We start from the raw sequence: 57671 nt of genomic DNA on the forward strand, positions 1-57671 counted from the left end.
AGTAAAGACCTGGTATAGTGATTAGTTAATTAGTGATTAGAGGTTAGTTGGTCTGAAGATAACGCGCTGTTATTAACAAGGCCAAACCGCTAATAACTAATCTCTAATCACTAATTAACTAATCACTAAATAATTAATAAATTTGCCCGATGCAATTTACCGCCGAACAAATAGCTGCACTACTAAACGGAACTGTTGAAGGTGATCCGTCTGTAGCGGTTAGTCAGCTTGCTAAAATAGAAGAGGCCGGTCCGGGCTCGCTATCTTTTTTGGCTAATCCAAAATATGAGCAGTACTTGTATGGTACCAATGCCTCGATAGTTATTATAAATAAAGACCAGCTGCTGGCCAGCGCCGTTAAGGCAACGCTGATCCGTGTAGAAAATGCTTACAGCGCGTTTTCCGTATTGCTTGAGGCTTACAACACCATTAAGTTAGACAAAAGCGGTATCGAGCAGCCCTGCTTTATCCATCCATCGGCACAAATTGGCGAGAACGTTTATATAGGCGCTTTTGCCTACATAGGCCCCGGTGTAAAGCTTGGTGATAAAAGCAAGGTATACCCCAACACTTATATTGGCGATAACGCGGTGATCGGTAAAAACGTTACCCTGTTTGCCGGTGTTAAAGTATATTTTGACTGCGTACTGCAGGATAATGTAATTGTACACTCGGGCGCGGTAATTGGCAGCGACGGCTTTGGCTTTGCCCCTACTACCGATGGTAACTACCAGAAAATAGCGCAGATAGGCAATGTTATTTTAGAGGAAAATGTCGAGGTAGGCTCAAACACCACGATAGACAGAGCTACTATGGGGTCCACCATTATCCGCAAGGGCGCTAAGATCGACAACCTGGTACAGATAGCCCACAATGTTGAGGTGGGCGCCAATACAGTTATTGCCGGGCAGGCAGGCGTATCAGGCAGCACCAAAATAGGCGAAAACGTAATGATAGCCGGGCAGGTTGGTTTAGCCGGGCACTTAAGTATTGCTAACGGCACCCAGCTATCAGCAAAAACTGGTGTAAACAGCTCTATTAAAGAAGAAGGTAAAGCATGGGGTGGTACACCTTATATGCCTTATAAAGATTACTTACGGGCACACTCAAAACTAAGGCAATTGCCCGACCTGGATAAAAAGGTATATGAGCTTGAAAAAATAATTAATGAATTGAAAAATAAGTAATTAGTGATTTGTGATTAGTTAATCAGGCGATCAGCCAAAAATGACTAATGACCCAATGACCAATGACAAAGAAATAAATGAATATTAAACAAAGAACTATTAAGGCGCCCGTATCTGTTTCGGGGGCGGGTTTACACACCGGCGAGCGGGTAACCATGACATTTAACCCGGCACCTGAAAATCATGGCTACAAATTCAGAAGGGTTGATATTGACGGCAAGCCCATCATTGATGCCGATGTGGATAACGTTACCGACACATCGCGCGGTACAACCATATCGCAAAACGGTGCCAGTGTAAGCACAATAGAACACGTTTTAGCGGCTTTGGTAGGTTTAGAGATTGACAACGTGCTGATAGATATGGATGGGCCGGAAACGCCTATCATGGACGGTAGTTCTATCCAGTTTGTGGAGGCTATCCGCTCCGCGGGATTTACCGAACAGGAGGCCGACCGCGAATATTACCATATCCCATACAATATTCATTACTCGGAAACTGACCGCAAAGTAGAGATGGTGGCCATGCCGCTTGATGATGATTACCGATTTACCTGTATGGTTGATTATAACTCGCAGGTGTTGGGCAGCCAGCATGCCAGTATCTCGTCTATCACGGAGTTTGTTGATAACATTGCGTCATGCCGTACCTTTTGCTTTTTACATGAATTGGAAATGCTGTTAAAGCATGACCTGATAAAAGGCGGCGACCTGAACAATGCCATTGTGGTGGTTGATAAAGATGTTGACGAGGAAGAATTAGCCCACCTGGCTAAACTGTTTAACCGTAAAGATATAAAAGTAGCCCCGCAAGGGATCTTAAACAATATAGAACTGCGCCACCAAAATGAGCCGGCAAGGCATAAACTGCTGGACATGATAGGTGACCTGGCGCTGGTTGGCGTACCGCTGCGCGGACACATTATGGCGGCAAGGCCGGGCCACGCGGCAAACGTAGCCTTCGCTAAAAAAATAAAAACGCTGATAAAAAAAGAGCGCAGCCGTAAGCACTTTAAGATCTATGATCCTAATATGAAACCGGTTTATGATACCGTACAGATCATGGAGATATTGCCGCACCGCTACCCGATGTTAATGATAGACAAGATCCTTGAGTTAACAAAAAGCCATGTGGTTGGGTTAAAAAATGTTACCATGAACGAGGGTATCTTTATGGGCCATTTCCCGGGCGCACCGCTGTTTCCGGGTGTGCTGCAGATCGAAGCTATGGCGCAAACAGGTGGCATACTGGTTTTAAATACCGTGCCCGATCCGCAGAATTATATCACCCTGTTCCTTAAAATAGAAAATGCCCGCTTTAAAGACAAAGTAGCGCCGGGCGATACCGTAATATTCCATTGCAATTTGATTGCGCCGATACGCCGCGGCATAGCCCAGATGAAGGGTATTGGCATGGTAGGCGACCGCGTAGTAGTAGAGGCCGAGCTAATGGCACAAATTGTTAAAAAAACAAAAACTGAAGAAGCATGATCCAGCCTTTAGCATATATACATCCGCAGGCCAAAATAGCCGACAACGTAGTAATTGAACCATTTGTTACCATACATAAAGACGTTGAAATTGGCGAAGGCACCTGGGTAGGCTCAAACTCGGTAATTATGGATGGTGCCCGTATCGGTAAAAACTGCCGCATTTTCCCGGGCGCAGTAGTATCCGCACCGCCACAGGACTTGAAATATAAAGGCGAACCAAGCACCGTTACCGTTGGCGATAATACCGTTATCCGCGAATGCGTAACGCTTAACCGTGGTACCGCTTTAGATAAAAACACCACCACCATAGGCAGCAATTGCCTGCTGATGGCTTATGTACACGTAGCGCATGACTGCGTTATAGGCGATAATGTTATTGTAGCTAACTCTGTACAGCTGGCAGGCCACATTAATGTGTATGATTTTGCCTTTATAGGCGGTGGCTCACTGGTGCACCAATTTGTTGAGATTGGCGCGCATAGCATGATATCGGGCGGATCACTGGTACGTAAGGACGTGCCTCCGTTTACAAAAGCGGGCCGCGAACCGGTATCGTATATCGGTATCAATTCGGTTGGCTTACGTCGCCGTGGTTTTTCAAATGAAACGATCAATGAGATCCAGGAGATCTACCGGATCATCTTCCTGAAAAAATATAACATGACCAAGGCGCTCGATATTATCGAAGCCGAATTTAACCCAACAATTGTACGCGACGAGATCATCAACTTTGTACAAAACTCGCAGCGTGGTATCATGAAGGGATTTGGGAATTCATAATAAAAGCGGGTGGACCGCGCGATTCCCTCCCACGGGAGGGTGTAGGGAGGGGTTTATGCATTTCATTAAACCCCTCCCTGCCATATCACAAGCCAACCGCACCCCTCCCGAGGGAGGGAATTCAAAAAGCCAACACCATTGAACAAAATGCAAATCACCCTTGAAAACATCGGACGTCGCTTCAACCGCGACTGGATCTTCAGGGGGATTGATTATACCTTTAAATTTGGCGAAACCTATGCCATATTAGGATCTAACGGTTCGGGCAAGTCGACTTTGCTGGCAGTTTTAAATGGCAGCCTGTCGTCATCATCCGGCACGCTTACTTATTCAATTGACGATAAGCCTGTGCATGTCGAGCAGGTATTTCAATACCTAAGCCTTGCTGCCCCTTACCTGGAAGTGATCGAAGATTTTACGCTGAGTGAAATGATCGACTTCCATTTTAAATTTAAAACCTACAAACCGGGGATAGACAAAGCAGCGCTTATAGAACTGTTGAATTTACCCGGCAACCAGAATAAACTGATCCGTTATTTTTCGTCGGGCATGAAACAGCGCCTTAAACTGGCACTTGCTTTTTGTGCCGATACCCCCATCCTGATGCTTGACGAACCAACCTCAAATCTGGACAGCCAGGGTGTCGACTGGTATTTAAGTCTTGTAGAGCAATTTGCTAAAGACCGCTTAACCATTATCTGCTCAAACCAGGAGCATGAATATAGCTTTTCCCAGCATAGGCTAAGCATTGCTGATTATAAGTCATGATGCTACTTGTTTACGCCATTATAATAAGTGTAATATGGATTGGGGTAATAATCTACCTTAGCGTCGGTCTAAGCAGTATAAAACAACTTAAAAATCAGCCTTTAGCTAACAACCAGCCACCGCTAGCCATTGTTGTAGCGGTACGCAATGAGGAAGAAGACCTGGAAAAGGCCCTGCAAAGCCTTTGCAATATCAACTATACCAACCATCGGCTTATTGTTGTAAATGACAGGTCGACCGACCGTACTGCCGAGATCTTAGCAAGATTTGATCATCCTAAACTCACCATTATTACTATTGATACCTTGCCCGATGGATGGTTAGGTAAAAACAATGCGCTGTATCAGGGATATAAAAACAGCACCGAAGAATGGATTCTTTTTACAGATGCCGATGTTGAGTTTCACCCGGATGCCATTAGCCGGGCATTCGGCTTTGTAGAAGAACGCAACCTTGACCACCTGAGTATCATGTTTGATGCACGGTCACGCTCAATGCTGTTAAATAGTGTGCTGCCTACGGTCATGATGATGTTGATGATGGTTATACGCCCGTGGAATGCAAAAAGGCCCCGCCGAAGCGGCACAATAGGTGTTGGCGCTTTTAACCTCATTAAACGTGCAGCTTATGAGCAGGCAGGCACGCATGTAAAGATCAGGCTACGGCCGGACGATGACCTTAAACTGGGCCATAATATAAAACGCGCCGGCCTGCGCCAGGATGCTTTAAAAGGTAAAGATTATATCTGTTTAGAGTGGTATAAAAGCTTGGGGCAATTTGTAAACGGGCTGATGAAAAACAGCTTTTCAGTGGGCAATTATAACGTATTCAGGTCTATAGCTGATATTTTAGCCACGCTATTCCTCGTGGCATTGCCACTGCCTTTGATGTTTATTTTTGGAGATACCAATATCCGGCTAATGGCTGTATTGATATTGGTTATTCAAATTGGCTTTATGGGTATAATAACAACCAATAAGTGGTGGTGTGCGCTGATGATAAGCTTCTCGGGTTTTTTAATGGCTTATATTGTCGCCAGGTCAACATTTATTACACTAAAACAAGGCGGCATTTACTGGCGCGATAGCTTTTACTCGCTGGCGATGTTGAAAGGCGAAAAGGAATAAATCACCGCGGATACATTGTATTGTCGGCTAAAGCAGCAATTTTATATACCCCTTCTTCTTTTACCATCCCGACATCAAAAATTGCTTTCAACTCTTTGACCTTACCAACACTTATCGGTGCAAGGTAAGAAACAATATAATGACCCGTTTCAGTGTGGTCCTTTATAACATTTATAGTCTTTGCGCGCAAGCTGTCAGTATACAGATCACTCACGATGAAATCATGTTCTACATCCTCGCCTTTTAAATTACTGATACGCAAATCATTGTAAAGCTTTTTAGTACAATACTTTTTCCGCACCAAATCTAACTTTGCCTGTAAAAGCATAAAATTCATTTTCTTAAAGTTGGTATAAAAGGTTTTATTATAAATGGTATAAAACTCTTTCAGCCTTTGTATAGCTTGATTATCTGCGGGGGTGTTTTGCGCGCTCGAGCTAAGCGTAACAGTTAATAGTAAAATGAGGACAAGCAGTATTTTTTTCATGTGATAAAGGTTGATGAATTAAAAGTAGGCTTTGTAAGCTAACAATAAAAGGAATAATAAAAATCTAATAGGTTTTGGCGGCGCTATTTTGTCAGTTTTTGGATACCCCAAAAATGACTTATAGGTCAGAAAAAGTGTACCAAACTGTACCATGAGATCGATTTGACAAAATCAAATATCTGATTGACAATAATTTACAAAACAAGGTGTACCAAAGTGTATCATTGGGACACACTCAATGTGGTACAGGCGAAATGGGCATCCGCCCCACAGATTCGGCGTCCCCGAGACACAAATATTGCACAAATGAGACAATAGCAATTAAGTAAAACAATACTTAAACTATTACCTTTAATCATTCAGTAAACTCACCAAAAACTACTATTTATGATACCAGTAAAAGGATACGCGGCGCAGTCGCCAACCACAGATCTTGCCCCATGGGATTTTGAAAGACGCGAAGTTGGCCCGCACGACGTACAATTTGACATTCTATTTTGCGGCGTTTGCCACTCAGACCTTCACCAGATCAAAAACGACTGGTTTGAAGGGATATTCCCCATGGTGCCGGGCCATGAAATTGTTGGCCGCGTAGTAAAAGTTGGCGACCACGTAAAGAAATTCAAAGTCGGTGACCTGGCAGGTACCGGTTGCCTGGTAGACTCATGCCGAGTTTGCGATAACTGCAAGCAGGACCTGGAACAATATTGCTTAAACGGCGGCTCGTTCACCTACAACGGCGTTGAGCAGGACAAAAAGACACCTACTTACGGCGGTTACTCAAACAGCATTGTAGTACACGAAGACTTTGTGCTACACGTGTCAGATAAATTAAATCTTGCTGCTGCTGCACCGTTGTTATGCGCGGGTATCACCACATGGTCGCCGTTGCGCCACTGGAAAGTAGGCAAAGGCCATAAACTGGCTGTGTTAGGTTTAGGCGGCCTGGGCCACATGGGCGTTAAGTTTGGCGTTGCCCTTGGCGCGGAAGTTACCGTATTAAGTACCTCGCCCAAAAAAGAAGCTGATGCTAAAAAGTTAGGCGCGCACCATTTTGTGGTAACGTCTGATCCGGCACAAATTGAAGCAGCCAAAGGTTCATTCGACTTCATCCTTGATACCGTCTCGGCCCCGCACGACTTCAATATGTACCTTAGCCTGCTAAAAACAGACGGCACCCACATTTGCGTAGGTGTTCCTGCTGACCCGGCAAGCATAGCTGCATTCAGCATCATAGCTGGCCGCAAAAGCCTTGCAGGTTCAAGCATTGGCGGCATAGCCGAAACTCAGGAAATGTTGGATTTTTGTGCAGAACATAACATTGTATCTGATATCGAACTGATAGACATCAAAGACATCCACGCTTCATACGACCGTATGGAAAAAGGCGACGTACGTTATCGCTTTGTGATTGATATGGCTACATTGTAAGGCTGACAGATAAAAGGTAAAAGGCGAAAGGTAAAAGGTTTCGGCATACGGATTTGTATCCGGTCAAAACCTTTTACCTTTCGCCTTTTACCTTTAAACCTTAGCTCTTGCAACTTTGCCTTTAAGTGCCTAAGTTTGCGCCTTCAATAATATTACTATGTCTAAAGCATCTGAAGTAAAAAATGGTAACATACTGCGCTTTAATGGCGAACTGTTACAGGTAGAGGAATTTTTACACCGTACACCGGGAAATTTGCGTGCCTTTTACCAGGCCCGTATGCGTAACGTAAAAACCGGCAAGCTGGTTGAATACCGTTTCCGCACAGACGAGGATGTAACCATTGCCCGTGTTGAAACCAATGATTATCAGTACTTGTATGAAGATGGCGAGTCATTAGTGATCATGGATAACACCACTTACGATCAGCATAATGTGCCTAAAGCATTATTTGGCCCGGCCGTAAAGTTTTTAAAAGAAGGCATGAATGTTATTGTAGCATTTGAAAGCGAAGAACCTATTATGGGCCAGATCCCCGGATCAGCCGAATTAGAGATCACTTATACCGAGCCTGCCGTTAAAGGCGACACCTCAAGCGGCGCGCTTAAAAAGGCCACCGTTGAAACCGGTGCAGAGATCAACGTTCCGTTATTTATCAATATTGGCGACAAGGTAAAGGTTGATACCGCCAACGGCGCTTATGTAGAGCGTGTTAAAGGATAATCCCCCCTATTCCTTAAGTGGGAGTTTTTAACGTATTACTATAAAACAAGAAAGCCTCTGATCAGAGGCTTTCTTGTTTTATATAGCTAATTATCACGAGACAGACATCGGCAATTACCGCTATTGTTCCCCCTTCAGGGGTTTAGGGGGCTACAGAGCCAACTCAATCGCCGGGTCCCAAAACACGGTTTTAAAATCCTGTACCTGGTCATCTTTGACTTTTACGCCCTCGGCTTCAAGCAAGCGCTGCATGGTATCGCCGCCAAAATGAAACTTGGCTGTCAATAATCCCTGCCTGTTAACTACCCGGTGTGCAGGTACCGGCGGCTGCGCCGAACCACAAGCCTGCATGGCATAACCTACCATTCTTGATGAGCCCTTAGTGCCCAGATAACTGGCTATAGCGCCGTAAGATGTCACCCGTCCTGCAGGGATTTGCCGGGCCACATCATATACGTTATCATAAAAATTATAATCAGGCATAGTCCGTTTATTGAAATGAGAACTTTAGATAGTTGATGTTTTTATTATCCTTCAGATACTTCTTTTCGTAATAAGTTTTGATAGATAAGACTTCATCGGCATATTCCGACTTATACAAGTCGGCCGTGTTGATGTGTTCTTTCAAATTTAGCTCTTTTATTTTTTCGGCAGTGTACGCGTAAAAACCATCATTGTCTGTTTTAAGGTTAACGCAGCCACCCGGCTTTAAAACTTCGGTATACATATTTAAAAACCGTGGCGATGTTAACCGTTTTTTCTCGCGGCTTAACTGCGGCTGCGGATCCGGAAAGGTAATCCAGATCTCATCGATCTCGCCCGGTGCGAAGAACTCAGTAAGGGTTTCTATCTGCATCCTGATGAAGGCTACATTAGATACACCATCTTCTAAAGCGGTTTTTGCACCACGCCATATACGGTTACCTTTATAATCTATCCCGATGAAATTCTTATCGGGGAACATTACCGCAAGGTTAACCGTATATTCGCCCTTACCGCAAGCCAGCTCTAAAACTACCTGTTTATCATTCTTAAAAAATGTTTTGCTCCATTGGCCTTTATACGGCTTCCCTGCATCAAGTTGTAAAACGTTGCTGAAAGTTTCTATTTCGGCAAAGCGTCTTAATTTGTCTTTTCCCATACCCCTCTAAATCTCCCCAAAGGGGAGACTTGAAATTAAAATTTAGATATAATGTTATTAAAGCCTCCCCTTCGGGGAGGTTGGTGGCGACTTTATTTTATCCCGTAATGATCTGCCATCAAACCTTCAAATACACCACCCGGTAATACCTTTTTTAAAGTAACCGCAATGGTTTGGCCTATTGCCCCTACCAGGTATTGATGCGCCGGGCTGCTTTTTTCAACTATTTTAACCAGTTGCTTACCAATAGCCATCGGATCGGCACCGGCGTTTTCATCTTTTTCAATACTGGTTACCGCAATCTCATAGTTGGCCTTTAGTGTGGCATTGTCAACAGTAAAAGGTATTTTTTCTCGGCTGCCGGTAAACTCTGTTTTAAAATCGCCGGGATTAATGGTTGTTATTTTTATACCCGTCTTGCGCAGTTCCATACGCAAGCTTTCAGAATAACCCTCAACCGCGTATTTAGATGCTACGTACATACTCTGATAAGGCAAGCCAAACAATCCGGCTAATGAGCTTATGTTTACCACTATACCGCTGTTATTTTTTAGCATCTCTGGTATTACTGTGCTGCACATACGCACTACTCCAAAAAAGTTAACTTCAAACTGTTGCTTAGCTTTATCAACAGGCATAGCATAAGCCGGGCCGGCAATACCATTACCGGCGTTATTTACCAATACGTCAATTTTGCCTTCGGCTTTTATAATTTTTGCTACAGCTGCTTTGGCAGATGCATCGTCGGTTACATCAAGTTCAATTAAATTAAAAGGTGCATTTACCTTTTTTGCAAGGTTACGCGTGGTACCGTAAACAGTATGTCCGGCTTCGTGCAAAGCAGTGGCGCTGGCCAGCCCTATGCCCGATGAAGCGCCTGTTACCAAAATTACTTTTTTCATTTGTTATTAAAATAATTAAATGCTGAAGGTTAATGTGAACCCAAATATAAATAAAGCCATGACAATGACAGGATTTTATTAGAGAATGTTAATCGATCCACACCGGCATATTTATTTTTACCGGTAGTAAAATAAGCCCTTTTCCGGCATGGTTGCCATTACCGGTAGTAATTTTTGCCATTTTTCAGGTATCCGATGTTTTGCCGGTAGTAATTTGGGGCGTTTTCCGGGCATTGTGGTTTATATCGGTAGTAGAAATTTAATTCAAACACCTATCTATCAATTACTTAAAAATAATTCAAAGAAATCTAAGTTGATTTTTACTGATTTTAACGCATCCAAAATTACAGTACTTGTCCGGTAGTGCTAAACGGCTGTCGCTACAATATACGAAAAAATTCAGGATGATGCGCTGACAGTGATTATCTGCGTATCAATAGTTAACAATTTCACTTTGACCGGCGAATGTGTTATTTTTGCATCTCAAAAAAAACAAAACGCTATGTCATCAGTAGAGACCGCTTACATTAAGTACAAAGTGAAAGACATTTCTTTAGCCGAATGGGGCCGTAAAGAAATACAACTTGCCGAAGCAGAAATGCCGGGCCTAATGGCTTTACGCCACGAGTTCGGATCTTCAAAACCATTAAAAGGCGCGCGCATTGCAGGCTGCCTGCACATGACCATCCAAACCGCTGTGTTAATTGAAACACTGGTTGAATTGGGTGCCGAAGTTACCTGGTCATCATGTAACATTTTTTCAACCCAGGATCACGCCGCCGCCGCTATTGCTGCTGCAGGTATCTCTGTTTATGCCTGGAAAGGTTTAAATGAGGCTGATTTTGATTGGTGCATTGAACAAACCTTGTTCTTTGGCGAAGACCGCAAACCGCTAAACATGATCCTTGATGATGGCGGCGATTTGACCAATATGGTATTTGACCGTTATCCTGAATTAGTTGCAGGCATTAAAGGTTTATCAGAAGAAACTACAACCGGCGTACACCGCTTATATGAGCGTGTTAAAGCTGGCACATTGCCAATCCCGGCTATCAACATTAACGACTCTGTAACCAAGTCAAAATTTGATAACAAATACGGCTGCCGCGAATCATTGGTTGACGCTATCCGCCGCGCTACCGACGTAATGATGGCCGGTAAAGTGGGTGTTGTTTGTGGTTACGGCGATGTTGGTAAAGGATCTGCAGATTCATTACGCAACGCGGGCGTACGTGTTATTGTAACTGAAATTGACCCTATCTGCGCTTTACAGGCAGCTATGGAAGGTTTTGAAGTTAAAAAATTAAGCACCGCTATTGCCGAGGCTGACATTGTGGTTACCGCTACCGGTAACATGAACATTGTTCGCGAAAGCCACTTCCGCGCTTTAAAAGACAAAGCCATAGTTTGTAACATTGGCCACTTTGATAACGAGATCGACATGGCCTGGTTAAACAGCGCTTATGGCAATACCAAGATCGAAATTAAACCACAAGTTGATAAATATACTATCGACGGCAGCGACGTTATCGTATTAGCCGAAGGCCGTTTGGTAAACTTAGGTTGCGCTACAGGCCACCCAAGCTTTGTAATGAGCAACAGCTTTACCAACCAAACTTTAGCACAATTAGAGCTTTGGACAAACGCCGGTGCTTACGAGAACCTGGTTTATACTTTACCAAAACACTTAGACGAAAAAGTTGCCCGTTTACACCTTGCTAAAATTGGTGTTGAGCTGGAAGAACTTGACCAGGACCAGGCTGATTACATCGGCGTACCGGTTGCAGGTCCGTTTAAACCGGAGTATTACCGTTACTAAGCATAAAGCTTAAAGGCAAAAGCTAAAAGCTATTAAAAAAGGGCTTGATTTTAGGATCAGGCCCTTTTTTGTTATGTTAAGTTTATAACTATCCGCGGTTTGTTGGGTTATAACCAAAATGCTTTTTGAAAGCGAAAGAGAAATGCGATAGGTCCTCAAAACCCGTATCAAGATAAACTTCCGATGGCTTTCTTTTTTGTTCAAGGATTTGATAGTGGGCCAGTTCGAGGCGCTTTTGTGTTAACCACCTACCCGGTGTAATTTTAAAAGCGTTTTTAAAATCTTTTTTAAAGGTGGTTAAGCTTCTGCCTGTCAGGTATCCAAATTTTTCAAGCGGAAGATTGAACATATAGTTCCGTTCCATAAAATGCACCAGGTCTAACTTTCCGGGGGCTTCAAAGTGTGCCAGCAGTCCATCCGTAGCAGGATCAATGGTTCGCAGCACGCGGATAGCTTCTTCAACTTTAAACGCGGCAATATCCGCCGGCAGCGCATCGGCCAAATCAAAATAAGGCTGTAACGAGTTAAACAAACTTTGAAGTAAAGGATGGTCCTGGTAAACTACCGGCTCACGCCTAAGCGGTATCGAGGGTTTGATATCGTTATAATATCGTTTTAACCTATCTTGATTAAAAAGTATAGAAACTGCTACACAAGGCACACCGTTCAAAGGTAACTTACTCATTCGGCCAAGTTGGTCGCGCGGAAACAGGATAGTATCACCTGCGAAAAAACGGAAACTGCGATCTGCAGCAGCAATTCTCACCTCGCCCGAGATAACGCGCACCAGGGCAGGTTGCTGCAACGTTAACTCGCGGCTGTAATGAGCCTCTTTTTTACAGGATACAAATACCTCGGCAATTTCCATAATGCAATTTACAATAAATTCAAGCTGATCAGGCTTTCGGCAGTGGCCAATATAGCTTCTTCTGTAGTATGCGGCGACCAGCCCAACAACGCTATCGCCTTGGCGCTGGTTGTGTTCATGATAACATCAAGCAGCGGGATCATACTTTTAATCTTTGGATCTTTTAGCGCAGCCATCCTTAACAATGTGTTAGATAGTTGTTTCACCTTAACCTTTGCAGCAGCCTCGCCCAGGTTTTGTTTTAAAATCCTGGCTACTTCAACTAACCATATACTTTCCCCTGCGGTGGCAATAAAACGTTGCCCATTGGCAGCCGGGTTGGTCATGGCACGTAAGTGCAGGTCGGCCACATCGCGTACATCTACAAAGCATGAATTGATCTTTGGGCATCCCGGCATCTGTCCTGTCAGTAAATTTTTAATAATATCTATAGAGTGCGAATAGTCTGATCCTAAAACCGGCCCCATTACCCCTGTAGGGTTTACAGCAGCCAGTTCCAGCCCGTTGCCTTCTTGTTCTATAAATTCCCAGGCCGCTCTTTCTGCCAGTGTTTTAGACTTCTGATAGGCAGGCGCAGTTGTGGTATCTGTCCACGTTGTTTCGTCATAAGGTGCGGTTTGGTTAGGATGCCCGTAAACAATTGCGCCAATGGCCGATGTTAATACCACACGTTTAACGCCGGCATCCCTGGCGGCGCGCAGTACACGCAACACCCCGTCGACGGCAGGAATGATCATTTCATCTTCGTGTTTAAAATTCAACTTAGGTGTTGGCGAAGCTACGTGAATCACATAAGCACAACCACTTACCGCTTCAGCCCAATTTTCATCGCTTGATAGGTCTGCTTTGATAAATGTTAAACGGTCGCCAGCATCAACACCACCTGTTTTTAACATTTCCCTTACTTTCGCTTCGCGGTCTAAAGAGCGTAATGTTGCTCTTACCTGGTAACCCTCATTTAAAAGTTGCAGTATGCAACGCATGGCGATAAAGCCGGAGCCACCGGTAACAGCCACTAATTTTTCGCTATTTGAATTTGTGTTCATATTTATATTTTTTTGATGAACCAAAATTCGCGCTAAAAGAGGCTTGCCGTTTTGTTTAGAAGGCGCAATGTGCTTTGTTTAAAAGTCGCGATAAGTAGATTTTATACGTTAGCCCGGAAAGGATGATCAAGCATTGGGGATTTATTTAATTTACGTCCAACACATATCGCTACAATAGTAAGCATACCAATAAGCACTATTTGGGTAACAATAATTATTAATGGCATTTTCTGAGCAACAACAGCCATATTAGCTATTGGCGGCGCAGAGGTGGGGATATTCTTCTGGATAAGGTCGCCTGCTTCGTTTGGCAGGTTTTGGGCTAACCCTGCTAAACTTTTGCTCATTTGCTGCATGCCGGTAATGAGCATGCTTATGGCATTAAACATATAGTTTAACGCAAACAAAACTAAAATGGCAAGGAAACTACTAACCATGCTGATATAGTTTTGCAATTGTCTTTTAAAACCCTGTATTGCTTCTTTTATAAAGTAAACCAACGCCAGTAACACCAAAAATGTTGGTATAAATGCGCCTTGTCCCTCTATCTGAATTCCGGTTTCGTTAAAGCTTAAATTTAAAGTAGGCAGAAAAACATGTATGGGTTTTATGAAAAAAATTACAGCGATAAAATTGATCAAATAAGCGCCAATGATCCAGGCAGCTTCGGTGAAGACAGTTTTAAATTTCATTATCCGGGTTTCGGTTGATGTAGCTAAAATAATAAAACTATCAGTTAAGCATGAAAGGATAGTCATACTATTTTTAAAGACTTGAGAAATAAGAGTCAAGAATAAAGATTGAAAGGGCTTGATCTTAGGATCAGGGGCTTTTTTTTCGTCCAACCCAAAGGTCACCAATTCGTTTGATATAGAAATCACCAAATTCGTCAGATTGCTTTTTCACGTAACCATCTGCAATAATCTCCTCTTTTGTAAAATCAGCACAATCAAAATCATCTTCAAAATAGACCAAATCTTCATCCGCCAAATACCATTCAAACTCATTGTTATTAATACTAAGGCCAAATTTTTTATCGGGAAATGATTTATTTATAAGTGATTTTACAAATCGAGTTTTTAATTCAATTTGTTTATCTAATCGGTAACATATTATTTCAGACCACATATAAGATGGGTCATATAGCCATACTTGTAGATCATACGGTTGACCAAGCTCTTTGAAAACCATATCCCAATTGTAGGCTGCAGATACTAATTTATTCAAAATGAGTTTGTAAAACCACAGGGGTGGTTGCCTTTTGTCGAGTTTATAGAACGGATAAAGTGTACACCTTTCATAAGTGTAATCGCCTGGCTGATTAAAATTCCCTAAGTAAGGATTCATAATACTCTCGCCCCAGTAATTTATTTGTTTTATACGCCGTTTCCATCCTCGTATTTTATTACGATTTCTATTGTAAGGCATTTTTACTTTCATATAACATCGTGTATTCTTATATCAAATTAATAAAGCTCTCAAAGCTTTGCAACTCAATCTCAGCACCCCACATCTTCCCAATCTCCCCATAAACATCTTCCGCAGTCTTCCCCTGATCACGCAGATATTTAACAGATGTTGCCCCGGCAGATTTGGAAAGCTTTTTATCGCCGGCTTCCATTAATAACGGATGGTGGTGAAAAGTGATATTTTGAAAGCTACTCTCGCCTAAAACATCAGCCAGGTAATGCTGCGCGATGGTTGAGGGGTAAAGATCTGCGCCGCGTACGATAAGGTCGACACCAAAATGGGTGTCGTCTATTAAAGATGTTAATTGGTAAGCCGGGTAGCCATCTTTCTTTTTCACCACAAAATCTTTCATTTCGGCAGGTAGCTGGGTTTTTAATAAACCATCTTTAAGGGTTTTAATGATCACTTCCCGCTCATCGATATAAAGCCGCCATGCAGTATCAGGCGTGTCTAAAGGTATGGACCGGTTACGGCAGTTACCCGGGTAAGTATTGCCCTGTAATTGTGAGCGCGAGCAACGGCAGGCAAAAACGTCGCGCTGGTCTTCTAATTGTTGCAGCGCTTCGTGATACAGGTCCATGCGGCGCAATTGCGACCAGTTGGTTTTATAATCTTCCAAATCACGCGGGCCTTCATCCCAAGGGATGTCCAGGAAATTGAGCATATCGAAAATATCCTGTACGTAATCATCATTTACCCGCGCTTGGTCAAGGTCATCTATCCGCAGTAAAATTTTTGCACCGGTTTTGCGGGCAAGCGCGGCGGTTAATGCAAATGACAATACATTACCCAAATGTAAATAGCCGCTTGGGGTTGGGGCTATCCTTGTTTTAGCAAAATGTGTTGTGGTATTGAGCATCTGCATCAAAATAAGCTAAATCAGCTTAAATAAAAAAGGGTCCCGAAAAATCAGGACCCTTATTAACATATCTGGATTGTTGTTTTTTAATTGATACCGGCCGCTTTAGCCACCTGGCTATAATCATTTACATTAAGGCCGGGGTTGTGCAGTTTTAAATTAGTTAATGCAGTACCGGGGATTACAACTATCCTAATATCAAGCCCTGTTGACGCGAAGTTTGATTTCAGATCAACATAACCTACCCCATACGATTGTAAGGTAAGCGTATTACCGGCTTCGCTATAAGGTAGCGGATTCCATGAGGTAGTAGCGCCGGTGTTTCTAAAGTATGCTAAAACAATACCCTTGTCAACAATATCCTGGGTAATTGCAGGCACTAAGAAACGCGTGTTTCCCACCAATACAACGCTTTGGTTTTTAAATACATAACTGCTGATATCGGCATTACCGCTTGCGCCTGTCGCTCCGGTTGCACCAGCAGCACCTGTAGCCCCGGTCGCTCCCGTTGCACCTGTAGCTCCGTTAGCACCGTTACTGCCATTGGCCCCTGCTGCTCCGGTAGCTCCTGTCGCGCCTTTTGCGCCGGTGGCACCAGTCGCTCCGTTAGCCCCATTGCTGCCGTTTGCACCCGCAGCGCCCGTCGCTCCGGTAGCACCTGTTGCGCCTTTTGCACCTGCTGCTCCGTTGGCACCATTACTGCCATTGGCCCCTGCCGCGCCGGTTGCTCCCGTAGCGCCAGTTGCGCCTTTTGCACCTGCTGCACCATTGGCACCATTACTGCCGTTTGCACCCGCCGCGCCGGTAGCGCCTGTGGCTCCTGTTGCACCGGTAACACCTGCCGCGCCATTAGCGCCGTTGGCTCCTACTGCACCAGTTGCTCCCGTGGCACCTGTTGCGCCGGTAGCTCCCGTTGCGCCTACCGGACCACCTGCAGGCCCTGTCGCGCCCGTAGCACCTGTTGCACCCGCCACACCCTGTGGACCGCCTGCACCGGTAGCACCGGTACTGCCGGCAGCCCCGGTATTGCCGGTTGCACCGGTTTCGCCTTTAGGCCCCGGTGTGGTTGATTTTTTACACGCATTAAGACTAATGACGCTTAGGCATAAAATAGGTAGTAAATATTTAATCTTCATAAATATGGGTTTATATGGTTTATAGTATCGAACAATTTAAAGCAATAGAATTATACGCAATGTATTTATTTTAGTTTCAATTATTTGTTATCAGGTAATATAATTTCGTTTAGGTACATATATTTAACATACATGAGTTAAATCTAAAGTTAAGTAATAATTAACAACTGTGTACAAATAGAATTAACACAGTTAAAACTTATGGCATTTTATTTCGTTAAGATATTAAATATTTAACTTATGAACAACATACGCAGCCTGCACACGAAAGTGCACAACTGGATAGATGCTATTGGTTTCAGGCTAAATACATCGCAAACAGATAAGAAAAATAAAGTGACCACCAATCACTATTTTTTTGAGACGTTTAACCTTTTGGAGCGCAATAAGGATGGCGATACCCGTAATTCTAAGTTCTTATGTTTTGATATGTATGGCGAAAAGATAAATGTGCGGTCGCTGCTTGATCTGCAAACCGCGTTTTTCGAAAACATCAGCCAGCTTAAATAGCATTGGTTAAACCCGGCGCTTTAAGGTCATGTGTATAGTTAAATAGCTATTGTTTCTGTAGATCAGTAAAACAAATGGCCTGCCGTCCCTTGATTTAAAAAGATCATCAATTTGTTGCAATGACAGATCAACTACCGAGTATAAATTGATCATCATTATTTCATCGCCCTTTAATAAGCCGGCCGTACTCGCGGCAGATCCGGGTGCTACATTGTCAATGATAATGTGCTGCGCCGCATCACGGGCAGTATAGTAAGTTAGTCCGCTCATGTCATGTTCATCATGACGTTTATACCAAAGCGAGGGCTTTAAATAAAGTGCATTGTTTGGATAGTCGATAATCAGGTTAAACCTCCTGAGCAAACCAATACCAATATTGCCATCCCTGGGGATACTTTGTTTAACAGTATCCTTATCCGGGAAAGCCGAAACAATATCCTTTAGCTTATATTTACCAAGCTCAACTTCCTTGATCCTGCTTAGTGTGCCGCTTATAGGGCCGTTTATACCCATCCCTAAATCAGCATAGATATAGCTTTTTTGAAGCTCATTTTTATTTTTTATATTCTCCATTGATAAGCAATGTCCGGCACCCAGATCTACAATCAGCTTACTTGGCTTTTTATCGCAATTGGCAAAAGTTATATTGGTGGTTATATAGGGTTTCCGGTCTTCAATATTCATGGCCAGTTTTGTGCCGCGCTTATAATATCGCATATGTTGCGGCAATGATACCCTGAGCGTACTGTCAGAAAAATCAACCTTAACAGCAAGATGATTAAAAAATTCATATCCCAATAAGCCATGGATCGGGATACCGGCATAGTCAGACAAACCAAAATTATCCTTTGTAAACAATGCCGCGTTTACGTTGTAACTTGTTAAGCCGGGGATATCAATGTTTAACGGATTTGTTATATAAGCTTCAAAATCATTACCCGAGCCAAAGCCATGAATCTTAACCATACGTTTGTTGCTTACCTCTACCGAATCGACTAATGACGGTTCGGTAATGAGCATATAGCCCACCCCCGTATCAAGCACAAAGTTATACGGGCCTTTACCGTTGATCTTTAGTTTTATTACCACAAGATTACGTACCAGCCTGAAGCGAATAACCTGCGTGCTGTTAGGATTTTTTGGGGTAAAAAACTGTGCATTTGCCGACAGGCAAAAACAACACAGCACGCTTAACAGAGCGGCATTACAATAACGTTTTATATGTACTACCGGTAACAACAAGGCTTTTAATAATTGGATATTAAAATTAACAAATTATTACAATTAATGCTGCAATAATTTGTTAATCAACTCCAATTACGCTTTCGCTGCCTTTTCGGGTTTTTCAAGTTCGCCTTTCAGTTCGGGGTTTTGTGGTGGTAAGGTTTTTACATCATGTTCAACTTCTGTTTGCATAATGTGTACCGCATAATCAGCTGGTTCAATTTTGCAGCCTATGGCTTCGGCATATACCTGCGTAAACTCTGCACCTATGTATAATATGGCCGCGGTATAATAGATCCATAACAGTAACAGGATGATAGAACCCGCCGCGCCATAAGCCGAGCTTTGCGCCGAATATTGCAGATAGATACCAATAGCATACTGGCCCAGCATAAACAGCAAAGCCGTAAAAATAGCGCCTGAGCGGACATCCTTCCACCTGATCTTAACGTCAGGCAGTACTTTAAATATGATCCCAAAAAGTACAGAAATTACAATTAAGGTGATACCCAGGTTAATGCCTTTGATGAGCAAATTAGTTACATAAGGTAAAAAATGAAGCAGCTTTTTGCTTAAAGCGTCCATTAAAAAGTTAATTACCAACGATACTAATAATAGAAAACCCAGGCTGACAATCAGCGAAAAAGACAAAAATCTGTTTTGAAGCAGTTTAAGCCAGCCTTTTTTAGGCTTAGCCTTTACCCGCCATATTATATTTAGCGAGTCCTGTATCTCTATAAATATACTGCTTGCGCCTACTAATAAGGTCGCTACACCAATTACAACTGCTATCCCGGTTTTACCTGACAGGGCCAGGCCTTTCAGCATTTCCTGTATTTGTGTTGCCGCCTGCGCGCCTACATATTGCGCAATTTGGGGGTATAATCTGTTGGCGGCTGCATCATTACCCAAAAAAAGGCCGGCTAAGGATATCACTAAGATCAATAGCGGTGCCAATGAAAATACAGTATAATAAGCTAAAGAGGCGCTTAATTTTAAGCCGTTATCATTAATAAAACCGCTAAACGTGGCTACAAGAATTTTCCAGATCTTTTTGAGGTAGGCTTTACTAAAAATACTCATTGCTAAACAATTATATATTCACACACGCCTTAATAACAACGTGCTGTTATTGTAAAAAACTAAACTGTTTTGTTCTTAGCAATTTTGATGCCTTTTGTCGGGATGGTTGTATATTAAATTTATTTCCTAATGAATAAATTGCCTTAATGATGCGATACGATCAACAGGTCAAGGTCTTTGCATGGCAGTGAAAAACGTTCGCCGATATGTTTATTGGTAAGATGTCCCTGGTAAATATAAACCGCCTCGCGAATGCCTGATTTTTGCCAGATCACATTTTTTATACCACCCTGCTCGCCAATTTCCAACAATATCGGTGCAAAGATATTGGTGAGCGCGTAAGTAGCGGTACGTGCCACGCGAGATGCGATGTTAGGTACGCAATAATGGATCACGTCATATTTTCTGAACACCGGGTGGGTATGGTTGGTGATCTCTGATGTTTCAAAGCAGCCGCCCTGGTCAATACTCACATCTATGATAACCGAGTTAGGTTTCATTTTGCTTACGGTCGACTCAGAAACTATACAGGGGCTGCGGCCATCTTCTGCGCGCATAGCACCAATGGCAACATCGCAGGTGGTTATGGCTTTCTCTAAAACAATAGGTTGCACCACCGATGTAAATACCCTTGCGCCGATGTTATTTTGTAGACGGCGCAGTTTGTAGATCGACGGGTCAAAAACCTTCACTTCGGCACCCAGGGATATGGCGGTGCGCGCGGCATATTCGCCTACGGTACCGGCACCCAGTATTACTATCTCTGTAGGCGGTACGCCTGTTATGCCGCCCAGCATCAAGCCTTTGCCATCAAATACGTTGCTCAGGTACTCGGCAGCTATAAGTATCGAGGTAGCGCCAACTATCTCGCTCATTGCGCGTACCACGCTTAACGAGTTACCCTCGTCGCGCAGGTGCTCAAAACATAAGGCTGTTATTTGTTTTTTAAGCAGGGCATGCAGGCACTCGGGTTTTAAGGTAGATACCTGTAAGGCCGATATCAGTATCTGCCCCGGTTTCATAAAGGCAATTTCTTCTAAAGTAGGCGGCGCTATTTTTATAATGATATCTGCCTCGTACACCTTTTTGGTATCGAAAACAATTTGAGCGCCTTGTTCGGCATAATCCTTATCTAAAAACTTGGCTGCCTTGCCGGCATTGCTCTCCAGCATTACCTCGTGGCCGTTATTTACCAATAAAGCAACGGATAAAGGAGTAAGAGGGATCCGGTTTTCCTGGAAGGATACTTCCTTTGGTATGCCGATATAAAGTTTATTCTTTTTGTTTTTAACCTCAAGCATCGACTCCTGGGGTTGCATCATTGCCTGCTTTGCAACGTCTGAAAACCCACTGTATTTCCCTGAACTCATACTGTTTTGTTATGGACTATGAAGATATGAAAAATAGATCAGTTTTTTTCAACAGATATTTGCCGCGCGCCATCGGCAAGAACTTTTATGCTTACGCTGATGTAGTGTAGGGGCAGCATATCCGGGATCTTTTCAGGCCATTCGATAAAACAATAATGGCCCGAATAAAAATACTCTTCGGCCCCCATGTCCAAAGCTTCGGTTTGGGTTTTGAGGCGATAAAAATCAAAATGATAGATCTTATCAGCAGCACCGGCATATTCATTTACAATGGCGAATGTCGGGCTGGTTACGCCATCCTTAACGCCCAAAGCGGCACATATTGATTTTATAAAAGTAGTTTTACCGGCGCCCATATCGCCATTAAATAAAAAAATACGGCTGTTGCCGGCATAGTTTATTAGTTGCGTTGCCAGTCCGGGTAGGTCAGAAGCAGATGTGGCGGTTAATGTCACGTGGTTATTTTATTGCGGACGTAAAATTACATTAATTTGTTTGCTATTAAAACGCCAGTTCAAGCAGTACCGGGCAATGGTCCGAATGTTTTGCTTCGGGCAGGATGGCCGCGCGTTTGATGTTATCCTCCAATTCCTTACTCGCCAGGGTATAATCGATACGCCAGCCCAGGTTCTTGGCGCGGGCATTGGCGCGGAAACTCCACCATGTATAATTATGCGGTTCTTTATTTAAATGACGGAAGGTATCTATATACCCCGACTCCATAAAGTTTTCCATCCACTCCCGTTCCTCGGGTAAGAAACCCGATGAATTGGCGTTTGATTTTGGATTATGGATATCGATAGCGCGATGGCAAATATTATAATCGCCGCAGATAACCAATTTAGGATGCTCAACCTTTAACAGAGTGAGGTATTTGCCAAACTCATCCAAAAACCTGAATTTAAAGGCTTGCCTGTCATCGCCACTTGAGCCCGATGGGAAATAGACACTCATCACTGATACTTCATCAAAATCAACCCGGATGTTGCGGCCCTCGCGGTCAAAATCAGGGATACCGCAGCCGTACTCGATATGATTAGGTGTACGTTTGGTTAAAATAGCCGTACCGCTGTAACCCTTTTTCTCTGCCGGGAACCAGTAATGCTGGTAACCTAATGCCTCAACCAGGTGCAGGTCGGTCAGCACATCGGGTGTGGCTTTAATTTCCTGCAGGCAAACTACATCTGCATCGGTAGCCTGCAGCCAGGCCAGCCAGTTTTTGTTCATCGCAGAGCGGATACCGTTAACGTTGTATGTGATTATTTTCATGCCCCCTAACCCCCTAAAGGGGGAATTTTTTGTTGTAAATATATAGTGAATAATAAATAAGCTATCAATTGCTCCCCCTTCAGGGGGTTGGGGGGCTAAGAATTTTATCCAGATCCTTACACTCACCTTTTGAAAGTACGGTAACCGTCATGGGTACATTTTGCAGCGGGCGGTCGCGTTCATCTTTTTTTACGCCGGCAATGCGGTCAACCATTTCTATGCCTGTTACCACTTCGCCGTACACGGTGTAGTTTTGATCTAGGAACGGCGTGCCGCCAACTGTTTTGTAAACCTCGCGCTGTGCCGCAGGTATGGCACGTCCCTTTAAACGGCCCTGCACCAATTTATCCAGATCTTCATCTGTAAGGCGTTTACCTTCTACAATATAAAACTGGCAACCGCTTGATGCTTTGGCCGGGTTATCATCGCGCGCGGCGGCAAGCACACCGCGTTTGTGGTACAGGCTGTCATTAAACTCGGCCGGGACGGTATAACCAACATCGCCGTTGCCCAACTCCGCGCCTGGTTTGTTCTTGCTAGTATCCCTCGAGTCCGGGTCGCCACCCTGGATCATAAAATTTTGTATCACCCTATGAAACAGCGTACCATTATAAAACCCTTTTTTAGCCAGTTTTATAAAGTTATCGCGGTGTTTTGGCGTTTCATTATACAGACGGATAATGCAATCTCCATAGCTTGTACTGATCCGTACATATTGGTTTTTAGGCGGTTTTGCAAAGGCGGTAAGCGTAGTCAGTAAAATAACCAGCGTAAAAAGTCTTTTCATAGGGTTAATTAATTTCTTCCTCAAAATAGTTAATTATCAACGATTTTATCAGCAATTCCTGCTCAAGCAACGTATAATTGGGGATGGTCTTTATCAATTTCCAATGCGGCCAACCGTCCTGGTCAAGCCCTTCCAGCTCATAAAAACCCATCATGCTAAACAGCTTGCAGTTGGCAATATGCATCAATTCTTCTTTTTGCCGTTTGCTGAATTTGCGCGGCCCCTGCCCTAACTCCTGCACGCCAATTAAAAACAACATTACCTTTACATCGGGCTTATCGCTATCAAAATCACGTGCTATGCGGTCTTGCAATTCATTCCATTTCTTATTGATCTCTGCCGGTGTCATGCAGCAAATATACGCCGTGGGTTGTGCTATTTATAGTCGAAATACAATTACTATTGCAACTATATTGCTTTTGAGTGCAGATTTTACTTTTTTATGCTTAATTTTGCGCAAGATTAGTAAAACGCGCTACCGGTTTTGAAAAGGAACAAAGCAAATATTTTTTTCTCGTGGCTGTTATTGATCTGCTTTATAGCGGGACAGGGAATGATTTATGCTCACCAGCATAAAATCCTTGCCGGCGACAACTATAAAACACAAAGTACCGCAAAGAACCAGGCACGCACCATTGTGCAGGAAAAATGCTCTATGTGCGATGCCATGCACCACACAAACGCGGTAATTAACCACTACACTTATTTTAGTCCCAATATTGTTACAAAGCATTTTTACCGTGTTTATAATTATGCTTTTATCAGTATTGCGCTGATACTATCAGCCGGGCGCGCTCCGCCGGTTTCTGCATCCTGCTAAATTACACCGGCCGTTTACGGCTCAGAAACAAATCAACTTTAAGAGCAACAGGTATGCAGCAATTCTAAAAATTACAGGAATTGCCATACATAAAAAACATAAACCCCAAATGAAGTATCATATAAAATTAATAGGCCTGTTATTTATTCTGCTGGCAAATACTGTTATCACAAAAGCAGACAATGCCATAGGTACGCTATCAGGTAAAGTAACCGACAAAAAAGATGGCTCGCCAATTATAGGCGCCACCATAAGCATCCCCGATCTGAAAACCGGTACCGTAACCGACGCGAACGGTAACTTTGTATTAAATCATTTATCAAAAGGAATTTACCTGGTACAGGTTAGTTACGTGGGATACTCGACCGTATCACAAAGAGTAGATTTTTCAAAAACAACCGAGCTTAACATCCAACTACAGGCTTCATCTATCGAGGCCGGCGAGGTAGTAATAACCGGGGTAAGCCGTGCTACCGAACTAAAAAAGAGCCCGATACCCATGGCCGCGGTCGGCAAAGCGTTCATCGACCAGCGATCTGCAGCGGGTAACGTTATCGATATGATAGCCAACCTGCCCGGTGTAAGCGCGGTAACTACCGGCCCAAACATTTCAAAACCATTTATCCATGGACTGGGCTATAACCGGGTTATTACTCTGATGGACGGTATCCGCCAGGAAGGCCAGCAATGGGGTGATGAGCATGGCGTTGAGGTTGATCAAAACTCGATAGACCGCGTGGAAGTGATTAAGGGCCCGGCAAGTTTAACTTACGGATCGGACGCTATAGGCGGTGTTGTGAACTTAATATCGCCGCCACCTGTGCCTGAAGGCACCATAGCCGGATCTGTTATGGCAACCTACGGCACTAATGAAGGCTTGTTCAACAACTCGTTACGCTTACAGGGTAATAATAATGGCCTGGTATGGGGAACCGTACTATCAGCCAAAGAAGCTAAAGATTACCAAAACCAGCATGACGGCCGCGTTTACGCCACAAACTATAAAGAAAAAGACGCGCGTTTAATGGTAGGCCTTAATAAATCATGGGGATACTCTTATTTCAACGCGTCATTGTTTGACGACCAGCAGGCCATCCCTGACGGTAGCCGCGATTCGATATCGCGCAAATTCACCAAACAAATAACAGAGGATGACGCTGTTCGGGCTATAGTGCCAGCGTCTGAATTAAATTCATATAACATCCCGGTTCTGCATCAGCACGTACAGCTTTACCGCATTTATAACAACAGCAATTTTATATTGGGTAACGGCGCAAACCTGTTTGTTAATTTAGGCTACCAGTTTAGCCACAGGCGCGAGTTTACCCACCCGGAAGACGCGGATATTGCAGGCCTTAACCTGCACTTAACCACCTATACGTATGATGTTAAGTATAACCAGGCTTTTGGCGATGGTTATGAAACTACCTTCGGCGTAAATGGCCAATACCAAAACAATACCATTGGCGATGCTACCGATTTCCCGATACCGGCTTACCACCAGTTTGATATCGGCCCTTTTGCTATGTTAAAAAAGAGTTTCGGCAAGCTTGACCTGTCTGCCGGTGCAAGGTATGACAGCCGTTCGTTTAACGGACAGGCAGCTTATATCGATACCCTTAGCGGCAAATATCCGCAGTTATATACCGGCGGCAATACATCTGCCGCAGGCGTAATAAAACAGTTTGATGCTTTAAACAAAACATTCAGTGGTTTCTCGGGCAGTTTTGGTGCTACCTACAACTTCACCGACGAGTTTTTATTGAAAGCCAATATATCACGTGGCTTCAGGGCGCCAAGTATCGCAGAGTTATCGGCCAACGGCCCCGACCCGGGTTCGCAGATCTACCATGTTGGTAACAGCTCATTCAAACCAGAGTTTAGCGTGCAGGAAGATATCGGCGCATTCCTGTCATTGCCTAATGTATCTGCAAGTGTAGAGTTGTTTAACAACAATATTGAAAACTACATCTACCAGCAACAGGTATTAAATACCGATGGCAGCCCGGCGGTTAACCCGGCATTTCCGTTGTATAACATATTTACTTACACCCAAAGCAAGGCCCGCATTAACGGCGGCGAGTTTAGCCTGGATATCCACCCTACCTCATGGCTGCATTTTGAAAACTCGTTAGCTTTAACCTACGGCACTAACCTGGGTAACGGCGGCAAAGTTGCCGACAGCTTAAAATACCTGCCGTTTATACCACCATTGCATACCCACTCAGAATTGCGCGGTACGTTTGCTAAAGGCTTATCATCCATTAAAAACATTTATGCCTTTGTAGGTTTTGACCACTACAGCGCGCAGAACCGCTTTTTTGCTGCCTACGGTACAGAAACTTATACCGCAGGCTATAACCTGTTAAGCGCGGGCTTAGGCGGCAACCTGGTTAATGCTGCCGGCAAAAAGATAGTTGAACTATTTATTGAGGGTACTAACCTGGCTAATGTAAACTATCAATCAAACATGAGCCGTTTAAAATACTTTGATAACCAGTACACCGCACCCGGTGTACAACGCGGTATTTACAACATGGGCCGTAACATAAGCTTTAAGGTAGTGGTACCTTTTGATCTGTCGGCACATGCCGCGGCAACTACAGCCACAAACTAATACAAAGAGTGTCATGCTGAACTTGTTTCAGCATCTTAAAGAGCCATGCCCGAAAATAATTCGGCATGGCTCTTTTACTATAGCGCATAATCCACAGATTATGATTATGTTAGGTTCATAATTTACTTAACATGAACCTGCTTGCCGAAACCCCTAAAAAGCGTATAGATTCAATCGATATATTGCGCGGCCTTGTAATGGCTATTATGGCGCTTGATCATACCCGCGATTTCTTTATGTCGCTGCCTTATGAGCCAACTGATCTTACCCGCGCGTCGACAATATTATTTTTAACCCGGTTTATTACGCACTATTGCGCCGCTACGTTTGTGTTTCTGGCAGGTACGGGCGCGTTTCTGTCGCTCAAGCGGGGTAAAACCAAGGGCGAGGCTTTTAGATTTTTGCTATCGCGGGGCTTATGGCTGATTATACTGGAAATAACTGTTATTAGCGTCGGCTGGGGCGCCGGCGAATTTTTACAGGTGATATGGGCAATAGGTATCAGCATGATGGTTTTGGCGTTTTTGATATACCTGCCGGTACCGTTAATAGCCGCTTTTGGATTGTTGCTGATCTTCGGCCACAACTTATTCGACCATGTCAATACCGCCGGCTTCACTCCCGCCGAAAAAACAGAATGGACATTATTGCATGTACAGGGCTTTGTGCATTTAGGCCCGATCAACTTCTTTGTACTATACCCGCTTATCCCGTGGATAGGTGTTATGGCTGCGGGCTACAGTTTCGGTACTTTATTTACCATAGATGCCGCCAAACGTAAAAAGATCCTTACAGTACTTGGCCTGTCGGCAATTGCGTTGTTTATCGTGATCAGGTATTTTGCCTTTTATGGCGATGCTACTACCTGGACCTACCAGGGTAATATCCATCGTACCATACTGTCATTTATCAATGTAACCAAATACCCGCCATCGCTTGATTATTTATTGATCACCCTTGGGCCGGGCATGTTGTTCCTGGCATGGGTTGAGGGCAAAAGCAATAAACTTACCGACATATTTGTGGTTTACGGCCGCGTGCCGCTTTTTTACTATATCCTGCATTTATACCTCATCCACCTGTTAAATATAATCATCGGTTTAATAGTACCCTTGCCGCAGGGGTTTTTCGGCCCGCAAAACCCGGGGCTGTCCTTAGGATGGGTTTATGTAATATGGCTTAGCGTGGTGTTTATTCTTTATTTCCCATGCAGATGGTTCATGAAATATAAGCGTGAGCACAAGCAGTGGTGGTTAAGTTATTTGTAAGCTTAGGTTATTATTTCAGTCAGGTATAATAAATATCAATATCTGTCGTAATTAGATTATCATTAACCTTATTACACTATGAAATACTTAACCACACCGGCTATTAACGCCAAATTAATTAAACTGATCTTGCAAAAAAACTTAAAACACTGCCTGGCAATTTTTTTTGCAGCAATAGCTTTAACGTCCTGCAAGAAAGATCATAACGAATCCCCATCAACAGCTATATTGACTGTAAACAATGTAAGCTATCAATGGGGTGAACTTGCCATCAATAAAAAATATGTATCTGATTCGATTAAATACAACAGCGCATGGAAGATAGATTCTATAATATCATATGATGAGAACGGACAAATAACAAACCGGATTGGCTTTACCTACTCCGGCAGCGAAATATCTTTAAACTCTCCTGTAAAGGACAAATATACTTTGGATAGTGAAGGGCGTGTAATAATGCACACTATAGAAGAAATACAACATGGAACTGATTTTATACAAACCCAACGCTACAGCTACGACCCGAACGGTTATTTAAGTAAAGTTACCATGTCGCTCAACGTAGTCGGCAACCCGGAGACTACGTTTTCTGTTATTAATTACGAGGTAAAAAATGGCAATTATACAAAGTACGCTCTATCAAATACAGCAGATGGGGCAATAACCCGGCAATATGATTTTAGCTATAATACGGCCGTTAAGATCAACAGCCCTGTTTCATTATTTGCTCCTATATTTTCAAACAATACAATTTCAAATATTGATAAGTACTTAAATTATGGTAAAAACTCTGTGAATTTGTTAAGCAGTGTTAACTATACCATGATCAACCTGGATAAAACAACATCAACAGGCACACTTACTGCAGAAACAAGTGTAAACTCTGATAAATATCTTACGCAATTAACTCTTAACGGCGCTACCATAACTTCATTCCCTTCTGACAATATATCGCCATTGCCAAGGAGTATTAAGTTTTCTTTTAAGAAGTAAGTGACTTTAATTAATTGAATTTAATAGTACGATGCTTAACAGTGTCAACACGTCATTTTGATTTGTAGGATGTTATCTTATATTGGAAAGTAAGCATAAAATAACGTTTCAGGATCTGCTGTTCTGATGTGCTGACAGAGTTTTGCCCGGCATATCGGTATATGGTGATATTCTGGTCGAATAGGTCATAAACCGATAGCTTAAACTGCCCGCGATCTTTGTTAAATGTCAACCAGGTTGCGGCCAGGTCTACAATATTACTTGACCGTTGAAAGCCCGGCCCTATCTGCGGACGATAGTTGTAATTGTATTTGGCATCAAAAATAAAATGTGCCGGCCAACGCAGGCTGATGTCACTGCCAACCGTGTGCGTTAATGTATTTACCGCAGCATATTTAACCTCTTTGTATTGGGTTGATGAGATATCGAACCGGTAATTGGTGTTAAAGCTAAGTATCGATCCATAGTTAAAGTTTACATTTTGGGTGGTACTGAAGTTATAGTTGTATTGTAGCCCTTCGTCCGCATTCAAAAAGAATGCTGATTTATAAATACCGCCATTAAAATTATTACTCAGGCCTATCTGCCACTTTTGCCTTGCCTTAAACTGCTTGCCAAAGCTGCCCCCAAAATAACTGCTTATTCCATTGTCGCGGTTTACGTAATTGGTTGTTTGCACGCCCACTGCATCAATAGTAGTTTTTGATATCATTGCGTTTTGGGTCAACGTCATGCCGCCGTAAACATTATAATTAAGCTGCTTGTCATTGTTGTATTTATAATAATTGATCCTGAAATCATGCTTTCTGCTCGGGATCAGATCGGGATTGCCGGTCACCCTGTAAAACGCGCTATAGATCCTGGTTATAGGCACCAGGTTGTCAATAGAAGGCACCTCATAATATTCGGAGTAGCTTGTAGAAAAGCCTTTAATGTTAACCTCTAACGATGGGAATAAAAAGTAATACTTTTTATTGATGTTGCTTACCGTATCAATATTAAAGTAGTTGGTTATGTTTTGAATTTCAAAGTCAAGGCCAAACTTTACGTTGATGTCGTCCTTGAATTTATAGGTAAATACCGGCTTAATGTTTTGCAAAAACCAATGCCGCACAAGTCTCTTGCTCAGCGTATCGTTAAACAAACTGTACTGGCCGGTGGCGTTATCTTTGCCAAAAACAGATGCGTTGCTGCCTACTACCAGATACCTGCTGTTGGTATTTAGCTCCACTATGATTTTTTTGGTAAAAGGATGATAATAGTTAATGCTCATACCGAAGGTATTGTTCAAGGTCCGCTCGCCATCATACCTGTCCAATAACTGTGTCGGTACCGATGACACATATGACCTGACATCCTGCAGCGAATAACTGTAAGGGTTATCATTACTTAAAGTTATTGATTGGTTTATGGTGATAGACTTGCCCTTGTGCCCCAGCTTATGATAAAACATAAAGTTATGGCTAAAGTTCTCCCCGCTTGAACTACCTGACTGGCTAACGTTAGACGAGCTTATTGGCCCCTGTAAGTTAGCCGAACTACCGGTATACAGATAGTTGCTTGGGCTGTTTTGAAAATTTACCGATGGCGTGTAAACGATCCGCATGTTGGTATCGGGTTTCCATTCTATGGTAGCGCTTATGGCCTGTTTCCTGTTGGTGTTTTTATTATTACCCTGGTATTTAGAGTCGATTACGGTTTGATCTGTGGTTTGTTCCGTTTCGCCTTTATTGGTATTAACCGTGTTGGTGCCTGTATAGAAATAGGTAAAATTCATCCGCAGCTTTTCGCCGTAGTCATTGTTAACATTTACCCCGCCTGATGTAATACTTTGTATCCCCCCGCCCCAGTTTTGTCCGCCAAAAGTACCGTCATAGTATTGGCCGGTTTGCGAGCGGTTAAACCCGCCCATGGTATACAATTCATCCTGCGAAAAACCTGTCGAATTAAGATTGTTTGACAGGCCTATCAAACTAACCTGCAGCGTATCCCTGAAATTGCTCAATATCCCGCCTATCTGGTGCCTGTCGCGCGTACCTAAGCCGCCGTAAATTTTCCCCAAAGTGCTTTTCTTGATCTTGCTCTTCATTTTAAGGTTGATCACCTTGCCTACATCTTTGTCGGCCAGTTTATGGTCGGGGTCATCCTCACGGTCATCATAAACCTGGATCTTATCCAGCATGTCCGCGTCAAGGTTTTTGGTGGCTACTTTGGGGTCGTTGCCAAAAAAGCGCTTACCATCAATTAACAGCCTGTTCACCTTTTTGCCATTTACCAGGATGGTTCCGTCATAATTAACCTGTACGCCGGGCAATAAGCGCAGCAGGTCTTCAACAACGGCGTTTGGCCGGGTTTTAAAGGCCTCGGCATTAAACTCTATCGTATCTTTTTTTACGGCGATAGGGGTACGTTCGCCTTTTATCACAACCTCCTGCAAGCTTTTGGCGCTTAAAGCTATTTGCCCCAGATCGGTCATCACATTGGGCTTTAGTTTAAGCATTTTGCGGTAAGTGGCATACCGCATAATGGATATGACCACCCGGTTACTTATGTCAACAGGTAGTGCCGTAAGTTTAAATGTACCGTCTTTTTGGCTTAGCGTATAAGCCACCAGCGAGGTATCTTTTGCATTCACAATGGCGATGGTTGCATGCTCTATAGGTGCCTTGGTTACAGAATCCACAACCATACCCTTAATTGAGCCGCGTTGCGCCAATGCCGATAAAGAAAAAGACAGCAGGAATAGTACCAGTAAAGAAAATTTGTTCATAAGGTATGCCCGTATAAACGGACTCAGGTAAATGTGTTAAGGTATTGATGTAATGGTAGGCTAAAATATATAATTGGTTTGATAAGTCCGCGTTAAAAACTGTTAAAACAGGGTTTTAAAGTGTTAAAGTTTAAATCGTACGAAATTAAAAAGATCCGGAAATTTGAATGTTGCGGCGAGCACAGCACGATTGCTGCCGGCTGCTATATATCTTTCTAAATTTGCGGAGTAAATGGGCCCCATCAGAACACTTACTATTGCGGGGAGTGGAAGGGTTTGCAATCCCTTCGAATAGATTTGATAACCAATATCTTGCAGGTGAGATAACGGTTTACATACCCAATTAAGCACACTTTTTTACTATAAACCTCATGTTTCGGGCAGCAGCCTAAAACATGAGGTTTTGTTTGGATGAGTGAAAAGATCGATCAGCTTAAAACCCTATTTTTTCTCTGATTGCTTTAGGCACTGCGTTTTTGTTCAATAAAAAGTTAGTGGTTTTGTAGCGTACATAGGCTTTGGTTACATATAAGTAGCCCTTGTAGTCATTGCTTGGCCCCCATGAGTTTTTTACCAGGTAATATTCTTTACCATTCTGGTCTTTTGCAAGGCCTACAATGTGCATACCATGATCATCAGTTGTAGTGTAGTTATCGAATGCTTTTTCGCGAATTTCAGGCGTAATATCCAATTCAGGTTTCGGGCCGTCAAACATAGTATTACGCTCTTCTTCGGTCATCGCGTCACCCTGTTTTTGAGGAACATAAGCTACTCCGTTTTTCCAACTAAAGTATTTTTCAGATACATCAGCCGACCACTCTACCGTATAACCATTTTTCAGGGCATTATCAATTACATCGGTAACATCATTAAGCGGCAGGTTATACACCGAGCCGAATGCCCAGTTATCAGGCACCAACAATACAAATTTCTGATAGTAAGGATGATCAGTTTCAGAACCGAACTCCACATAATCATCAGGGTTGATACCCACTACCTGTTGTGCAAAGGTTTGCGGGTTATAGGCTTTACCATTATATGTAAATAGCGCAGGCACCTTTCCCAGGTAGGCATCAATGGCGCCTGTGTAAGCCTGCAACCAGTTAGGCGTAAGTTCGCCATTAGGGTTGGTTACTACCGCTTTCAGGATGGATTCCATAATGGCACTCAGTTCGCCAAATTTGTTAGTTGTGGTTCCATAATTCAAACCTGAATAATCAGCCTTAGGTACAGCACCATATTTGCGGTACATATTGATCACGTCATGAGGTTCGCCGCCGTCGCCCAGGCTCACCGCACCGTGCATACGTACGTAATTGATGCCTTTTTCTACATAAGCACAGCGGGCGGTATATATCTCAGACAGTTCGACCGGTTGTTTACCCATGCGGATCATCTCCGACTCCAAAAACGAATTGGTTGAATAACTCCAGCAGGTGCCTGACGAGCCCTGGTTTTTTACAGAGGTATTAGCAAGATCAATTACATTAGTAAAATGAAAGCTTTGTTTGCTACTATCACTTTTATTGTTTTTAAGGGAATTAACAAGATTGTCCTGTGCGTGAAGGCTCATTACCGGCATAGCAGCCGCCAGTATCATTACGATAGATTTTATTTTCATTTTTCAATAGTTAACTAAGTTTGTAAATTTAAGGTAACTACACTTATCTGCAACTGTTATTTGCGTGTACACGCGTAAATAATCAGTTACCCAAAAAAACAAGGCACTGAAATTTTCTCGCCGTTATTATATGCACAAACTATGTTTGGCAACACCTTAAAACAAAATGCCCGGCTACGCCAGGCAATAAAATCGATTTGCGGAGAGGGAGGGATTCGAACCCTCGATACACTTTTGGCGTATACACACTTTCCAGGCGTGCTCTTTCGACCACTCAGACACCTCTCCGTATAAGTGGATTGCAAAGGTAAAATAATATTGCATGCCGCCCATAAAAAAAGCGAAGCACCCGTTAAATGCTTCGCTCATATAAAAAATAACCAAAAACTATATTACCACTTAATTACGTCGCGGTTGTAATGTCAGTGTATCAATATGAGTGTTTAAACGCAAATTGGTTTAATTGCCGTCAAAATTTTTATGGTGATAAATGCAGATAAAGTTTTTTAGCTTATGTTTGCTGCAATTACCAAACAAAAAGTTTGGCTTATAAAAAGTCCGTGCAATTTTAATGTTGAGCATCAACGAGATCAAAAAACCCATTGCTGCTGATATTGACGTTTTTGAGGAGCGCTTTAAAGCCTCTATGCAAAGCTCAGTACCGTTGCTTGATCGTATTACCCATTATATTGTTAAACGCAAAGGCAAACAAATACGGCCGATGTTCGTCTTTTTTTCGGCAAGTATTTGTGGCGGTATCAATGAGGCTACCCACCGTGGCGCCGCTTTGGTTGAGCTGTTGCACACCGCTACCCTGGTGCATGACGACGTGGTTGATAATTCATACCAGCGCCGTGGTTTTTTCTCTATCAACGCTTTATGGAAAAATAAGATAGCCGTTTTGGTTGGCGATTATCTGCTGTCCAAAGGCCTGTTACTGTCTATCGATAATGGCGATTTTAAATTGCTTAAGATCGTATCAGAAGCGGTAAAACAAATGAGCGAGGGCGAATTACTGCAAATAGAAAAAGTGCGCCGTATGGATATCGGCGAGACTGTTTATTACGAAGTTATCCGCCAAAAAACAGCATCATTAATTGCTGCCTGCTGTGCCTGCGGGGCGGCATCGGGCGGGGCCGATGATGAAACGATAGAAAAGATGCGCCTCTTTGGCGAGAAGATAGGTATCGCTTTCCAGATCAAAGATGATATGTTCGACTTTGGCACGGATGATGTTGGTAAACCTTTGGGCATAGACATCAAAGAAAAGAAAGTTACTTTACCGCTTATCTATTCATTAAACAATTGCAGCGCGGCGGATAAAAAACGGATGATCAACCTGGTTAAGAACCATAATGACGAACCGGAGAAAATTGCCGACATCATTAATTTTGTAAATACAACCGGGGGCCTGCAATATGCCGAAACCCAGATGAAAAAATACCGGGACGAAGCTTTTGAGATATTAAATACTTTCCCGGATAGCGACTCGCGCCGGGGATTGGAACAACTGGTTAGGTTTACCACAGAACGCGACAAATAGTGACAAACGAACTCTTATTTATTGCCGGATTTTTAGTCTTCATTTTTATCATGATGGCTGCCGACCTGGGCTTGTTTGGCAAATCTGATAAACCGGTTAGCCTGAAGCAAGCCGGGTTTATGAGCGCCGTATGGGTTGCCTTCGCGCTTGGCTTTTATGTACTTATCTTAAATTTTGGCGATCTGCTGCACCATGTGGACAGCTTTGCGGTGTTAAAGGAAATAAACGAAAGGCATTTTCATCACCTGCAATTAAACCCCAATGATTTTGCAGGCAGCCTGGCGCTGTACCGTAAAAACCTGGGCCTTGAGTTTATTACCGGCTATGTGGTTGAGTATGCTTTATCTGTCGACAATATTTTTGTGATGGTGCTTATTTTTACCGCGTTTTCTGTTAACCCTAAATACTACCATAAAGTATTGCTTTGGGGGATAATTGGCGCGGTGGTAATGCGGTTCCTGTTCATTTTTGTTGGCGCGGCGTTGATCGAGCAGTTCCACTGGATCTTGTATCTGTTCGGCGCTTTCCTGGTGTATACGGGCGTTACCATGTTCATCAACCGTAACCAGGAAGAACAGATAGACCCCGAAAATCATAAAGTAGTAAAACTGGCTTCAAAGTATTTTTCGGTCCACCCAAAATTTGAGGGCAATAAGTTCTTTGTTAAAATCGACAAGAAAAAACTGATCACTCCCCTCTTTTTAGTGCTGCTGATCATTGAAGTGACCGACCTTGTTTTCGCGGTTGATTCTATCCCCGCAATATTTTCAGTAACAAAAGATCCTTACATCGTATTCTTCTCCAACATATTTGCCATCATGGGCCTGCGTTCCATGTTCTTTTTATTGGTGAATATTATTGATAAGTTCCATTACCTTAAAGTGGGGCTCGCGGTATTGCTTGCCTTTATTGGGCTAAAAATGCTGGCCGCTAATTATGTGGACCAGATAGGCTTAACCACGGGCCGCTCATTATTGGTAATATTAGCTATCTTAGTGATCAGTGTTGTAGCATCGCTTATCTTTCCGAAAAAGAAAGAGGCATAGATCATCATCATATGGAAAACAATAACAAACCAGCGGTACCATCATTGTTTGAATGGGCCGGGGGCATGGCCGTTTTCGAAAAACTGTTTGACCGGTTTTATGACAAGGTGCTGGCCGATGATATTTTAGAACCGGTATTTAAACATATGTCGCCACAGCACCGGCTGCACGTAGCACATTTTGTTGCCGAAGTTTTGGGCGGGCCTAAGTTATACAGCGAATCAGAAGGTAGTCATTTCCAAATGATACAAAAGCACTTGGCTAAACACTTAACCCAACAGCACCGCAAACGCTGGATGGAGTTGCTACTTGAAACTGCAGATCAGCTACAACTGCCAGATGACCCTGAATTTCGGTCGGCGTTTTTGGCTTACCTTGAATGGGGTACGAGGATAGCCGTACTCAACTCAAATTTAGACAACGTAGATGAAGACCCCGATATGCCCATGCCAAAATGGGATTGGGGTGTACCGGGCGGCCCTTATCTGGGATAATTGCTATAATACGTCACTGTTTCTGAATACCGAATTGACATACAGGTGTCAAGAGCTATTTTCGTCGTACATCCCGCATCCAAATCTCGCATCTAAACATTAACTTCGTGAATGCACGGTTTAGACTTCAGCCTTTTTAAAATTACGCTACCTAACATCCTGGATATCCTGCTGGTAGCTTTTATCATATACCAGCTTTATAACCTGATACGCGGTACCATTGCCGTAAATATCCTGATAGGGATGGGCATAATCTATGGCCTTTATTTTATAGTTGAGGCGCTGAAAATGCGAATGCTTACCGAGATCCTGGGTTATTTCAGGGATGTCGGGGTAATTATAGTCGTGGTGGTATTTCAGCAGGAGATCAGGCGTTTTTTATTATTGGTAGGCAAAAACGCATCGCTGCAGCGCAATAAAGCCTGGTGGCAGTACTTTTTTGGTAAAGCCCAGGCAGAAAAGAATAACTATGCCCGCATTAAACCTATTATTGATGCCTGCAAGATCTTAAAACAGACCCGCACCGGTGCTTTAATTGTATTTGCCAAATATTACGACGAGCAGTTTTACCAAAACAGCTGCGAGGTACTTGAAGCTAAAATATCAAAACGTTTATTAGAAAGTATCTTTCAGAAAACAAGCCCGCTGCATGATGGCGCTGTGGTTATTGCAGAAAACAAGATCAAGTCGGCCAGTTGTATTTTACCGTTGACGGATAAGGTTGACCTGCCCCCTCAATTTGGATTGCGCCACCGGGCCGGCATTGGCGTTACCGAGGCCAACGAAGCTACCGCGATCATCATATCTGAAGAAACCGGCGAGATCTCATACGCCAAACAAGGCAAGGTAAAAATGAATATCAGCTTTGCCGAGTTAGAGAAATTATTGAATAAGGATTTCTAATATCTGCTTACGGCCTGACGTTCTGCTGAACAATAACTTCCTTAGGTTGCTGCATGTAATATATTGAAGGCTGGCTTTTACCCGCTACCGGCATGGTATAAGCCGTTCTGTCTGTTTTGACAATAGGCATACCCGCGTCTGTATTATTCAATCTGGCTACAGGCATGTTGTCCATATTGTTGCTGTAAAAATTGATAGCGGTGGTTCTTGATATGTTTGGTTCTATTGCGGGAACTGCGGCTAACGTAAGCGGCGATGTAAGGTCGCCTTTAAATAGTTTATTGTAAGTGGTATCCAGCTTAAAAATATTTTTATCTGCCGACAATTTATTTTTTGGCGAGATAGTCAATTGCTGGGCATTAGCCGACAATAAGCCGCCCACCAGCACTAAAGTTAAAACAAGTATTTTCATATTATCCAGGTTGATATACTAAGTTAAAACGCTGATCTGTTGTTTCCTAATTATTTAACACATTTAACAAAAAAAGGGATACCATCCCGGCATCCCCTTTTTTTGATATCTGTTAATTATTATTACTTATTGATCTCTTTTATAGCATCGTCAACAGCAGTTGCTGATGCGGTATCTCCCATTTGGGTGCGTTGCGTTTTTATTCCTTCAAGCATGGTAGTAAGCGGGTCCGCAACGCCATACATTTTGTATTTTATGGCGGCGTCTTTTATGGCCGCTATACCTTGCTGTGCATACTCCGGCTTTTTAACAGCGCCTGTCATCCCTGCAAATTCCCTGATTATGGCAAACTTATTCTGGATGCCCGCATCTGTAAATTGTTTGTAAACAAACGGCCATTCGGCATCACCACCGGCAGTTGCATAAGTGTGGATCAGCGCGATGGTAAGGGCACCTTTATTGTCTTTTTCAAAACCTTTAGCAAGGGTCAACGCCTCTGCAGGTTCTTGCATTGAAATAGCTGTTAAAGCTGCACCCTGTATAGCATACGATTCGCTTTTTACCGCTTCTTTAAACGTAGGCAGCATGCCCGCTGCTTTCAATTTACCTAATACGCTTATCGCGGCAGCACGTACCAAAGTGTTCTCATCACTTTGCGCTAATGATAATAATATCGGCTGAGCGGCATTACGCACATCATCATTGGTCATATCTAAACCACGGATGGCTTTTATACGCAGGCCATAGTATTTATCCTTTAAAGCTGCCAGCATTACTTTGCGGGCACCGGCATCGCCTTGCTCAGGGGTGGCTTTGGTTATCGCTTCAAAACGGTCAAGGTATAGCGGCGCGTTAAAGTATTGAAAAACGTACTCAGGTAAAGTTTTGCTGTCGTTCTTTTCGGCCAGTAAAACTTTGTCGCCGTCAACATTTACCAGGTCAGGCTTTACTGCCGATGCAAAGGTCAGCGTGTCGGCTTTATCATTCATCCAAACGTTGTGGCGCACTTTTTTACCGCCGGCATAAATATCAATAGCCATTGGCAGTTTGAAACCATCGCCATCCTGGGTTTGTTGCAGGTAAACGGTTTCTTTTTTAGCAGCGTCATCCCAGTTATAGCTGATCTTTAAGATCGGGTTGCCATGGCCGTAGTACCATTGGTTAAAGAACCAGTTCAGGTCGCGGCCGCTGGCTTCTTCTAAAGCCAAACGCAGTTGTTGCGCCTCGCCTGCTTTAAAGGCGTTAGTTTTAAGGTAGATGCCTAAGCCTTTATAAAAAGCGTCGTAGCCTAAATAGTTACGCAGCATGTTCAGAATGCGGCCACCTTTTTGATAAGTAACTACGTCAAACATATCTTCCTTATCGTTATAGTGAAAACGCACCAGGTTCTTTTCTTTGTTAGCAGGGTTAGCCAAATAGTTCATCATAGCGGTGTAGCTATGCGCGTCTGCCTCGTCCTTGCCATATTTATGCTCGGCCCACATCATTTCACTAAAATCAGCGAATGATTCATTAACCGTCAGGTTACTCCAGCTTTCGGCAGTAACCAGATCGCCAAACCATTGGTGGAAAAGCTCATGCGCGATAGTGCTGCGGCCCTGGTCATAGTAAGCATCCAACAATTCGCGGTGTGTTTCCTGCACATATTCTCCATGCAGCGTAGCCGATGTATTTTCCATCGCGCCGCTCACGTAATCGCGCACAACAATTTGTGAATATTTATACCAAGGGAAATCAACCCCCAAGGTTTTAGAATAAAACTCGATCAGCTCTGGTGTCATCCCAAAGATCTCTTTGGCATAAGGCGCGTATTTTGGCTCCAGGTAATAGTTTACCTCTTTATCGCGCCATTTATCTTTGTAGATCTTAAAATCGCCCACGGCCATCATAAACAAGTATGGCGAGTGCGGCAGCTCCTGTTTCCAGGTATCGGTACGCGTTCCGTCGCCGTTAACCTTTTGTGATGCCAGCCTGCCGTTTGACAGCGTAACATAATTTGCAGGCACGGTCATGCTGATCTCGTCGGTAGTTTTTTGCTGTCCCTGGTCAATAGTCGGGAACCATGCCGATGAGCTTTCGGTTTCGCCCTGTGTCCAGATCTGCGTAGGCTTATCTTTTTCGGTACCGTCAGGATTGATAAAATACAAACCTTTGGCATCGTTTATGGCCGCGCTGCCTTTAACGTGCAGTTCGTTAGGTTTTGAAGTATAGTCAATATAAACGGTATAGCTTTCATTGTTATAATATACTTTATCCAAGGTAATAGCCAAACTCAGGCTGTCCTGGTACTTATATTTAAGCGGGATATTCTTGCCGTTTTTTACAATGGCGATGCTTTTAATATCCATGCCCTTGGCATCAAGCCTTAAGCTATCGGTTGCATAAAAATGAGGCTTTAAGGTAACCCATTCCTTACCGTAGAGGTAGCGCTTTTTGTAGTCGAACCGTACATCCAGTTTGGTATGTACCAGGTCATTGATACGGGGTTGGGTAGCCCTGTAGATCTTCATTGCCGGATCGTCGGCCTTTGGTGTTGTTTGCGCCATTACCGGGCTTAGCGCGCCGGCAGTAATGACCATACCGGCAGCTATACCGGCGAGTGTGTTTCTTTTCATTGAAATGATGAGTCAGTTGATAAGCGAAATTAAGATTTTTTACTCAGTATCTAAGACGCGGGATCGGGGGAAATGTTACAAGTTAGAGATTAGAGGTTGGTGATTAGAGATTAGGCTTGGGTGATTTACAAAAACAAAAAAGCGATAAGGGTTACTTATCGCTTTTTAATTATCTTTTATACGATATAGCGGACCGGCAACTAATCTCTAATCACCAACCTCTAATCACTAATTAGCAATATTGCTCAAACGCGCCTACCAGGTTATCTGCTATCATTTGTGCAGGGCGGCCTTCAATTTGGTGGCGCTCTATCATGTGTACCAGTTTACCGTCTTTAAACAAAGCCATAGCAGGCGATGACGGCGGGTAAGGCAACATATAGTTACGGGCAGTATCAACAGCCTCTTTTTCCATACCGGCAAAAACAGTTACAAATTTATCAGGATGCTTTTCATTTTGCGTAGCCATTCTTGCAGCAGGGCGCGCGTTAGCTGCAGCGCATCCACAAACAGAATTAACCATTACAAATACGGTGCCTTCGCTTTCAATAGCGTTTTTTACCGCGGCTGCATCTTTTAACTCCTCAAAACCAACTCTGGTAAGTTCTTCCCGCATTGGGGTCACTAAATATTCAGGATACATCATAATGTGTCTTTTTTCAAAATTACAGATACAAAAATAATAAATAGGTAACAGTTACAACCCAAAATTCGTAATAATAACACCTTGCTGACAAAGCCATACAAAGCAAATGTTAAAATGTTTAAAAAATGTTGTTTTGTATTTGGCTTTTTATAACTTGCAAGCCCTAATTGTAATAAGTATAAATGAAACTTAAGCCAAAGGATGTAAGCACCATTGTTATTTTAAACAAAAATAAACAAGGCGCTAAAACCATACAAGTGCGTACCCGGCACATTAATCACTTAAAATATTACGGAATTGGGTTATTAGGTATATTGACATTACTGGTAGGCACCATTATATTTTTGCGTAACAAAAGCCAGCAGCAAGAGGCCGAAAAACAATTGCTGCTTAGCCAGATAGTAAGCCTTAAAGGCAAGATCCCTGCCGAACTGCAAAAAGACGGTTCTAAAAATAACGCCCAAAGTTATATCCAATCCATTGAGGCGAAACTGAAAAGCATTAACGATTATTTAAGAAAACGCGGACTGAAAGGCTTCCAGACCAAATCTGTAGGTGGCGATAACAATGCCGCAGGCGCCAAGCTTTCTGACAAAGAAGTTTACATGGCCTATAACGATTACCTGTCGCACCTGGTTAATGCAGTGGGCTTTACGCCGATGGGTTATCCGCGCATCAGCTCCATGACATCAAGCTTTGGCTACCGCAGTGATCCGTTCGACTCAGGCCATGCCGAGTTCCATCCCGGTATTGACTTTAAAGGTCACCGCGGCGACGTAGCTAAATGTACCGCCAATGGCCGTGTAGTAGCTGCCGGATGGTATGGCGGTTACGGCAAATGCGTACGTGTGGCGCATGCCAACGGCTTTGAAACCCTGTACGGGCACCTGTCGCGCATTACGGTTGAGGTGGGGCAAACTGTGGCTGTAGGCGATAAGGTTGGCGAGGTTGGATCGACCGGCCACTCTACCGGCACACACCTGCATTACGAAGTACGTAAAGACGGCAAACCAATTAACCCGGTGAAATTTTTAACCCTGAACAACTAATTAACAGAGCATACCATGGGTGTTTTTTCTAAAAAAGATAAAGTAGCGCTTGACCTGCAAACCATATCGACTTTAATTAGCGAAGGCTGTACTATAGCCGGTAATATCAACGCCCCTGCCGTGGTGCGTATTGACGGTGAAGTAACCGGCGACGTAGTGGTAAGCGAAGGCCTGATACTGGGCGAAAAAGGGATCATAACCGGCAACGTTACCACCAAAGAACTGATCGTTTACGGCATCATAGCGGGCAATATCAAAGCCCAATCGCTCGAGATAAAAAGCACCGGCAAAATAACCGGGGATATAGACACAGCCGCCTTACTGGTTGAAACCGGGGGCATCTACAACGGCCGCCTCACCATGGCAACCGGCGAAACCAAACAGATCAAAAAGATAGCGTAACAGCGCTACGCCCAGCCCTGATATTTACTAAAACCCAGATTTTGGAAATCCCGCTTAAAAAACTCCCCTCTTGAGAGGGGGCGCGGCGACTGTGCGGTTGCAGGGGTGTGTTTAAACGCGCGACAGGACACACCCCTTCACCCCTCTCAAGAGGGGAATCGCACAATCCCACCGCTTTTTTACGCTGTCATCTCGAACGATAGTGAGAGATCTATACATAGATAGTTATCCGCCTGAGCAGTGTATAGATTTCTCCTCGTTCCTCGTTCGAAATGACAATCTTTTTAATTATGGTGTTACGTCACCCAGCCCACGTTACACACCCCATGCAGTAAGCATCAGGTTGCGGGCTTCGCCGTAGTCGCGGTGTTCGCACAGGTAAATGCCCTGCCAGATACCCAGCGCCAGGCGGCCGTTGCTGATGGGTATGGTTACCGAACAGCCCAGTAGCGCAGCTTTAAGGTGTGCCGGCATATCGTCGGGACCTTCGTCGTTATGGATATAATCAGGATCATTTTCGGGCACGGCCTTGTTAAAGTAGGTTTCAAAATCGCGGCGCACGGTAGGGTCGGCATTCTCATTGATGGTAAGCGAAGCCGAGGTATGCTGAATAAACACCTGCAATATGCCGCTTTTCAGTTCGCGGATCTGCGGAAGGGCATCCAATACCTCGGCCGTGATCAGGTGAAAGCCCCGTTTACGCCGGGATAACCTGATCTGCTGCTGGTAAATTTTCATGTGGGTATAACAAGGGGTGAGGTTAAAAGTTCAAAATGATGATTGAGTTTCGTTTTTTAATTCGTAATGACTATTTCTGGCGCATCGCCCCATGTTTTAATTTTGCCGGTAGTTAGTATATTGAAAGGTTCAATCGTGCCGCCCAGTTCTCCGCAATATTTACTAAATACCACATGTGCTATTTTTTGATGCCTGATAACGTACGAACAAAGGATACAAGGCTCAACATTAGAATACAATGTTGCTCCCTCGCATGAGCCATTATTTTGTAAAGCATCTAAAATTGCTACCACCTCCGCATGCCGGGTTACATCTTTTAAACGGCGGCTTTGTTCAAAACCTTCGCCAATAATTTTCCCATCCTTTACAACTACGCTGCCTACCGCGCTTTCCCCGGCTAATGCCGCTTGTTGTGCCAGCTCCAGGCATCGGTTTAAATAAAGCTTATGATCTTCCATAATTTGTTATTACAGGTAAATATAGATTTTGATAACCACTTCACGCAAAAAACCCCATGCCTGTTTAGCAGGCATGGGGTGCAGAAATTTCATTCTTAATTTTTAGCGCCAGTTTTCTTATCCAGGAAATTACGGATAATGCCGGCTATTTCATTACCGTGGCTTTCCAGTGCGAAATGGCCGGTGTCAAACAAATGGTATTCAAGGTTTTTTAGATCCTTTTTATAAGCCTCGGCACCCGATGCCGGGAATATATAGTCATTTTTACCATACACTATCAGCATCTCAGGGTTGTACTTTCGGAAATATTCCTGCCATTGGGGATACAGATCAACATTGGTACGATAATCATAAAAAAGATCAAGCTGGATCTGCGCGTTCTCAGGCCTTTCCAGGTGGCGCAGGTCTATCTCCCAGTTATCCGGGCTGATCAGGCCGGTATCAGGCACGCCATTGGTGTATTGCCATTTAAGTCCGTCGGCGTTGTGGAATGTTCTCAAAGTGTCCTCTGCGGTTTTATTGTTGCGGTCTGCCCAATAAGCCTTGATTGGGTCCCAGAACTCTTCCAGGCCTTCATCATAGGCGCAGCCATTTTGCACGATCAGCGTTTCAATTTTTTCGGGCGCAGCCGATGCGATACGCCAGCCTACCGGGGCACCATAATCCATTACATACAAGCTGTATTTGTTAATGTTAAGTTCTTGCAGCAATGTCTTTACGATAGTTGCAAAGTTTTCAAAAGTGTAAGCAAAATCGGCAATGGCAGGTTGTTCGCTGCGGCCGTAACCGGGATAATCAGGTGCGATGAGATGATAACTGTCAGACAGGTCGCTGATCAGGTTCCTGTACATATGTGATGAGGTTGGATAGCCGTGCAGTAATACCAGCGTGGGTTTGCTTTTATCACCGGCTTCCCGGTAAAAAATGTTTACTCCATTAATTTTGATAAAGTTGTGTTGCGTTTGTGTTTTCATGTTTATTTAATTATTGATTTGTTAATTTATTTACCGAACGTTCGGTAAATAATAAGATCATATTTATTTTCTTTTTTATATCTATTAAAAAAATAATTGCTTAGTTGGTGGTCTGTAAAAATTGCCCTATGTTATCCAGGCAGTTTTCAAAGTGCGAATTATCGCCTGTCGCACCAGATAACACCAGTGCCCCTTGTAATAAAGGATTGATTAGATTTGCTTTTTTCTTAGCCTCACTTCCAGGTAAGCCTGCTTCAATTAAAAGTTCGGTAAAGCTTTGGGTGATCAGGTTAAAACAATGGGTAACCGTCTCTTTGAAAATGCCTGCATCAGGGCCGATAGACAAGGTGCGAAGTAAGCAGTTATTAGCCCCATTGTTATATAGTTTACCCAGTGAACTGATTGCCTTTTTAAGCCGGATGGAAGGGCTGATAGCCTTATCTGCCAATACAGTTACAATATTATCATTGATCCACTGCTCTACATTTTTTAGCACATGTTGTGCCATTTCCTGTTTCCCGTTTGGGAAACGGTGATACAGGCTGGCTTTTTTTAAGCCGGTAGCTTGCGAAAGCGATTCCATTGAAGCACCGTCATAACCTACGCTGCGGAATATTTCAAACAGCTTTTGGTCTACATTTTCAGGATCAACTTTATTGTTGCGCATCTTATAATTAATTTATAACGGATAAAGCCATATTACTTTCGTTCCAAATCACGATACAATATTACCAAACGTTCGGTAAATTAAAAAATATTTTTATTTTTTTTCCTTCTTCTCAACGGGAACCCTTGCGATAGCATATTTTGTTAAACCATGGTGGCGCTATTTTGTCAGTATTTGTCCTTGATTTATCCTGAAAAACATCAATAAATCTGTGCCAAACTGTATCATGAAAGCAATTTCACAGAATTAGTTTATTAATTATCAAACAATTACAAAAACAGGTGTATCAATATGTATCACCGGGACACCTTCAGTTTGGTACACCCGTTACGCTAAGGCGACGGTGTCATTCGGACCAGCAGCAAAGGATATTGTCAGCCCCTATCGCCGCTTTAAGATCCTAAAACAACCCGATAGCCATCGGGACAGGATGACGGCAGGGGTATAAGGTATGCCCAACTAACTGCTTTATACAATAAATTTAAAATCCTCGTTGTTTGTTACTAATATTACACCATGAAACAATACGGGCTTATTGGTTTTCCGCTGTCGCATTCATTTTCAAAGAAGTACTTCACCCAAAAGTTTGAAGACGAGAACATAAAAGACGCGGTATATGATCTGTACACGCTTGAGCACATTAAAGACCTGCAGGACCTTTTAGACGCTCACCCCAATCTTTGCGGGCTTAACGTTACCGTCCCGCACAAAAAGAATGTGTTAAAGTATTTAGACTGGGTAGAGCATGATGCCCGCAATGCCGGCGCGGTAAACTGTATCCGCATCACCAAAGAAAGCCCGGTACTGGCAGCCTTTAACGGCGAAGTAGGTGTTGAGGGCCATGATTTCAGGCTTGAAGGCTTTAATACCGACCTGTATGGTTTCGAAATGTCATTAAGGCCGTTATTAAAAGAGCAGCATACCGATGCCCTGATATTAGGCGACGGCGGCGCGGCGCAAGCCGTTAAATGCGTGCTGCAGAACCTGGATATCGCTTACAAAATTGTCACCCGCAAGGCAATTCCCGACAACCTGACGTTCGACGAATTGAAGCCGCACCATATTAAAAACCACAAGCTGATCATCAATACTACACCGCTGGGCACCGCCCCAAAGGTTGACGAATGCCCGCCCATACCCTACCAGGCCATCACCGACGAGCATTTGCTGTATGACTTGGTGTATAACCCGCCCGAAACGCTTTTCTTAAAAAAGGGCGCCGAGCGTGGCGCTACCCCTAAAAACGGCTATGAAATGCTGGTACTACAGGCCGAAAAATCGTGGGAGATCTGGAACTCAAAAGAAAAACATCCATGAGGATCATCCCTATACTGATCATTGGACTTCTGTTGTTCGCAGCTTGCGGCAATAGTCATGACTATTCGCCAAAACCGCGGGGGTACTTCCGTATCGAGTTGCCCAAAAAAGCATACCGCGAATATGTGTCTGATCATCCGTTCACGTTTCAGTACCCTACCTACGCGGTGATAGAAAAGGACACCCAAACACGCGTGGCTCATAGCTTACTGAATATGAACCAGCTGCTAAATATGCAGTTTAAACAGCTTAACGGCACGCTGCATTTAAGCTATGAAAGCATCACCTCAAAAAAAGTATTCGACGAACTGGTTGAGGACGCGCATAAATTCGCCTTTAAAAACACGGTAAAGGCTACGGACATAGACCAGGGCAGCATCAGTATCCCTGCGCATAAAGTATATGGCATTTATTATACCATTGGCGGCAACGCGGCATCGTCCGTCCAGTTTTTTCTAACCGACAGCGTGAAAAACTATATGCGCGGCGCTTTGTATTTTAATACCGAGCCGCGGCTTGATTCTATCCAGCCCGTACTTAACTTTGTTAAGAAGGACATAAACGTGATGATAGCAACCTTTAAATGGAAAAAGTAATACCGATATCGGATTTCGGATGTTCGATTTCGGATTTGATATATGTTACCCAAAATCCGAAATTCAAAATCCGATATCCGAAATAAATAAAACATGGCTTCAGTAAAAGTACTCCCCAATAACCCGTTCCAGGAAAACACCTATATTTTATATGATGAAACCTGCGAATGCGCTATAATAGACCCCGGAATGGATACCTCTGCCGAGCAGAATGCGGTAGTAAATTTTGTTAAAGACAATAACCTGAAACCGGTTTTATTGCTTAACACCCATTGCCATATTGACCATGTGCTGGGCAACAAATTTATATTTGATATGTTCGGCATTAAGCCCCAGTTTAACAAAGGCGAGTTGCCGGTACTGGAGGCCGTTGTGGGTTATGCGCCCCAATATGGCTTCCGTTATGAGCCATCGCCTATACCTGACGTTTTTTTAGGCGAAACGGGAACGGTGAGCTTTGGCAATACTACTTTAAGTTTGATCTACGCGCCCGGCCACTCGCCTGCTCACTTATGTTTTTATGACGACGAAGCCAATTACCTGATAGGCGGCGACGTACTGTTCAGGGGCAGCATTGGGCGCACAGACCTGCCCGGCGGCGATTTTAAACAACTGATAGATAATATCGAGCAAAAGCTGTTATTACTGCCTGATAGCTGCGTGGTATATCCCGGCCATGGGCCCGAAACTACCATTGGTTTTGAAAAGCAGCATAATCCTTTTTTAACGTAGTACGTTAGGCATCGTTGGTTTTACGTATTTTTACCACGCACGGCATATTGTACTAATGTAAACCGTATAAACTTCATCAGCATAAAATTGAATACCTCTATCTACATAGCAAAGCGTTACCTGGTTTCGGGCAAAAAAATGCATGCTGTAAATATTATTTCGGGGATATCCATGCTGGGGATTCTGATAGGCACCGCGGCGCTTATTATCCTGCTGTCGGTGTTTAACGGGCTTGAAAAAATAATATTCGCGCTTAACAGTAACTTTTCGCCCGAGCTGCGCATCGAAGCCAAACTTGGAAAGACCTTTGATCCGGGCACAGCTTATTTTAAGATATTGCATAAAGATACAAGATTGCTGTCATATACAGAAGTTTTGCAGGATAACGTTGTAATTGAATATGGCGGCAAACCAGTTATAGGTAACATAAGGGGTGTTAGCGATGAGTTTTTAAAAAACCCGCGCCTGGACAGCACTATCCTGGATGGATCGTTCACCTTACGGACAAACGATAGCCCGATGGCCGTGATTGGTGTTATTATTCAGAATAATCTTTCGGTCAACGTTAATAATACTACCACTCCCATGCAGATCTATGCCCCGCGACGACGCAGCGTAGTTTCCATGAACCCGTCAGACGAGTTTATCAGCCGCAGCATTTATCCATCAGGTGTATTTTCTATTCAGCAGGATGATGACGACACCATTATCGTCCCGCTTGACTTTGCCCGCGATTTGCTTGATCTGCCGGTAACGGTTTCGTCCATCGATCTTAATTTTAAAAAAGGCAACGATATTGCCGCTTTACAAGAAGAGATACAAAACAAATTAGGCGAACAGTTTACGGTTAAAACACGCCAGCAACAAAATACATCACTCTACAAAACGCTTAATACCGAAAAATGGTCGGTATTTATGATACTGGCTTTTGTGATAGTCATTGCCGCGTTTAATATTGTAGGTTCATTAACCATGTTGGTTATTGATAAACGTAAGGATATTGCCATCCTGTCAAGCTTAGGCGCCAACAGTCGGTTAATACAAGGTATCTTCTTTTTTGAGGGATTGATGATATCATTAATTGGTTGCATTATTGGCCTTGTGCTTGGCTTTGTATTTTGTATCTTGCAGCAACGGTACGGCCTTATCCAGGTAGGCGGTAAAATAAGTACACCAAACAATGCCTACCCTATACAGCTTAAGGCCGATAATTTTGTCCTGGTGTTTTTAACGGTTGCTGTTATTTCAATTATAGCATCGGGCATTAGTGCCAGATTAAGTATAAAAGGATTGGACGATATTAAACAAGATTTATAAATTTGACACATGCGTTTAATTAAAGGCCAACTATTTTTTGCTTTACTGGGGATAGTAACTATAGCCGCCTGTAACCATGGGCCTGATAAAAAAGCCGATCAGGAACAAGGTCAAACTATAGCCAAACCGGATATAACCCCTATTACATTAAAGGGATTATACAGCTTTGCGCCCGGTGCTAAAACCTTTCAGGCATGCGGTAAACAAACCGAGCTTTGGGTTACCGACAGCTCGACGCAGTTAGAGCTTCAGTACTCGCAGGCTATCAGCTTTGAACAACAAGGCGACCAGGTGTATGTTGAGGTTGAAGGCAGGAAAGTGAAGTCGACAAAAGGTGGCCCGGGTGCCGCTTATGATAGCACACTGATCGTAAAAAAACTGATAAAGTTAACTAAAGATATACCTGCGGGTTGTAAGTAAACTTTTAGTACTATATTGTTAAATATTAAAAATCTAAACTCATTTGCCTGTTTGGCGTTAATTAAATAATTATGGAATCAAAACGTCAACAAAAATTTGCCGGAGTAATACAAGAGGACCTTGCCGCTATTTTTCAGCGCGAGGGGATGAATTATTTACCAAATACAATGGTAACCATAACCAAAGTAAGGGTTACACCCGACCTGGCAATCGCGAGGGTGTTTTTAAGTTTTTTTAATAATACCAATACCACGCTGGCACTTCAAACCATAAAATTGCACGCGTCAGAAATAAGGTATAAACTTGGTGGCCGCATTAAAGACCAGGTAAGGATAATACCCCAGCTTGAGTTTTTTATTGACGACACCAGCGAGTATGTTGACCGCATGGAAAAGATCTTTGATAAGATCCATCGCGAAGAAAAGCAGCCGGATACGGAATAACGTATATAATGCTTATTAAAAGATCCTGTCTGCTTCTTCAATGACTCCAACCGAAAGATTGACCGCCTACCTTAATACGCACCCAGGTGCAATTGGTAAAGTTGTTGATTTTGATGCCGCTACAGACCACCTTTACCCTTTTGATTTTACCGCTGCCAATACCGAATTGGATATTGAAGTACTGATAGACACCGACCAGTTTTGTAAATGGATAGACGCACGGCTTGCAGCAAGTGGTTGCCGCTATGGTATTGGCGGGTATATGGAACATCGCACTTTGTATGCCCGCAGCCCCTTGTTCAATTCAAAACATGAACCGCGCCGCCTGCATTTGGGTATTGATATCTGGGCCGCAGCCGGCACGCCGGTTTATGCACCATTAAATGGCATCGTTCATAGCTTTAGCGACAACAATAATTTTGGCGATTACGGCCCGACGATCATCTTAGAATACGATCTTGACGGGTTGAGGCTTTATAATTTATTCGGCCATTTGTCGCGCGCCAGCCTGGCGGGGTTGAGCGTTGGGCAACCGATCAGCAAAAACCAAAAAATAGGCGAACTGGGTACCACCGACGTAAACGGCAACTGGCCGCCACACCTTCATTTTCAATTGATGTTTGATATGCAAGGCAAAACCGGCGATTATCCCGGCGTGGGTAAATTCTCTGAAATAGAGCAATGGCGCCAAAATGTTCCTGACCCTAATTTGATATTGCGGTTTCACATATCACACGCATAACCACCCGTTATAAAACAGACGAATTGTGCAGTATTTTGATTAAAAGATACTATCTATTTGATTTTATACGGTTTTATTGCCTAAATTACCTGTTACAAATACATCTATGAATGTTTAAATTTCTAATCCGGATCACATTGTGCATTTGCCTGGAATTTATTTTGGTAAATTCTACTTTCGCCCAGGCAACCACAGATAGCCTGGCTGATACTAAAGCAGCACAAGTTTATGCCAATGCCGAAAACAATTTCAATAAAGCATTAGGGCCACAATCAAGGCTTTATAATGGTTTAGCTTACTTACCTTACAATAATTCTATCAAAGGCAATCCTTATTTTATGGATGTTACCTCTGCAAGTACTGGCAATATACAATATGATGGTTATACTTATAAAGATGTTAAACTATTTTATGACCTGAACAAAGACCAGTTAATAACCTACTTATACAATAGCCAATTAATGATGTATCTTATCGCTCAAAAAGTGACATCTTTTGACATCCTTGACCATCATTTCATTTTCATAAAGCCGGACGCTTCTTTATCCAATCAGGTAAAAGAAGGCTATTATGATGCACTTTATGATGGAAAAATAAAGGTTTTGGCTAAAAGGACAAAAACCATACAGGGCGAGAGCAATTTAGGCCAGGGTGGCATTTCATCATACTTTACCAATACAGCAACCGATTATTATTTGTTTAAAAACAATACCTATTATAAAGCAAACAGTGAAGGTAGTTTTACATCAACGCTTAAAGATCATGCAAAAGAGATCAAGCAGTTTATAAAGGATAAAAAAATAAAGTACAGAAAAGATAAGGAAGGCGCAATGACTGCTATAGCTACTTATTATGATCACCTAAACCAATAATATGAGAAAAGCTTTCCTTTTATTTGGTTTGATATTTTTTGCAAAGTTTGCAATTGCCCAAAATGGCAAAAGCATTAGCGCAGACTTTGACAAAGCTACTATTACGCAATTTGTTTCTGATCTGAAAGCCAGAACAGGCTACCAGTTTTATGTGGATACTACCCAATTTGACAGTCTAAGGATTACGCTGCATATTACAGAACAACCACTTGCTGCGGTGTTAGATCAGGCCTTTAAAAACACAAATTATCATTACACCATAGTAACGGATCAGCAACAGGTTTTCTTAACCAGAGGCAAACAGATCGAGTCGCGGATAGCAACAGGTTACTTTAGTAACACTAATTCCGAAAAAAATCCGGCAGCTGTTACTAATAATGTACCTGAAGATTTTAATCTTGATAAAGAGCGTCCTGCCACAGAGGCTACTGTCGAAAATAAATTATACACTATTGGTACAGCGTCAAACGCTGTCAAAGGTAATGTAATACTATCAGGCTATGTTAAGGATATCAAAACAGGCGAGTCGGTTGTTGGGGGCAGTGTAACTGTTGCAAATACAAAAACCGGGATAGCAACAGATCAATACGGCTATTACACGCTTACCTTGCCACGCGGACGCCAAACACTGATCATACACGGTATAGGTATGCGCGATACCAAAAGGCAGATTAACCTATTTGGCGATGGCCGTTTGAACATTGAAATGCAGGAGCTGATCACTTCATTAAAAGAGGTTAAGATATCTGAAGATAAAGTGGCCAACGTGCGCAGTATAGAAATGGGCGTAAATAAACTGGACATAAGAAGTATCAAGCAGGTGCCCGCCGTTTTTGGCGAGGCTGATATTTTACGTGTGGTTTTAACCTTACCGGGCGTGCAGTCTGTCGGCGAAGCAACAACCGGCTTTAATGTGCGCGGTGGCTCGGCAGATCAGAACCTGATATTATTAAACGATGCTACAATTTATAACCCGTCGCATTTCTTTGGGTTTTTCTCGGCGTTTGACCCGGATATTGTAAAGGATGTTGAACTGTATAAAAGTAGCATCCCTGTAAAATATGGCGGTCGCCTTGCTTCAGTACTTGACGTTACTGACAGGGAAGGAAACAAGAAAAAGTTTACAGGTACAGCAGGTATAGGTTTGCTAACCAGCAGGCTTAATATTGAAGGCCCGATTGACAAAGACAAAACATCATTTATTTTAGGTGCGCGCACCTCATATTCTAATTGGCTGCTCAGCCTTTTGCCAGAAGAATATAAACATAGCAGCGCGTCATTTTATGATGTAAACTTTAATGTAAGCCACCAGATCAATGAGAAGAATAACCTTTACTTAACCACCTACATGAGCCATGACGCGTTCAGGTTAAACAGCGATACAACTTATAGTTATGGCAATAAAAACATCAACCTAAAGTGGAAGCATAACTTTAATGATAAGCTATACAGCGTGTTGATAGCCGGTTATGACAGGTATCAGTACCAGGTATCAAGTAATACTATCCCTACCAATGGCTATAACCTTAACTATAACATCAATCAGTCAAACCTTAAGGCAGATTTCACCTATTATCTCGACCGTAAAAACACCATTAATTTTGGTTTAACTTCTACTTACTACAAATTACATTCAGGCAATTTTGAGACTTACAGCAATCAATCACTGATAGCACCTGATATTGTACCGGCAGAGCAGGCACTGGAAAGCGCACTGTATATAGGCGACAAATATGACCTGACCCCAGACCTTACTTTTGATTTTGGTGTACGATATTCTATTTACAATTATTTAGGGCCGCAAACTGTAGATCAATACGCCCCGAATTTACCAAGAGAAAGCACAAATATTATTGACAGTGTTACCTACGCAAAAAACCACATTATCAAAACATACCAAAGCCCGGAGATAAGGGCATCGTTACGTTATAATGTAACCGGCGATTTTTCTTTAAAAGCCAGCTATAATACGTTACATCAATACCTTCACTTGCTTTCAAACACTACGGCCATATCCCCTACTGATGTTTATAAGTTAAGCGACCCTAACATCAAGCCGCAATCAGGCGATCAGGTATCTTTTGGGATCTATAAGAATGCAAATTCCAACACTATCGAAACATCTTTAGAGGTATACTATAAACGCATTAAAGACTACCTGGATTATAAGAGCGGCGCCGTGCTATTGTTAAATGATCATATAGCGCAAGATGTACTTAACACCCGGGGAAAAGCTTATGGAATAGAATTTTTGATCAAAAAAACCGAAGGGCAATTAAACGGCTGGATGAGTTACACCTATTCACGTACCTTTTTAAAACAGGATGACCCTAACGCCGGCGAATTGATAAACGGCGGCAATTACTATCCTGCAAATTATGACAAGCCGCATAGTTTTAACCTTACCGGTAACTATCGTTTTACCCATCGTTACAGCATTTCATTAAATGTAGTTTATAGCACTGGCCGCCCTATAACATTGCCTATAGGAAAATATTATTACGGCGGATCAGAAAGGGTATATTACGGCGACCGGAATGCCGACCGTATCCCGGATTATTTCCGTTCAGATTTTTCATTTAACATTGAGGGTAATCATACGGTACATCAGCTTACACATAATTCATGGAGCATTGGTGTATATAATTTAACCGGGCGGGCAAATGCTTATTCAACCTATTTTACCGAACAAGGTGGAGCCATTAACGGGTATAAACTCTCCATTTTTGCTAAGCCTATACCTTTTATAAATTATAATATCCGATTTTAATGATGAAGGCCATGACAACAGGGATAGATAAGATAATTTTCATGATTGCAGCCGCAATACTTATTATCGGTTGTAAAAAACCGTATAATCCGTCTTTAGCAAAATATAAAACCGGCGAACTGGTGGTTGAGGGTTTTATTAACCCCGGCAATGACACTACAAGATTTAAGTTGAACAGGATAGTTAGGTTAGATACAGCAGTAACCGCCCCTGTTAATAACGCGCAGGTAATTGTAGAAGGAGCTGACAACTCAACCTACAAATTAGAGGGCGATACAAAAGGGAATTATACAGCGGTGCTGAGCTTAAACAACAGCCAAAAATACCGGCTTCATATCATAACTACCGATAACAAAAATTATGTATCAGATTATGTTGAAGTTAAAATAACCCCTGTAATTGACGCTCTCAATTACAGCATAAAAAACAATGGTCTGCAAATAAATCTTGATACGCATGATGCCGCTAATACTACAAGGTATTACCGGTGGGACTATATTGAAACCTGGGAATTTCATTCTAAATATGAATCAACTTACTACGTAATAAACAATGATATTCAGCCAAGGCCGCTTGATAAACAAATTTATTACTGCTACTCAAGCGCTAACTCTGCCAATGTTTTACTTGGCTCATCAGCCAAACTTACACAGGATGTTATTGCACAAGCCCCGGTTGCATTTGTACCTTCCTCATCAGAAAAGATCGAAGTTGAATACAGCGTAATAGTTTACCAGTATGCGCTTACCAGTGATGCATTCAATTTCTGGCAAAATTTAAAAAAGAATACTGAGCAACTAGGTAGCATATTTGATGCGCAACCATCAGAAATAACAGGCAATATACATTGCACTACAGACCCTACAGAAAATGTTGTGGGGTATATTAGTGCCTCTACTGTTCAGTCAAAAAGGATATTTGTTAAAAATGAGATGCTGCCACAAAGCTGGAAAGCTACATATCCTTACGATTGTGAAGCCGACAGCATTTTTGAAGATATCACAATAGGTGGTAAATCTGTCAACCAGGTGGACCAGCAAATTAAAGGCAGCGGTGTGTTTTTACCGATAACAAAGATCAATTCGCTTTCTCATGGGCAAGGCTATTTGGCCAGTTCGCCCATTTGTGTGGATTGTACTTTACGCGGAACTATAATAAAACCAAGTTTTTGGCAATGATAAAAATAACTAAAACTGTATATTTTGTACTTGTTATTGTCATTATGCCGATAACAAATTTATTGGCACAGGTATTACCTGATGTGCAAAAAAGCTTTGAGCAATATCACTCAACCCAATTGCAGGAAAAACTTTTTGTGCATACTGATAAAAACACCTACACGGTCGGCGAATTGATGTGGATTAAAATTTACTGTGTTGATGGTATTGCGCATAAACCGCTTGATTTTAGCAAAGTAGCCTATATTGAAGTTTTAGATGGGGAACACAGGCCGGTATTGCAGGCGAAAATTTCAATGCAAAATGGCACAGGCAACGGATCGGTATATCTGCCTGTTACTTTACCATCCGGTAATTTTTCATTACGGGCATATACGTCATGGATGAAAAACTTTAGTCCTGATTACTATTACAATAAACAACTTATTATCATAAACCCATTAAAATCGCCTGATAAACAAGTTGCAATTTCATCAACAGATTATGACATTCAGTTTTTCCCGGAGGGCGGTAACCTGGTAAACGGCATAACCAGTACTGTTGGTTTTAAGATGGCTGACCAGTGGGGAAAAGGCCTGCCTTTTGTAGGTGCTGTTATCGACGAGAAAAATGATACCGTTGTAAAATTCAAACCTTTAAAATTTGGAATAGGACATTTTTCTTTCAAGCCAAACAGCAGCAAAACTTACAAAGCAATTATTGATATAGGGGGCAAGATCATACAAAAAAACCTGCCGGCAATTAACAGCAACGGCTACGTAATGTCGGTTAAAAACGATGGCAATGATATTTTATCCGTTACCGTAAATACCAACTTACCCACAGAAAACGTGTACCTGTTTACACATACCCACAATGTAATCAAAGAGGTTGATGCCGCAACCACCGATAACGGTGTTGCCCATTTTAATATTGCCAAAAGCAAGCTTGGCGATGGCATTTCGCAACTGACACTATTTAACAACGCACGGAAACCGGTTGCAGAGCGGTTATACTTTAAACGCCCGGCAAAAACATTGGCTATCAATGGCGGTACTGAACAGCAACAATATGCCGTACGGAAAAAAGTCGCGGTAAACATAAACGCGGCGAGCAAAAATGGTGATCCGGCCATGGCGGATCTTTCTTTATCTGTTTATCGCCTCGATTCATTGCAGCATCCGTTTACTGATGATATCAGCAGCTCTATATGGCTAAGCAGTGATCTTAAAGGTTACGTAGAATCGCCTGGATATTATTTTCAGCAAGCCAGTGCAGAAAATGATGAAGCGATTGATAACCTTATGCTTACCCAGGGCTGGAGAAAGTTTAATTGGAATGATGTATTGACAAATAAACAGCCTGCCTTTAATTTTCTGCCTGAACATAACGGCCCTATAGTAACTGCACAGGTTACCAACAATACAAACAAGGCCGCTCAAAATGTATTAGCCTATTTATCCATACCCGGCAAACGAATACAGTTATACACATCTGTAAGCGACTCGTTGGGTCGTTTGATATTTAACATGAAAAATTTTTATGGTCCGGGCGAACTTGTTTTACAACCAAACACAACTATTGATACAACGTATCATTTTGAAATTAAAAGCCCTTTTTCTGATCAGTATGACAAAATAAACTTGCCGCCATTCACAGTAACGGCAGCAATGCAACCTCTATTTAAAGAGCTTAGCCGTAATATGCAGGTACAAAATATTTATAATGCTGCAAAAGCCAGGCAATTTTACGATCCGGAGGTTGACTCAACGGCTTTTTTCGGGCCGCCATA

57 protein-coding genes and 1 tRNA gene (2 of these 58 running past the window's edge) are annotated in these 57671 nt (G+C 42.8%); 31 read left to right on the forward strand and 27 right to left on the reverse strand.

Annotated features, from left to right (window positions below; genetic code table 11):
* The 6 genes from FO440_RS01825 to FO440_RS01850 form a co-directional block, all read left to right on the forward strand.
* Positions 1–18, forward strand: the end of a protein-coding gene (locus FO440_RS01825; RefSeq protein ID WP_144246519.1) for an HD domain-containing protein. It extends 1206 nt beyond the left edge of the window; only the last 18 of its 1224 coding nucleotides appear in the window; the start codon falls outside the window, past its left edge; the stop codon is at positions 16–18.
* A gap of 131 nt (positions 19–149) precedes the next feature.
* A complete protein-coding gene (gene lpxD / locus FO440_RS01830; RefSeq protein ID WP_144246520.1) occupies positions 150–1187 on the forward strand; it encodes a UDP-3-O-(3-hydroxymyristoyl)glucosamine N-acyltransferase in 1038 nt (345 codons plus the stop codon).
* Between the two features lie 77 nt (positions 1188–1264).
* Positions 1265–2677, forward strand: a complete 1413-nt coding sequence (locus tag FO440_RS01835; protein ID WP_144246521.1) for a bifunctional UDP-3-O-[3-hydroxymyristoyl] N-acetylglucosamine deacetylase/3-hydroxyacyl-ACP dehydratase — start codon at positions 1265–1267, stop codon at positions 2675–2677.
* Positions 2674–3459 (forward strand): acyl-ACP--UDP-N-acetylglucosamine O-acyltransferase, encoded by a 786-nt coding sequence (gene lpxA / locus FO440_RS01840; protein ID WP_144246522.1) that lies wholly within the window; start codon positions 2674–2676, stop codon positions 3457–3459. The genes FO440_RS01835 and lpxA overlap by 4 nt, the downstream gene beginning before the upstream one ends.
* A 147-nt stretch (positions 3460–3606) precedes the next feature.
* The gene (locus FO440_RS01845) at positions 3607–4227 is read left to right on the forward strand and encodes an ABC transporter ATP-binding protein (protein WP_144246523.1); all 621 of its coding nucleotides are present in this window, start codon (positions 3607–3609) and stop codon (positions 4225–4227) included.
* Positions 4224–5354, forward strand: a complete 1131-nt coding sequence (locus tag FO440_RS01850; RefSeq protein WP_144246524.1) for a glycosyltransferase — start codon at positions 4224–4226, stop codon at positions 5352–5354. Before FO440_RS01845 ends, FO440_RS01850 begins: the two co-directional genes overlap by 4 nt.
* Position 5355: 1 nt before the next feature.
* Here the strand turns inward: FO440_RS01850 and FO440_RS01855 are convergent, their stop codons facing one another.
* Positions 5356–5841: a hypothetical protein gene (locus FO440_RS01855; RefSeq protein WP_144246525.1), complete on the reverse strand. Its 486-nt coding sequence runs from the start codon at positions 5839–5841 to the stop codon at positions 5356–5358.
* Between the two features lie 387 nt (positions 5842–6228).
* Between FO440_RS01855 and FO440_RS01860 the strand changes: the two genes are divergently transcribed.
* The gene (locus FO440_RS01860) at positions 6229–7272 is read left to right on the forward strand and encodes an NAD(P)-dependent alcohol dehydrogenase (protein WP_144246526.1); all 1044 of its coding nucleotides are present in this window, start codon (positions 6229–6231) and stop codon (positions 7270–7272) included.
* A 157-nt stretch (positions 7273–7429) separates the two neighbouring features.
* Positions 7430–7993: an elongation factor P gene (efp, locus tag FO440_RS01865; protein WP_144246527.1), complete on the forward strand. Its 564-nt coding sequence runs from the start codon at positions 7430–7432 to the stop codon at positions 7991–7993.
* 150 nt (positions 7994–8143) lie between these two features.
* Here the strand turns inward: efp and FO440_RS01870 are convergent, their stop codons facing one another.
* The 3 genes from FO440_RS01870 to FO440_RS01880 all read right to left on the reverse strand — a co-directional run bounded on the left by FO440_RS01870 (position 8144) and on the right by FO440_RS01880 (position 10036).
* Complete coding sequence (locus tag FO440_RS01870; RefSeq protein ID WP_144246528.1) at positions 8144–8476, reverse strand: MGMT family protein; 333 nt, start codon at positions 8474–8476, stop codon at positions 8144–8146.
* A gap of 7 nt (positions 8477–8483) precedes the next feature.
* On the reverse strand, positions 8484–9134 hold the full coding sequence (gene trmB, locus FO440_RS01875; protein ID WP_144246529.1) for a tRNA (guanosine(46)-N7)-methyltransferase TrmB: 651 nt from the start codon (positions 9132–9134) through the stop codon (positions 8484–8486).
* 92 nt (positions 9135–9226) lie between these two features.
* Positions 9227–10036 carry an SDR family oxidoreductase gene (locus FO440_RS01880; protein ID WP_144246530.1) on the reverse strand — a complete coding sequence of 270 codons (810 nt, stop codon included), beginning with the start codon at positions 10034–10036 and terminating at the stop codon, positions 9227–9229.
* A gap of 502 nt (positions 10037–10538) precedes the next feature.
* On the opposite strand from FO440_RS01880, the gene ahcY reads away from it, so the two are divergent.
* Positions 10539–11855: an adenosylhomocysteinase gene (ahcY, locus tag FO440_RS01885; protein WP_144246531.1), complete on the forward strand. Its 1317-nt coding sequence runs from the start codon at positions 10539–10541 to the stop codon at positions 11853–11855.
* Positions 11856–11943: 88 nt separating this feature from the next.
* Here the strand turns inward: ahcY and FO440_RS01890 are convergent, their stop codons facing one another.
* From FO440_RS01890 to FO440_RS01915, 6 genes are all read right to left on the reverse strand, one after another.
* Entirely contained in the window at positions 11944–12723 is a 780-nt protein-coding gene (locus FO440_RS01890) for a helix-turn-helix domain-containing protein (RefSeq protein ID WP_144246532.1), read from the reverse strand.
* 8 nt (positions 12724–12731) lie between these two features.
* Positions 12732–13769 (reverse strand): SDR family oxidoreductase, encoded by a 1038-nt coding sequence (locus FO440_RS01895; RefSeq protein ID WP_144246533.1) that lies wholly within the window; start codon positions 13767–13769, stop codon positions 12732–12734.
* A gap of 101 nt (positions 13770–13870) precedes the next feature.
* A complete protein-coding gene (locus FO440_RS01900) occupies positions 13871–14461 on the reverse strand; it encodes a hypothetical protein (protein ID WP_144246534.1) in 591 nt (196 codons plus the stop codon).
* A 130-nt stretch (positions 14462–14591) separates the two neighbouring features.
* A complete protein-coding gene (locus tag FO440_RS01905) occupies positions 14592–15209 on the reverse strand; it encodes a hypothetical protein (RefSeq protein WP_144246535.1) in 618 nt (205 codons plus the stop codon).
* Positions 15210–15225: 16 nt separating this feature from the next.
* Complete coding sequence (locus FO440_RS01910) at positions 15226–16098, reverse strand: glutamate--tRNA ligase family protein (protein WP_144246536.1); 873 nt, start codon at positions 16096–16098, stop codon at positions 15226–15228.
* A gap of 86 nt (positions 16099–16184) precedes the next feature.
* The gene (locus FO440_RS01915; protein ID WP_144246537.1) at positions 16185–17234 is read right to left on the reverse strand and encodes a collagen-like protein; all 1050 of its coding nucleotides are present in this window, start codon (positions 17232–17234) and stop codon (positions 16185–16187) included.
* A gap of 240 nt (positions 17235–17474) precedes the next feature.
* Between FO440_RS01915 and FO440_RS01920 the strand changes: the two genes are divergently transcribed.
* Positions 17475–17744 carry a hypothetical protein gene (locus FO440_RS01920; protein ID WP_144246538.1) on the forward strand — a complete coding sequence of 90 codons (270 nt, stop codon included), beginning with the start codon at positions 17475–17477 and terminating at the stop codon, positions 17742–17744.
* A 6-nt stretch (positions 17745–17750) separates the two neighbouring features.
* On the opposite strand, the gene FO440_RS01925 is transcribed toward FO440_RS01920, so the two are convergent.
* From FO440_RS01925 to FO440_RS01955, 7 genes are all read right to left on the reverse strand, one after another.
* Complete coding sequence (locus FO440_RS01925; RefSeq protein ID WP_144246539.1) at positions 17751–18986, reverse strand: aspartyl protease family protein; 1236 nt, start codon at positions 18984–18986, stop codon at positions 17751–17753.
* Positions 18987–19061: 75 nt separating this feature from the next.
* A complete protein-coding gene (locus FO440_RS01930) occupies positions 19062–20051 on the reverse strand; it encodes a YihY/virulence factor BrkB family protein (RefSeq protein ID WP_144246540.1) in 990 nt (329 codons plus the stop codon).
* A gap of 143 nt (positions 20052–20194) precedes the next feature.
* Complete coding sequence (locus FO440_RS01935) at positions 20195–21421, reverse strand: alanine dehydrogenase (RefSeq protein WP_144246541.1); 1227 nt, start codon at positions 21419–21421, stop codon at positions 20195–20197.
* A 38-nt stretch (positions 21422–21459) separates the two neighbouring features.
* Entirely contained in the window at positions 21460–21876 is a 417-nt protein-coding gene (tsaE, locus tag FO440_RS01940) for a tRNA (adenosine(37)-N6)-threonylcarbamoyltransferase complex ATPase subunit type 1 TsaE (RefSeq protein WP_144246542.1), read from the reverse strand.
* Between the two features lie 46 nt (positions 21877–21922).
* Positions 21923–22690 carry an exodeoxyribonuclease III gene (locus tag FO440_RS01945; RefSeq protein ID WP_144246543.1) on the reverse strand — a complete coding sequence of 256 codons (768 nt, stop codon included), beginning with the start codon at positions 22688–22690 and terminating at the stop codon, positions 21923–21925.
* Between the two features lie 79 nt (positions 22691–22769).
* Complete coding sequence (locus tag FO440_RS01950; protein ID WP_144246544.1) at positions 22770–23477, reverse strand: peptidylprolyl isomerase; 708 nt, start codon at positions 23475–23477, stop codon at positions 22770–22772.
* A 4-nt stretch (positions 23478–23481) separates the two neighbouring features.
* Positions 23482–23826 (reverse strand): hypothetical protein, encoded by a 345-nt coding sequence (locus FO440_RS01955; protein ID WP_144246545.1) that lies wholly within the window; start codon positions 23824–23826, stop codon positions 23482–23484.
* 135 nt (positions 23827–23961) lie between these two features.
* On the opposite strand from FO440_RS01955, the gene FO440_RS01960 reads away from it, so the two are divergent.
* From FO440_RS01960 to FO440_RS01975, 4 genes are all read left to right on the forward strand, one after another.
* Positions 23962–24297, forward strand: coding sequence for a hypothetical protein (locus FO440_RS01960; protein WP_144246546.1), 336 nt, complete (start codon positions 23962–23964; stop codon positions 24295–24297).
* 109 nt (positions 24298–24406) lie between these two features.
* Positions 24407–26914 (forward strand): TonB-dependent receptor, encoded by a 2508-nt coding sequence (locus FO440_RS01965; protein WP_144246547.1) that lies wholly within the window; start codon positions 24407–24409, stop codon positions 26912–26914.
* Positions 26915–27045: 131 nt separating this feature from the next.
* Complete coding sequence (locus FO440_RS01970; protein WP_144246548.1) at positions 27046–28182, forward strand: DUF1624 domain-containing protein; 1137 nt, start codon at positions 27046–27048, stop codon at positions 28180–28182.
* A gap of 78 nt (positions 28183–28260) precedes the next feature.
* Positions 28261–29175, forward strand: a complete 915-nt coding sequence (locus FO440_RS01975; protein ID WP_144246549.1) for a hypothetical protein — start codon at positions 28261–28263, stop codon at positions 29173–29175.
* 52 nt (positions 29176–29227) lie between these two features.
* Here FO440_RS01975 and FO440_RS01980 read toward each other — a convergent pair whose 3' ends face one another.
* From FO440_RS01980 to FO440_RS01990, 3 genes are all read right to left on the reverse strand, one after another.
* A complete protein-coding gene (locus tag FO440_RS01980; RefSeq protein WP_144246550.1) occupies positions 29228–31945 on the reverse strand; it encodes an outer membrane beta-barrel protein in 2718 nt (905 codons plus the stop codon).
* Between the two features lie 433 nt (positions 31946–32378).
* Positions 32379–33566 carry a C1 family peptidase gene (locus tag FO440_RS01985; RefSeq protein ID WP_144246551.1) on the reverse strand — a complete coding sequence of 396 codons (1188 nt, stop codon included), beginning with the start codon at positions 33564–33566 and terminating at the stop codon, positions 32379–32381.
* A gap of 200 nt (positions 33567–33766) precedes the next feature.
* Positions 33767–33854 (reverse strand) — tRNA-Ser (locus tag FO440_RS01990).
* A gap of 283 nt (positions 33855–34137) precedes the next feature.
* On the opposite strand from FO440_RS01990, the gene FO440_RS01995 reads away from it, so the two are divergent.
* From FO440_RS01995 to cdaA, 4 genes are all read left to right on the forward strand, one after another.
* Positions 34138–35109 (forward strand): polyprenyl synthetase family protein, encoded by a 972-nt coding sequence (locus FO440_RS01995; protein ID WP_144246552.1) that lies wholly within the window; start codon positions 34138–34140, stop codon positions 35107–35109.
* Entirely contained in the window at positions 35109–36155 is a 1047-nt protein-coding gene (locus tag FO440_RS02000) for a TerC family protein (protein ID WP_144246553.1), read from the forward strand. The genes FO440_RS01995 and FO440_RS02000 overlap by 1 nt, the downstream gene beginning before the upstream one ends.
* 11 nt (positions 36156–36166) lie before the next feature.
* Positions 36167–36649 carry a group II truncated hemoglobin gene (locus tag FO440_RS02005; protein ID WP_144246554.1) on the forward strand — a complete coding sequence of 161 codons (483 nt, stop codon included), beginning with the start codon at positions 36167–36169 and terminating at the stop codon, positions 36647–36649.
* Between the two features lie 111 nt (positions 36650–36760).
* A complete protein-coding gene (cdaA, locus tag FO440_RS02010; RefSeq protein ID WP_144246555.1) occupies positions 36761–37552 on the forward strand; it encodes a diadenylate cyclase CdaA in 792 nt (263 codons plus the stop codon).
* Between the two features lie 7 nt (positions 37553–37559).
* On the opposite strand, the gene FO440_RS02015 is transcribed toward cdaA, so the two are convergent.
* The 3 genes from FO440_RS02015 to FO440_RS02025 all read right to left on the reverse strand — a co-directional run bounded on the left by FO440_RS02015 (position 37560) and on the right by FO440_RS02025 (position 41222).
* Positions 37560–37964 (reverse strand): hypothetical protein, encoded by a 405-nt coding sequence (locus FO440_RS02015; protein ID WP_144246556.1) that lies wholly within the window; start codon positions 37962–37964, stop codon positions 37560–37562.
* Between the two features lie 122 nt (positions 37965–38086).
* The gene (locus FO440_RS02020; protein WP_246104154.1) at positions 38087–40579 is read right to left on the reverse strand and encodes a M1 family metallopeptidase; all 2493 of its coding nucleotides are present in this window, start codon (positions 40577–40579) and stop codon (positions 38087–38089) included.
* 232 nt (positions 40580–40811) lie between these two features.
* Positions 40812–41222 carry a BrxA/BrxB family bacilliredoxin gene (locus FO440_RS02025; protein ID WP_144248177.1) on the reverse strand — a complete coding sequence of 137 codons (411 nt, stop codon included), beginning with the start codon at positions 41220–41222 and terminating at the stop codon, positions 40812–40814.
* A gap of 185 nt (positions 41223–41407) precedes the next feature.
* Between FO440_RS02025 and FO440_RS02030 the strand changes: the two genes are divergently transcribed.
* On the forward strand, positions 41408–42274 hold the full coding sequence (locus FO440_RS02030) for a M23 family metallopeptidase (protein WP_144246557.1): 867 nt from the start codon (positions 41408–41410) through the stop codon (positions 42272–42274).
* 15 nt (positions 42275–42289) lie between these two features.
* Positions 42290–42676: a bactofilin family protein gene (locus FO440_RS02035; protein WP_144246558.1), complete on the forward strand. Its 387-nt coding sequence runs from the start codon at positions 42290–42292 to the stop codon at positions 42674–42676.
* Between the two features lie 315 nt (positions 42677–42991).
* Here FO440_RS02035 and FO440_RS02040 read toward each other — a convergent pair whose 3' ends face one another.
* The 4 genes from FO440_RS02040 to FO440_RS02055 form a co-directional block, all read right to left on the reverse strand.
* Positions 42992–43414 (reverse strand): secondary thiamine-phosphate synthase enzyme YjbQ, encoded by a 423-nt coding sequence (locus FO440_RS02040; protein WP_144246559.1) that lies wholly within the window; start codon positions 43412–43414, stop codon positions 42992–42994.
* A gap of 56 nt (positions 43415–43470) precedes the next feature.
* Positions 43471–43872, reverse strand: coding sequence for a nucleoside deaminase (locus FO440_RS02045; protein ID WP_144246560.1), 402 nt, complete (start codon positions 43870–43872; stop codon positions 43471–43473).
* Between the two features lie 95 nt (positions 43873–43967).
* Positions 43968–44846, reverse strand: coding sequence for an alpha/beta fold hydrolase (locus tag FO440_RS02050; protein WP_144246561.1), 879 nt, complete (start codon positions 44844–44846; stop codon positions 43968–43970).
* Positions 44847–44946: 100 nt separating this feature from the next.
* On the reverse strand, positions 44947–45513 hold the full coding sequence (locus FO440_RS02055) for a TetR/AcrR family transcriptional regulator (protein WP_144246562.1): 567 nt from the start codon (positions 45511–45513) through the stop codon (positions 44947–44949).
* A 516-nt stretch (positions 45514–46029) separates the two neighbouring features.
* Between FO440_RS02055 and FO440_RS02060 the strand changes: the two genes are divergently transcribed.
* From FO440_RS02060 to FO440_RS02110, 11 genes are all read left to right on the forward strand, one after another.
* Positions 46030–46830: a shikimate dehydrogenase family protein gene (locus FO440_RS02060; protein ID WP_144246563.1), complete on the forward strand. Its 801-nt coding sequence runs from the start codon at positions 46030–46032 to the stop codon at positions 46828–46830.
* Positions 46827–47426, forward strand: coding sequence for a gliding motility lipoprotein GldD (gene gldD / locus FO440_RS02065; protein ID WP_144246564.1), 600 nt, complete (start codon positions 46827–46829; stop codon positions 47424–47426). The genes FO440_RS02060 and gldD overlap by 4 nt, the downstream gene beginning before the upstream one ends.
* A 93-nt stretch (positions 47427–47519) precedes the next feature.
* On the forward strand, positions 47520–48158 hold the full coding sequence (locus tag FO440_RS02070; RefSeq protein ID WP_144246565.1) for an MBL fold metallo-hydrolase: 639 nt from the start codon (positions 47520–47522) through the stop codon (positions 48156–48158).
* A gap of 87 nt (positions 48159–48245) precedes the next feature.
* Positions 48246–49475, forward strand: a complete 1230-nt coding sequence (locus FO440_RS02075; RefSeq protein WP_144246566.1) for an FtsX-like permease family protein — start codon at positions 48246–48248, stop codon at positions 49473–49475.
* Between the two features lie 9 nt (positions 49476–49484).
* Entirely contained in the window at positions 49485–49895 is a 411-nt protein-coding gene (locus FO440_RS02080; protein WP_144246567.1) for a hypothetical protein, read from the forward strand.
* 71 nt (positions 49896–49966) lie between these two features.
* Positions 49967–50338 carry a 30S ribosome-binding factor RbfA gene (gene rbfA / locus FO440_RS02085; RefSeq protein ID WP_186292545.1) on the forward strand — a complete coding sequence of 124 codons (372 nt, stop codon included), beginning with the start codon at positions 49967–49969 and terminating at the stop codon, positions 50336–50338.
* Between the two features lie 40 nt (positions 50339–50378).
* Entirely contained in the window at positions 50379–51080 is a 702-nt protein-coding gene (locus tag FO440_RS02090) for a peptidoglycan DD-metalloendopeptidase family protein (protein WP_144246569.1), read from the forward strand.
* A gap of 110 nt (positions 51081–51190) precedes the next feature.
* On the forward strand, positions 51191–51952 hold the full coding sequence (locus FO440_RS02095) for a hypothetical protein (protein WP_144246570.1): 762 nt from the start codon (positions 51191–51193) through the stop codon (positions 51950–51952).
* Between the two features lies 1 nt (position 51953).
* Positions 51954–54722, forward strand: coding sequence for a TonB-dependent receptor (locus FO440_RS02100; RefSeq protein ID WP_144246571.1), 2769 nt, complete (start codon positions 51954–51956; stop codon positions 54720–54722).
* Positions 54723–54763: 41 nt separating this feature from the next.
* Entirely contained in the window at positions 54764–55900 is a 1137-nt protein-coding gene (locus FO440_RS02105) for a DUF4249 domain-containing protein (protein ID WP_186292546.1), read from the forward strand.
* Between the two features lie 44 nt (positions 55901–55944).
* A protein-coding gene (locus FO440_RS02110) for a hypothetical protein (RefSeq protein ID WP_144246573.1) crosses the window boundary here: on the forward strand, positions 55945–57671 show its 5' portion. It continues 601 nt past the right edge of the window; the window shows 1727 of its 2328 coding nt (coding positions 1–1727); the start codon lies at positions 55945–55947; its stop codon lies beyond the right edge, outside the window.

This window comes from Mucilaginibacter corticis (assembly GCF_007558865.1).
Classification (GTDB): Bacteria; Bacteroidota; Bacteroidia; order Sphingobacteriales; family Sphingobacteriaceae; genus Mucilaginibacter; species Mucilaginibacter corticis.

Bases quoted from the DNA above. Each gene is read 5' to 3' on its own strand.
- lpxD (WP_144246520.1), top strand. From the start codon at position 150: ATGCAATTTACCGCCGAACAAATAGCTGCACTACTAAACGGAACTGTT.
- FO440_RS01835 (WP_144246521.1), top strand. From the start codon at position 1,265: ATGAATATTAAACAAAGAACTATTAAGGCGCCCGTATCTGTTTCGGGG.
- lpxA (WP_144246522.1), top strand. From the start codon at position 2,674: ATGATCCAGCCTTTAGCATATATACATCCGCAGGCCAAAATAGCCGAC.
- FO440_RS01845 (WP_144246523.1), top strand. From the start codon at position 3,607: ATGCAAATCACCCTTGAAAACATCGGACGTCGCTTCAACCGCGACTGG.
- FO440_RS01850 (WP_144246524.1), top strand. From the start codon at position 4,224: ATGATGCTACTTGTTTACGCCATTATAATAAGTGTAATATGGATTGGG.
- FO440_RS01855 (WP_144246525.1), bottom strand. From the start codon at position 5,841: ATGAAAAAAATACTGCTTGTCCTCATTTTACTATTAACTGTTACGCTT.
- FO440_RS01860 (WP_144246526.1), top strand. From the start codon at position 6,229: ATGATACCAGTAAAAGGATACGCGGCGCAGTCGCCAACCACAGATCTT.
- efp (WP_144246527.1), top strand. From the start codon at position 7,430: ATGTCTAAAGCATCTGAAGTAAAAAATGGTAACATACTGCGCTTTAAT.
- FO440_RS01870 (WP_144246528.1), bottom strand. From the start codon at position 8,476: ATGCCTGATTATAATTTTTATGATAACGTATATGATGTGGCCCGGCAA.
- trmB (WP_144246529.1), bottom strand. From the start codon at position 9,134: ATGGGAAAAGACAAATTAAGACGCTTTGCCGAAATAGAAACTTTCAGC.
- FO440_RS01880 (WP_144246530.1), bottom strand. From the start codon at position 10,036: ATGAAAAAAGTAATTTTGGTAACAGGCGCTTCATCGGGCATAGGGCTG.
- ahcY (WP_144246531.1), top strand. From the start codon at position 10,539: ATGTCATCAGTAGAGACCGCTTACATTAAGTACAAAGTGAAAGACATT.
- FO440_RS01890 (WP_144246532.1), bottom strand. From the start codon at position 12,723: ATGGAAATTGCCGAGGTATTTGTATCCTGTAAAAAAGAGGCTCATTAC.
- FO440_RS01895 (WP_144246533.1), bottom strand. From the start codon at position 13,769: ATGAACACAAATTCAAATAGCGAAAAATTAGTGGCTGTTACCGGTGGC.
- FO440_RS01900 (WP_144246534.1), bottom strand. From the start codon at position 14,461: ATGAAATTTAAAACTGTCTTCACCGAAGCTGCCTGGATCATTGGCGCT.
- FO440_RS01905 (WP_144246535.1), bottom strand. From the start codon at position 15,209: ATGAAAGTAAAAATGCCTTACAATAGAAATCGTAATAAAATACGAGGA.
- FO440_RS01910 (WP_144246536.1), bottom strand. From the start codon at position 16,098: ATGCTCAATACCACAACACATTTTGCTAAAACAAGGATAGCCCCAACC.
- FO440_RS01915 (WP_144246537.1), bottom strand. From the start codon at position 17,234: ATGAAGATTAAATATTTACTACCTATTTTATGCCTAAGCGTCATTAGT.
- FO440_RS01920 (WP_144246538.1), top strand. From the start codon at position 17,475: ATGAACAACATACGCAGCCTGCACACGAAAGTGCACAACTGGATAGAT.
- FO440_RS01930 (WP_144246540.1), bottom strand. From the start codon at position 20,051: ATGAGTATTTTTAGTAAAGCCTACCTCAAAAAGATCTGGAAAATTCTT.
- FO440_RS01935 (WP_144246541.1), bottom strand. From the start codon at position 21,421: ATGAGTTCAGGGAAATACAGTGGGTTTTCAGACGTTGCAAAGCAGGCA.
- FO440_RS01945 (WP_144246543.1), bottom strand. From the start codon at position 22,690: ATGAAAATAATCACATACAACGTTAACGGTATCCGCTCTGCGATGAAC.
- FO440_RS01950 (WP_144246544.1), bottom strand. From the start codon at position 23,477: ATGAAAAGACTTTTTACGCTGGTTATTTTACTGACTACGCTTACCGCC.
- FO440_RS01955 (WP_144246545.1), bottom strand. From the start codon at position 23,826: ATGACACCGGCAGAGATCAATAAGAAATGGAATGAATTGCAAGACCGC.
- FO440_RS01965 (WP_144246547.1), top strand. From the start codon at position 24,407: ATGAAGTATCATATAAAATTAATAGGCCTGTTATTTATTCTGCTGGCA.
- FO440_RS01970 (WP_144246548.1), top strand. From the start codon at position 27,046: ATGAACCTGCTTGCCGAAACCCCTAAAAAGCGTATAGATTCAATCGAT.
- FO440_RS01975 (WP_144246549.1), top strand. From the start codon at position 28,261: ATGAAATACTTAACCACACCGGCTATTAACGCCAAATTAATTAAACTG.
- FO440_RS01980 (WP_144246550.1), bottom strand. From the start codon at position 31,945: ATGAACAAATTTTCTTTACTGGTACTATTCCTGCTGTCTTTTTCTTTA.
- FO440_RS01985 (WP_144246551.1), bottom strand. From the start codon at position 33,566: ATGAAAATAAAATCTATCGTAATGATACTGGCGGCTGCTATGCCGGTA.
- FO440_RS01995 (WP_144246552.1), top strand. From the start codon at position 34,138: ATGTTGAGCATCAACGAGATCAAAAAACCCATTGCTGCTGATATTGAC.
- FO440_RS02005 (WP_144246554.1), top strand. From the start codon at position 36,167: ATGGAAAACAATAACAAACCAGCGGTACCATCATTGTTTGAATGGGCC.
- cdaA (WP_144246555.1), top strand. From the start codon at position 36,761: ATGCACGGTTTAGACTTCAGCCTTTTTAAAATTACGCTACCTAACATC.
- FO440_RS02015 (WP_144246556.1), bottom strand. From the start codon at position 37,964: ATGAAAATACTTGTTTTAACTTTAGTGCTGGTGGGCGGCTTATTGTCG.
- FO440_RS02020 (WP_246104154.1), bottom strand. From the start codon at position 40,579: ATGAAAAGAAACACACTCGCCGGTATAGCTGCCGGTATGGTCATTACT.
- FO440_RS02025 (WP_144248177.1), bottom strand. From the start codon at position 41,222: ATGTATCCTGAATATTTAGTGACCCCAATGCGGGAAGAACTTACCAGA.
- FO440_RS02030 (WP_144246557.1), top strand. From the start codon at position 41,408: ATGAAACTTAAGCCAAAGGATGTAAGCACCATTGTTATTTTAAACAAA.
- FO440_RS02035 (WP_144246558.1), top strand. From the start codon at position 42,290: ATGGGTGTTTTTTCTAAAAAAGATAAAGTAGCGCTTGACCTGCAAACC.
- FO440_RS02040 (WP_144246559.1), bottom strand. From the start codon at position 43,414: ATGAAAATTTACCAGCAGCAGATCAGGTTATCCCGGCGTAAACGGGGC.
- FO440_RS02045 (WP_144246560.1), bottom strand. From the start codon at position 43,872: ATGGAAGATCATAAGCTTTATTTAAACCGATGCCTGGAGCTGGCACAA.
- FO440_RS02050 (WP_144246561.1), bottom strand. From the start codon at position 44,846: ATGAAAACACAAACGCAACACAACTTTATCAAAATTAATGGAGTAAAC.
- FO440_RS02055 (WP_144246562.1), bottom strand. From the start codon at position 45,513: ATGCGCAACAATAAAGTTGATCCTGAAAATGTAGACCAAAAGCTGTTT.
- FO440_RS02060 (WP_144246563.1), top strand. From the start codon at position 46,030: ATGAAACAATACGGGCTTATTGGTTTTCCGCTGTCGCATTCATTTTCA.
- gldD (WP_144246564.1), top strand. From the start codon at position 46,827: ATGAGGATCATCCCTATACTGATCATTGGACTTCTGTTGTTCGCAGCT.
- FO440_RS02070 (WP_144246565.1), top strand. From the start codon at position 47,520: ATGGCTTCAGTAAAAGTACTCCCCAATAACCCGTTCCAGGAAAACACC.
- FO440_RS02080 (WP_144246567.1), top strand. From the start codon at position 49,485: ATGCGTTTAATTAAAGGCCAACTATTTTTTGCTTTACTGGGGATAGTA.
- rbfA (WP_186292545.1), top strand. From the start codon at position 49,967: ATGGAATCAAAACGTCAACAAAAATTTGCCGGAGTAATACAAGAGGAC.
- FO440_RS02090 (WP_144246569.1), top strand. From the start codon at position 50,379: ATGACTCCAACCGAAAGATTGACCGCCTACCTTAATACGCACCCAGGT.
- FO440_RS02095 (WP_144246570.1), top strand. From the start codon at position 51,191: ATGTTTAAATTTCTAATCCGGATCACATTGTGCATTTGCCTGGAATTT.
- FO440_RS02100 (WP_144246571.1), top strand. From the start codon at position 51,954: ATGAGAAAAGCTTTCCTTTTATTTGGTTTGATATTTTTTGCAAAGTTT.
- FO440_RS02105 (WP_186292546.1), top strand. From the start codon at position 54,764: ATGATTGCAGCCGCAATACTTATTATCGGTTGTAAAAAACCGTATAAT.